This is a genomic window from Solibacillus cecembensis (assembly GCF_050272495.1).
In the GTDB taxonomy this organism is placed as follows: domain Bacteria; phylum Bacillota; class Bacilli; order Bacillales_A; family Planococcaceae; genus Solibacillus; species Solibacillus cecembensis.
Window position 1 is genome coordinate 114,913 of sequence record NZ_JBNNMF010000010.1, and the last position, 47,303, is coordinate 162,215.

The window sequence follows — 47,303 nt, forward strand, 5'->3', positions numbered from 1 at the left end:
GCAGCATTTTGTACGTAAGCTAAGCCGTCATCGAAAATCATTTCCATACGTGAATCTTCTTCAACACCTGCTGCTGTAATTGGAAGATATTTTTGGCTTAAACGGAATACTAACTCATCGATTTCAACCATTACTACTTTTTCTACTGATTTGTAGCGTAAAACTTCACGAGCAGTACCACCGTCACCGCCGCCGATAATTAATACTTTTTTAATAGCTGGGTTGGTAGCGAATGCTGGGTGAGTAATCATATCGTGATAAACGAATTCATCTTTTTCATTGACCATCATCAATCCATCTAAAGTGAAGAAAGTACCAAACTCTTCACCTTTATAAAAATCTATTTTTTGGAACGGAGATTGCTCACTATGAATTTCTTCGCTATATCCAATGGAAAATCTACAGTGATCACTCCATTGTTCTGTATACCATTTCATTAAATCACGCCCTCTAATACTTCTTGTTTCACTAGAATCGTATCAATTTTTTGTTCTGCAAATTGGCGAATTTTATCTGCCATTCCACGAGGTACTTCAAATGATTCTGTCTTTTTCGCTTGTAGTTTTTGCTCTAAATATTCTGCTGCCTTCCAAGGGCTCACTGAGTCACCACAAGTGTAAACATCTACTGAAGCAAATCCGTATTCTGGCCAAGTGTGAATCGTTAAATGTGATTCAGCAATAATTACTGCACCTGAAACGCCATAAGGATTGAAATGATGGAAACATGATTCTACAATTGTTGCCCCAGAATAATCTGCAGCTTCATTCATAAACTGCTCAATTAAAGCATTTTGCTCAATAATTTCACTTGGACAACCATAAAATTCAATTAATACGTGTCTACCTAATGTTGATAATTCAATGCTCATTTATTTGTCTCCCTTACGACCGTGATGTGATTTTTTTCTTTCGTTTCAATCAGAACATTCCCAAAATTAAGAAAATAGAAGTCATATAATTCTACTACGTCCTCTGAAATAACTTCTCCGGGGATTATTAGTGGTATTCCTGGTGGATAAATCATTAATGAATCTGCACTAATTCGACCTACCGCATTATAAATTGATATTGTTTCTGTTTTTGCATTACACGCCTGTTGCGGTGTCATTGCTAAAATATTTATTTGACTCGCTGTCACATGAGCTGACTGAATCCCATCTTTTTTAGCATGTTTAAATTCTATATGTTTTAACGCCTGTACTAATTTTTCAATTGTTTCTTTCGTATCAACATGACTAATGACTGCCATTATGACGTAGCCTTCAGCAAGTTCTAATTGAATGCCATATTGTTGTTTCATTATTTCGTAAACTTCAAAACCAGTTAAACCAATATCGTTCACACGAATAACAAGTTTCGTCCAATCATAGGACTGATTAAAGTGTTGTTGTACGTATTCAGCTTTTAGTACTTCATAGCTTGAATTTTTTTCAATCTCAACAATTGCCGCATCAACAATTGGCTTTAATTTGCTATAACGTTGCTGTCCAAACAATGCTAAATCACGTCTTGCTACATCTAAAGAACTCATTAATAAATAATTGGCACTCGTCGTTTGAAGCATATTTAATACTTTTTGCAAATGCTTCGAATCGATTCGTTGTTCTTGTAGTAAAAGAAGCGAACTTTGCGTTAATGAACCACCCGTTTTGTGCATACTAATCGTTACTGCATCTGCACCAGCACTTATTGCATCATTTGCATTAGGTAAAAATGTTAAATGTGCTCCATGGGCACTATCTACAAGTACTGTTACGTTTTGTTCATGTGCCAGCTTACATATTTCTTGCAGTGTATTCATTGAACCAAAATATGTTGGGTACGTTACAAGTAAAGTTGTCGCTTGTGGATTCTCTGCAAGTGCCAATATTACATTTTCAACTGAAATGCCATGTGCAATACCAAAATGTTGATCCACTTCAGGTTGGATAAATACTGGTTTTGCTCCACTTAATATAATGCCGTTCATCACTGATTTATGGCAGTTACGAGGTACGATAATTGTATCTCCTGGTTTACATGTCGCTAAAATCATCGCCAGAATACCGACAGAAGTGCCATTTACTAAAAAGTAAGTGTAATCTACATTAAATGCTTGTGCCGCTAATTGCTGCGCTTCTTTAATAACTGACTCCGGATGACTTAATAAATCAAGCTCTTTCATCGAGTTGACGTCCATTCTTAACGTCATTTCTCCTAGGGTCCATTTTAAAGGGTTTGTTTCTAGCCCCATTTTATGTCCAGGTACATCAAACGGCGTAACGTCTTGTTTAGCATAGTTAACTAAAGCTTCAAATAATGGCATGCGATCTTGTGTGACTAAAAATTCCTCTGTAGCCACTCGATCTTGCACGCATTGCATTATTGTTCCATAGCAACTGCTAATAGTTGCTCTATTTCCGAAACTTTGTCTGTTTTTTCCCAAGTTACGTTTACATCACTACGTCCAAAGTGACCATAAGCCGCTACTTGTTGATATTGTGGTTTACGTAGATCTAGCATGTTGATAATGCCAGTTGGAGTTAAGTCGAATAATTGACGAATCGCTATTAAAATTTCTTCTTTCGCTACTTTTTCTGTACCAAATGCTTCTAAAGCGATACTAATTGGTTCACTTACACCAATTGCATAGGATAATTGGATTTCACATTTATCTGCCAAGCCTGCTGCAACAATATTTTTTGCAACGTAACGCGCTGCGTAAGCCGCCGAACGGTCAACTTTTGTGCAGTCTTTACCCGAAAATGCGCCACCACCATGACGAGCTGCGCCGCCATAAGTATCAACAATAATCTTACGTCCTGTTAAACCAGCATCTCCGTGTGGTCCCCCTACTACGAAGCGACCAGTTGGATTAATTAATATGCGGAAGTCTTCATTCATACCAAATTGCTTCGCAACAGCTCTAATTACGTTTTCTGTAACGTACTCAATGAATGCTACATGGTCAAAATCATCATTATGTTGTATTGACATTAAAACAGTATCAATTTTAGGCTGCATACTGTCTGTATAATCAATTGTTACTTGAGATTTCATGTCTGGGCGAGCCCATTTGAATTGACCATTTTTACGTTGCTCAGTTGCACGTTTTACAAGCATATGCGCTATTTCGATTGCTAAAGGCATATAGTTTTCAGTTTCATTAGTCGCAAACCCGAACATAATACCTTGATCACCTGCACCAACTTCTTTTGTATCGCTTGAGGAATCAACACCCATTGCGATATCAGGAGATTGTGTGTGTACTAAAACTTGTACATTACAGTTATGACCATCAATACCGAACTTATCATCTGTGTAACCAATGCCAATTAGGGTATCACGGGCAATTTTTTCGATATCTAGTTCTGCTTTTGTTGTGATCTCTCCACCAACAATTACCGTGTTTGTAGTTGTGAATACTTCACATGCCACACGTGATAGCGGATCTTGTGATAATGCTGCGTCTAATACTGCATCTGAAATTTGGTCTGCAATTTTATCTGGATGTCCTTCCGATACAGACTCCGATGTGAATAATACTTTTTCTGACAATTTTCACTGCTCCTAACAAAATTATAGTTTTAGGGCACAAAAAAAAAGCTCACCCAATTTTAAGGAAAGCTTCGAAAGTTATCATCTGCTGTTCCTCTTATTGTTCACAAAAGTAAATTTGTGCTCAGGTTCGGCCCACTGGATTTAATTCAACTTGAACTAAATTGTTTGGCCACCGTATCTTCGACCCCTCGTCTCAACGGTTATTAATAAGAGCTATATTATTATGCTGAGACTCATATTAAGTCATAAATATTTGAGTGTCAATTTATTTTTTAATATTTTTTGGTGATTAATCTCTATGAAAATTAATTCATTTACTCTTTTCACAAAAAAAATACTAAATACAGCATTATGTAAAATCAGTATATTTATTATACGAAACGCATAATTATTCACATGAAGATTTTTTATTTATAATAGAATGAACTCCTATAAATTTTGTAAAAATATGCGTCAAAATAACAAGTCGTAATCAACAAAATTTCAGATTAACAAAAAAGATATAGGCATTTTTAGATTCTTTTATTTATAGAAATTATTTAAATTTCTATAATTCCGAATAATATTCCAGGACAGTTATAATAAAGTTATGATGATCCTTTTATTCAAAAAAGTAGAGAAGCCTTCATAAAAGAACTCTTCTATGTTTAACTGTCTTTATCTTTCATCGAGGGGATTCTCAAATATAACTACCCTTTGGAATCCACCTCATCTAAAAAGGCATGCAAACATCTCTATTCACATACCTTTTCATATTTTCTATTTTGGAAAAATTGTACTAACTGATAATACAGTTGTAAGCGACTGGTCTATGTGGGGTTTTTAATTCCGTCTAAAAGATATCGAAATATTAGCTTCTTCCCACAGCTTTTCCGTATGAAAATGCCTTTATTTACACTTCTTCTTCTGTATCTGGTTCTACATCAAATTCATGTTGTCTCATGTAAATAGGTCCATTCGCATGATCAATTTTAATTGGCCACTCATATGGTACCCCTATACGATTTGCGATTAATCGCCAAAATTTACTCGAATCGTGTTCAAAGTCCAGAAAATCATTTAATAATCCTTTATACGAATCCCCGTTAAATTGTAGAGTTATCCTGTATTTTTAGTAATAAAGACTTCATTTACATAACAACAAACATGTATACTAAGAAAATTATTATATAACTCAATCAAAAAATCGCACTTACTTATGGTACGGTTCTCCCTTAATAATCCTAAAACTCCGATAGATCTGCTCAATCAAAACCAACTTCATTAACTGATGCGGCAATGTCATCTTGCCAAAGCACAATTTTTCATCCGCGCGTTTTAATACATCATCATGTAGACCTAGTGAGCCGCCGATGACAAAAGCGACTTTACTTTTACCATATGTCATGAGAGAATCGAGGTCTGCTGCCATTTGCTCGCTTGATTTCATTTTGCCATCTAATGCGAGGGCGATTACATAAGTGCCGTCGCTTATTTTAGCTAAGATGCGCTCGCTTTCCTTCTTTTTTACAAGCTCCATTTCAGCTTCACTTAATTGTTCTGGTGCTTTTTCATCCGCGACTTCGACAATTTCGATCTTTGCGTAGCTGCCTAAGCGCTTTACATATTCATCAATTCCCATTTTTAAATACTTTTCTTTTAGTTTTCCAACTGAAACAACCGTAATATTCACAACTTATCCACCTTTACTTTCCGTTTACAAACAAGTTATCCACAAAAGTTATCCACATATCCACATGCATTCCCTATATATTGTGTAAAGTTATTTACTTGATACAATATATGTTGCCTGCTCTTCACAGTAAGAACAAACTGTTGATAACTTTTCTTCTTCGTTCAATAAATTCATCATTGGGAACTCTCCCGTTTCTGCTACGTGCATATCTAAAGCGTGATCTATATGGGTTTCACAGCTATATTTTTGCAATTTTCATACCTTCTTTCTATTCAGAAATTTCCACAAACTTATGCACAATTCACACAATGTTATCCACAATCCATTGTAACAAAGAAAAAACGAGTAGCAAAGGAAAGCTATTTTCCTTCTACCCGTCATTCATTAATTCTAGCCTTTTCAGTTATCCACAGTTACAATTGTGCACTATCTGTTAATACTAATTCTGCTTCAACTATTTTCCCTTGACGATACACTTTAATATTTAATGTATCGCCCATTTCTTTTTCATTATACAAATGTTTTCGAAGTGCAATTGCCCCATCAATTTTCTGTCCATCCATATCTATAATGACATCATATTGTTTTAAGCCCGCTTTATCTGCTGCTGAACCTGGCACAACTTGTGTAATGACAACGCCATTTGTCACTTCTGCTGGCAATTGTAATGTTTGTTGTTGATAATAAGCCGGTACTTCTGTTAAATCAACTAGTGAAATACCGATTGATGGACGTTTTACTTCACCTGTTTTTTCAAGCTCTTCAATAACTGGAATTGCTGAGTTAATTGGAATCGCAAAGCCTAAACCTTCTACCGATGAAGCAGCAATTTTCATGGAATTAATTCCGACTAATTCACCAGCAATATTAATTAAGGCACCACCTGAGTTCCCCGAATTGATTGCTGCATCTGTTTGTAAAACATCTGTTGACCAATCTTCTACACCATCTTCATTTAAATCTACTGGTACTGAACGATCTTTACCTGATACTACACCTGTTGTTACAGAACCGTAGAAATCTAAGCCAAGTGGATTCCCAATAGCAATAACCGTTTCCCCTTGTTTCAATACATCTGAGTCTCCAAATGTTGCTACCGTTTGAATACCTTTACTTGGAATTGAAATGACTGCTAAGTCTGTCCAAATGTCGCTACCTACATTTTCAGCTGCAACTTTTGAACCGTCCTCTAACGTTACTTCTAACTGCTTTGCCCCGTTTACTACGTGATGATTCGTAATAATAAATGCACGGTCACCTTCTATTTTATAAATAACACCCGAACCACTGCCAACTTCTTGTGTTGTATTTGAACTTTGATTCCAGAAGTTTGGCATAACCTCTTGTATATTTGTAATTCCTACAACAGCACTCGAAGCCTTTTCAACCGCTGTTACGACATCCGACTTTACTTCTGTTGCTGTTTGGTCAATTGTCGAAGTTTTGTTTTCAGGTGCATTCGTACCAGGTAATTGACCTGCAAGTGATGGCAGGAGTAACCATACTAATAATGCGCCTACAACAATACCGCTCAACCCTGAAATAAAATAGCCGATTTTACTGCCGCCTTTATTACTTTTCTTGTGTAATCGCTGCTGTCTCTCTATTTCTTCACGTTTTAAACGCTCTTCTAATTCTGTTGCTCTATCATTAATCGTGGATTTTTGTTCGTCCTCTGGGAAATGATTCATCTTAATCATCCTTTCACTATTTTGCTTACTGTTAGAATACACATAAAACATTAAAATTAGATGAAAATTACTTAAATCCTACTTAAAAAATAACTAAAGTTTTCATTTCCTATAGTATTTTCCTTAGAATAGTATAGCTTGCCCAACAAAAAAAGAACTTTGCATAATTTCACAAAGTTCTTTTCCCGCTTTTACACGGTTATAAGCATCGTTGGTTCCTCTGCATCTGTATCGTGCAAATTCACATATTCCCCAGTAATCACACCACAAGACTGCAATGTTTGGGTAACGCTCATACGTGCTAAATCTTTCATATTGTTATCTTTACTTAAATGGGCTAAATAAATTTGAGTTGGCTTTTCTGCAATCACTTCACTCATTGCCACAGCTGCATCTTCATTTGAAACATGCCCTACATCCGATAAAATACGGCGCTTAATGCTCCAAGGATATTTCCCCATTTGTAGCATGCTGACATCATGATTACTTTCAAATACATAAGAATCCGCTGCTGCAATATGACCTTTCATACGGTCGCTGACATAGCCTGTATCGGTAATGACAACAAGCTTTCGTCCATCTTGATTAAACGTATAAAACATAGGATCTATGGCATCATGTGAAACGGCAAATGATTGAATATCCATGCCACCAAAAGTTTTCATTGTTTCCATATCGAAATGGAAGCGTAATTCAGTTGGAATATTGCCTATTAATCCGTCCATTGCATTCCATGTTTGTGCGTTCGCAAAAATGGGAATCTTATGTTTTCGAGCAACGACACCTAAACCTTTAATATGATCACTATGCTCATGTGTTACTAAAATGCCGGATAAATCTTTCATATCTCGATCAATTTTTGCAAATAGCTGCTCCATTTTTTTCCCACTTAAACCTACGTCTACTAAAAAGGAATGTTCATCATTTTCGACATAGATGGCATTCCCTGAACTACCACTTGCTAAAACACTAAATCGCATTCGTAAAACTCCTTACTCTTCTGTATCCTCAACTGCGTCCATTTCTGTTAAATCATTTTGAATATCAACAATTTTGCCATCCACCGCATTAACGAAATGAATTTCCTCTACCTTTTCAGCTGTTAACACGCGCACTTCCCATGTAGGTGCAAATACTTGTGCTTGCGTAATTTGAACAAGCGTTGAATAGCCAAGGTTCATATGGGTCACTTGAGAATCTGGTTTTAATAAATTCTTCCCATATAATATTTGCAGCACTTGGATTGGCGGTAATATTGACTTTTTATTATCGAATTTTTCATGGTTTTCAAGGAGTGTTTGCTCATATGCAAATACACGGCCCTCTTCATCCCAATAAATTTGAACATAGCCTCGTACATTATAATACAGTGTACGATCATTCACCTTTTGGAAAAATGTCGCTTGTCGCTTTTCTTCATCTACTTCCCATAAAGTATATGAAGCACCCTCATGGACATAGCTATGCAAAAATTCCGTATAGCTGTCCTTCGTAGTAGTTTCTCGCAGACTAATGGGTTTCTCCAATGTTACAACCAGTTTATTTTCATTCACAATTTCTGTTTGTTGATTTGCAAAATAAGGCACTTCAGATGGTTTGAAGTTTTTGATTGTCCCCGAATAATAGGATGTCACTTCTACATTTGTCGGAAGGGTAACATACGTAATATTATCTTCTTTTAAACGCGATGCAATTTCCGTTGTTTTTCCTATTACTTCTAATTGTTGTCCACCATTATAGCTATTTAAATATTGAGTATACAAAAAAATATTGAGTATTAAAAACACACCGATAAAAATCGTTTTTGATCTATTCCAATCCATCGTTAGCACCCCCTAATTGCTCGGGTAAAATGCGTGTCCATACATTATTTGAAATAATAAACCAGCTCGGTTCAAGTAAAAATATTCCCTTTTTTATATCCTGTACTAAAGAATAGCCAACAATTATTTCATCAATTTCATCAAACGGCTGATCTTTCATGTTTTTAAGATATTCAATAACCTCATCTCCAGATGGCAGCTGCTTTGTCGTTCTAAAACTTCGAATTTCATTATCAATCGAATAATACGGTCTACGATAGCGATAAATCCGATTCTCACCCCATGTCGTAATAATACGGGACGTCGTAATTGAACTATAAATAGGATAGCCTTGTATAAATAGCTGATATTCTATCACATGTTTACCTACATTCATCGAAGAGAAACGGTAATCCGCTGTAAATCCTCCATGGTCATTTATAAAATTGAAGCTATCAGACAACAAGGTCGCAGATGGAATGGGTGCAATACTTTCTGCTTGCGGGTACACATAATTCAAAATATGATTTTGTGTATCGACGGTCATTACAGATGTCCCATCGTTATATTTTTCTTCCCTTGTATTATCGGTACTGCGCTTGACGATACCTAGGTCACCAAAAAGTATGTTTTTATAAAGGTCTGGTGAGGTCTTATCCATAAAATAAGTATATTGAATTGATTCCATTGCTTCTTGTGCGACATACAATGATAGCAATGATTCACGTTCAACCTCGAAATAAGCTTGATACTCTTTTATTGGGTCAACGATTTCCTCCATAAACTGCATTGAATTGGAAATATCTATCGTTGAGCGAAGTAAAATTCGTTTTTCAGTATTTAAAAACAGTAGCTGCAATTGATTGTTGGATAAAACTTCCGACCAATCTAAAATTAATCGTGTAAAATTTGCATCAGGTACTTCTCTTTCATTAAAAGGTAAAATGCCACTAAATACTTGTAATGGCACTTCTTCATTAAAGAATAGCGTGAGGCGATTATTCTCACGCAACATTTTGTTCATTTGCTCATCCGATAAGTTACTATTTATCAGATCCACTTCGTGAGCGTCCCAAGTTGATAATTTATCATATACACTCTGTATCACATCATTTGAAACAGTGCCATAAAATTGATCTTCTTGGCGATATAGTAATCGATACGGTTTCAATATATCTTGTAATTGCTTCGTATCGCCAATCATAATTTCATCTACTTGTGCTTCCTCAATAACCGTATACTCAGGCTTATAATTCCAAATCATTAAGGTCAAAACTATGCTGAGCAAAACAAGAAAGGCTAGTAGGTAGGATTTAATTTGTTCAATATATTTCATTCCCAATCCCCCGCTCCATCCAGTTCAAAAGGTAATGTGAAGAAGACAGTTGTCCCTACCCCTTCCTCACTTTCTGCCCAGATTCTTCCGCCATGTGCTTCAATCATTTCCCTAGCAATCGCCAGTCCTAGGCCGGATCCCCCCATCGAACGCGCACGTGCACGGTCCACTCGATAAAAACGGTCAAATATTCGCCCGACATTTTCCTTTGGTATACCCATTCCATCATCTGAAATCATGACGCGCAACATATTTTCATGTACAGTAACACCAAATCGAATATTTCCACCATCTGGGGAATATTTCAACGAATTCGAAATGATATTATCCATTACTTGCGTTAACTTATCTGCATCCACATCCACAAAATAACTTGTCTCTGGTAAGAGGCGAAGGAATTCTACGTTTTTAGATTTAGACATTTCAAATCGATCAATAATATGTGTAAAGAATTTATTAAACTCAACAAACTCAAAGTTTAATTCATATTCTTGACTGTCCATTTTCGATAATTGTAACAAATCATTTACCAAACGTATCATTCGTTCTGTTTCTGTTTGCGTTACATTTAAAAAAGTAGGTGCAATATTTTCATCTCGCCAAGCACCATCTGCAAGTGCCTCCAAATAACTACGCATTGTTGTAAGTGGTGTACGTAATTCATGGGATACGTTCGCTACGAATTCCCTGCGTTCCATATCAATCTTTTCCTGCTCGGTGATATCATGCAGTACGGTAATAAGACCATTTACAAAGCCCGTTTCTTTTTGAATGACTGAAAAATTTGCACGCAAAATATATGGTGCGTCACTTGTACTAAAATCGAGACTCACTGATTCCTTCATATGAATTAAATCTTCAAAACTATATTCTTGATCTAAGCCTAAAACGGACGCAATTGGACGATTTAAAGTAGATTCACGCGTATCATGCAATAAGCTAAGCGCGGGCTCATTTATTAAAATAATCTTTCCTTTGCGGTCAGTCGCGATTACACCATCCGTCATATTACTAAGTACACTTGCAAGCTTCCGGCGTTCTGCTTCCGTTGTCGATTGTGACTCTTGTAAACGGTTTGTTAAATGGTTAAAGGCAATTGCTAATTGACCAATTTCATCGGTACCATATACACGTACTTTTCTAGAAAAGTTCCCTTTTGACATTGCCTGTGCTTGTTTACGCATATCAGAAATTGGCCGTGTAATTGTACGCGCTACTAATATTCCTAATATAATCGTAATAGCAAGGGATACAGCAATGCCCGCAGCAAAGATTCGATTAATTTCACTCATTTGTTCATACACTTTTTCAATATTTGATTCAATGTAAATCGCACCTAATACTTCACTATTTGGTCCAACTGTATCGGTAATAGGCGCTGCTAAAACCCAGACTCGCTGCATCGGCATCGTTTGTTTATCAAGAGCAATATTATCTTGTAACGCCTCAACTGACATCGCCGTACGGACAATATCGTCATTTGAACGCTGCCCGACCATGGATTGATTATCCCTATCTGATGTTGCTAAAATACGATTTCGCCTATCAATTACGCGGATTTCATTAATATCATCGGTTGAGAATTCACGCAAAATAGCATCTATGCCCGATTCAGGCGTAGGCGTAGTCGTAGATGTAGAGTTTGTTTCATTGCTTTCCTTTAGCATCTCTTCTCGTATACTATATTGAACAAGCTCCATTCTTTGCAAAATGGAATCTTGAAAGTTACCTTTTAAACTATCCTCAAGCTCTTTGGAAAAATAAATCCCAATAATTTGAAGGGCAATAACAATGAGCAATACATAGATCAGCACCAGCTTGACATGTATAGACTTAAAGAAGCTTACTTTTTGCATATAGTAGTCTACTCCTGTTCAGGATTCCTTAAGTAATAGCCCACTCCTCGTCTTGTTACAATCAACAATGGATGGCTTGGGTTATCTTCAATCTTTTCTCGCAAACGACGGATCGTTACATCTACTGTACGAACATCGCCAAAATAATCATAGCCCCAGACCGTTTGCAATAAATGCTCACGCGTCATGACTTGACCAATATGTCTCGCTAAATAATGTAATAACTCAAACTCACGATGGGTTAGCTCAATAGAAGCCTCTCGTTTTAATACCAAATAGGCATCTGGTTGAATTGTTAAAGGGCCCACAACAATATCATTCGTTTCTTCTTGGGCTTCTTCAACTTGGACAGGAACATTCAATCGGCGCATATTCGCTTTTACACGTGCAATTAATTCACGCGTACTAAATGGCTTTGTCACATAATCATCTGCGCCCATTTCTAATCCTAGTACTTTATCAATCTCTGAGCCTTTTGCCGTTAACATAATAATCGGAAAATCATATTTTTTACGTATTTCACGACAGACTTCCATCCCATCACGTTTTGGAAGCATAATATCTAATAACATTAAGTCCGGTTGTTCCTCTTCCACCTTTTGTAAGGCCTCATCTCCATCATAAGCACAAATGACACGATAACCTTCTTTAATTAAATTGAACTGTAAAATATCCGCAATTGGCTTTTCATCATCTACAACTAATATTGTTTTATTCACACAGCTTGCCCCATTTCCTACTAAATTATAATTCTATATAATACACAGTTTCTTTTTATTTCACTTACTTTACTCTAACATGCTTTTCATTTCGTTGCATTATAGAGGTGTTTCCAATCAATTACGCTGAGGCGTAATTGCGTCCAGATTTTTTTCGAGTTCGCTCGAAAAACTCCTCTAAAAAATCTGTGACATCCGCCGGGGCTTACCTTGATTCAGCATGGGTTTGAACTTCTGCTGAATCAAGGTAAATATTTTCCGGGAAATAATAGAATAAATATTATCCAAATATAACTTGGATTTTCATTCGATATTGGTGAGGGGCAATAGCTAGTTTTATGTAAATATCCTTATCCTACTAGAAAAAGAACAGCCCCCAAACTGGACTGTTCCTCATCAGTTAATTTAAATAAGATAATGGGTTTACTTCTGAACCATTTTTATGAACTTCGAAATGTAGATGTGTTCCAGTAGAACGACCTGTTGAACCCATCACACCAAGTGAAGAACCTTTCTCCACAACTTGTCCGACTTTAACACCAATTTTTGACAAATGTGCATATAGTGTTTCATATCCATTATTATGGTTAATTACAATATAGTTTCCGTATGTTGCATGGCGACCTGCCGTTTTTACAGTACCGTTATCTGATGCTTTAATTGTGTAATCAGATGGGCGGGCAATATCAATTCCATAGTGATAACGTCCCCAACGAGTACCCATTTGGCTTGAAATACGTCCTCCATTTGCAGGCCACGCAAATGTACCTGTTCCAATAGAAGGGACTACTTTTGTACCAATTATAACTACACGGTCTTCTGGCTCGACTAACATATTTTCATTCGTTTGCACACGCTCTGTACGAACGCCATTCTCTTCTGAAATTACATATGATACTTCTTTTTTACCGATAGCGCCCTCTTGTTTTACTACGCTTTTACCTTTTAACATTGTATCGTCTTCTGTCACAACTTTCGTGAAATCAACGGCTTCTACTTGCTTCTTCTCATAAACTGCTTTTACTGACACATATGGCTTTTCCACTGTGACATTTAGTTGCTGACCGATTTGTAATACTGAGTTCACTGTAATTGACGGGTTTAATTGAACTAATTCTGCTGTCGTTAAGCTATGCGCCTTTGCAATTGAACCTAACACATCCCCAACTTGAACAGTATATAATTCTTTTTCTACTGAACCTGTTTGTAATAATTGAATTGCTTCATTCACTGTAACAATTTCAGCTGGTGCTACTGCAACTTGTTGACCTTTTACTTCCGATGATAATTTCACATCAACAATTCGTGTTTCAGAATCTTGTAATGGGGGTAAAGAGGCTGTAGCTGGTCTTGCTTCTACTTCATTTAATTGTGTTGGTGAAACATATTTAAGCTTCAATCCGTTAATTGCTGCCTCAAAATCATTTTCATCTTTTAAAAACGCTACATCATTGCCATCTACTTTTATCGAATAGGCTTGTGCCTGAACTGTAATACTATCTTGTAGTTTTGTTAATGTCGCTTGTTCATCTGCATCTACTTTAAATACTTGTTCAGGTATTATTTTAATATTTGAACTCGCATCTACAGTTAACCCCTTAAATTGATCACTCGCATCTTTTTCCTTTTGCTCAATAATTTGCTGTACAGCTGCTTCATCTGCAACTGCTCCAATATATAAATTCCCCACATATACATGGAAAATCTTCTCAAACGTTTCTTTATTTGTTTCATTGGCAAAACTTGAATTAAGCGTTACCGTTGACATTAATAGTGCAAAGATCGCTGCTACTTTAAATTTTGTATTATGACGTTTCAATAGATTTAGACTTAATGTTTTGAAGTCTGATTTATTTCTTTTCGAAAACATGGTAAAGCCCCTTCCAAAATATCATTTCATTTAATGTATATAATTACTTTTATAATCAATTACGACGCGGCGTTTTTAACCTACCCCTCACTGTTTCAGCTAGGGTTTTAATCTGCACTGAATAGCATTGCCTATATAGACAATCCTCCTTCACTTATAGAAGTAGGAGAAACAAGAAAAAATACACTCCGTTAATGTATCATATTTCTTAATTCAAATGAACAAATATGTGCTTTTTGTAATGAAACTGTATTATTTTTTGAATTTTTTTGAAATATATTTTATAGTAATGGGCTTTTTTCCATTTTTGTATTCAAAAAATAAGGATTTTATTCTCTCTATTGATAAAATTAGGTTAGTTTGGTAATTCGAGTAACACATATTGACCAGTAGGTGTTACGGATTATTAACAACGTCATAGCAAAAAACCATTACTTTACCTTTGATTAAAGGCAGAGTAATGGTTTCTCATTTTATTTATATGTTTCGCTTATTTCAACAGCTATAACTATTCTTCCCTTTGTGGTGGTGTAAATTCAAGGTTTAAGAATTTATTGTATTCTTTGCGGAATGCAAGGCTCACCGTACCCGTCGGACCATTACGCTGCTTCGCAATAATAATTTCGATAATATCTTTACTCTCTGTTTCTTTGTCGTAATAATCATCACGATATAAAAAGGCGACAATATCAGCATCTTGCTCAATCGAACCTGATTCACGAAGGTCACTCATCATCGGTCGCTTATCTTGACGTTGCTCTACCCCACGAGAAAGCTGTGATAGAGCAATAACTGGAACTTGTAACTCACGTGCTAATCCTTTTAAGGAACGTGAAATTTCGGATACTTCCTGTTGACGATTTTCGCCAGGTTTCCCGCTACCTAAAATGAGCTGTAAATAATCGATTAAAATCATGCCGAGTCCATTTTCTTTCGCTAGACGTCTGCATTTCGCTCGAATATCCGTCATCCGTACACCTGGACTATCATCAATAAAAATGCCAGAGTTCGAAAGACTCCCCATCGCCATCGTTAACTTACGCCAATCCTCCGGTTCTAGAGCTCCTGTACGTAAACGTTGTGCATCAATATTACCTTCTGCACATAGCATACGCATAACAAGCTGATCTGCACCCATCTCCAGAGAAAATATCGCAACATTTTCACGTGCCTTTACAGCAACGCTTTGCGCGACATTTAGTGCAAAGGCTGTTTTACCCACCGATGGACGAGCTGCAACAATAATTAAATCATTACGTTGGAAACCGGCTGTCATTTTGTCTAAATCACGGAAGCCTGTTGGAATCCCCGTTACATCTCCTTCACGTGATTGGAGTTGCTCGATATTATCAAATGTTTGAACTAAAACGTCCTTTACATGCTTAAAGTCTCCTGCATTTTTGCGATTGGATACTTCGAGCATTTTCTTTTCCGCTTCAGCTAAAAGGATTTCTACCTCATCTTCACGCGTATAGCCATCTTCTGCAATTTTAGTGGCAACGCGAATCAAACGACGTAATAATGCCTTCTCCTCAACGATTTTTGCATAATGAGCAATGTTCGCAGCTGTTGGAACTGCACTTGCAAGCTCTGTTAAATAGCTAAGTCCGCCTACATCTTCAAGTTCCTTTTTTGCTGAAAGCTCTTCTGTTACCGTAACAACGTCTATCGCTTTTCCTTTGTCGCTTAACGTCAGCATCGTCTGGAAAATCTTTTGATGTGCGATATGATAAAAATCATCTGCCATAACGATTTCGGATGCTGTGATAAGTGCTTGTGGTTCAAGGAATATCGCGCCAATTACCGATTGCTCGGCTTCATGATTATGTGGCGGAACGCGGTCCATCATGGATTCGTTCATAGTTGTCGCTCCTTATTCTTCAATTACATGTACTTTTAACGTAGCCTTTACATCTAAGTGTAATTTTACTGGGATGTTTGCAAAGCCTAAAGAACGAATACCGTCATTGCATTCCATTTTACGTTTATCTACTTTAAAGCCATGTTTCTTTAGTAGTGCATCTGCTACTTGTTTTGTTGATACTGAACCAAATAAACGGCCGCCTTCTCCAGACTTAGCTTTAATCTCTACTGTTACCGCTTCTAATTGTTCTTTTAAATCTTTTGCTGCTTGTAACTCAGCTGCTGCATTTTTCTCTTCTAAACGTTGTTGACCTTGTAATTCACTCATCGCTTGGTTGTTTGCTTCTTTGGCATGACCGTTTTTAATTAAAAAATTGCGTGCATACCCTTCTGCTACATCTTTAATTTCACCTTTTTTACCTCTACCTTTTACATCTTTTAAGAATACGACTTTCATTGTTCATTACTCCCTTCGACTATTTCATTAATTGCTTCAATTAAATGCGTTTTCACTTCATCAATTGAGTTTGCTTCCATTTGTGTTGCCGCGTTCGTTAAATGTCCGCCACCACCGAGCTTTTCCATAACAAGCTGGACATTGACTTCTCCAAGCGAACGGGCACTTATTCCAATAAGGCCATCACTGCGATGTGCAATCACAAATGAGGCTGAGACATCCTTCATTGTCAGTAAAATATCTGCAGTTTGTGCGATTAATACTGAATCATATGTCTTATTATCTTCACCATTTGCAATGGCAATCCCTTTATGAGGGAATTGAACCGTTTGAATAATTTTCGAACGGGCTACATACGTATCTACATCTTCCTTTAAAAGGCGTTGAATTAAGATCGTATCTGCTCCACGTGTCCGTAAATAGGAGGCTGCTTCAAATGTTCGAGCACCTGTTCGTAAAGTGAAGCTTTTCGTATCGACAATAATGCCTGATAATAATGCTGTTGCTTCGAGCATTGCTAACTTTTCTAATTGCGGTTGGTATTCCAATAATTCTGTTACGAGCTCTGCAGTAGAAGATGCATAGGGCTCCATATAGACAAGTGTCGGATTTTCAATGAATTCCTCACCACGACGATGATGGTCAATAACGACCACTTTATCCGTTTTACTAAGTAAACGCTGATCCACTGCCATGCTTGGTTTATGAGTATCAACAACTACTACGAGCGATTTCGACGTAATTTTAGATAGTGCCTCTTCTGGTGTAATGAAACAATCATAAAAGTCCGTTTTTTCTTTGATTTCATCCATCAAACGCCCGACACTACCTCGTACTTCATCAAAGTTAACGACGACATAGCCATCAATTTCATTCATTACTGCCATCTTCCGTACACCCACACAGGCACCAATAGAATCCATATCCGGATGTTTATGACCCATAACAAATACCCGATCACTATCTTGAATTAAATCACGTAAAGCATGTGAAATGACACGCGCACGTACTCTTGTGCGCTTTTCAACAGGGTTTGTTTTCCCTCCGTAGAAACGTAACTTCCCATTTGGCTGTTTAATCGCTACTTGGTCACCACCACGCCCTAAAACTAAATCAAGACTGGATTGTGCGAGTTGCCCTAGCTCCACTAAAGAAGCTGAGCCAGTACCTATACCAACACTTAATGTTAATGACAGGTTTTTCTGTATCGTCTTTTCACGCATAACATCTAAAATTGAAAAGCGTTTTTGCTCTAATTCGCCTAAAATTGATTCATTTAAGACAGCAATGAATCGATCAGATGCAATACGTTTTGCATAAATGCCATAATGCGCGGACCATTCATTAATGATAGAAGTAACCATCGTATTCGTTAAGCTACGTGATTGATCATCCATACCAGATGTAAGTTCATCATAATTATCAATGAATAGAATAGCTAATACGGTTTGGTCTGCAAAATATTGTGTTTCCATCTCTACTTGCTCTGTCACATCAAAGAAATAAAGCAGCTTTTCCTCTTTCTTATAAAACACACGATATTTCCGGTCACGAATCGTAATCGTCATTTCACTCTTTTGCTCTTGATTGATTAACGTATACAAACCTTCAGATAAAGCAAATAAATCATGACCGATTAGCGTCTCTGTATCGAGCACTTGCAACATGAATGGATTTGCCCATTCAATAGCAAATTGATCATTAATTAATAAGATCCCAATCGGCATTTCTAAAAATGCTTCTTCGCCAACCTTTTTCATTCGGAAAGAAAGTGATTCAATGTGCTTTTCTATTTCTGTATACGTAATTGCTTCCACTTTCCAAGCATATACAATGAATACAATAAAAATTAAAATATACGTAATACCAATCCATAAATTCCAATTTACCATAAGGATAGCTGTAACTATACCGAGTGCGGATAGTGCTATAAGTGGGTATCGAATTGGTCTTTTACGAATAGTCCCCATTTAAATCAGCTCCTCATTTTTGTTTCTTTGCCTGAATATACTCGCGAATATTAAATCCTAAGTCAATAATCCCAAGCAAGATGACAAATGAATACAGCGGTATAGCTACAATCGTGCTAAGAACCTTTAACATTTTCGGTAACCCAAATGTATCAAGTGCAAAGTGAATAACTGAAATCCCTTGTAACGTAAGCAATATCCATAAAATGAGCGATACATTGATCATCACTACATATAATGATGTGCCAAGCTCTGGTTGAATAAATAAATTAATTGTCAGTGTAATTAAGTAATACCATAAAACGGCTTTCGGTAATCGTAAATTACTAAAACTCGAGAATTTTGGAACATCTACTTTAAAGCGTTTTACGATTGGTAAATTAATTGAAATGAATACGAATGCAAATACAAAAACTGCTAATGTAATCGAAGCAGGAATTGTCATTTCCAACATACTAAACATATCTGCTAAAGCTTCTTTAGAAATCGGCGTCTGCCCCGTCATTTTTTCAACTAAGTTAAGTGACTCTTCATAACTTTTCCTCACCATTACAAGTGAATCATTAATAAAGTCAAACTCAAATAAACGTAAGGAAATCAAATATTGAATAGCAAATGTGATTAATAACACAATACTTGTGGAAATAAACATAAAGACTTTACTCTTTTTATTATAAATGGCATCACCTATTGCCATTCCGGCAGCAGCAAAGATTAATGATGCTGGTAAAATGATTAAGCCACCAATAAAAAACGTAATGATAACGGCTATAAATGTAACTAATAATGATGATTTTCTATCATATGTTGCGCTATACCAAATGATCGGTAAGGGGGCAATGAGCATTGCAATAAAACCCGCTAATGGTACGTAAAAAATAATGGCCATTAAAACAGTAAATAGCGCAATCATCATAGCTCCTTGTGCTAGCTTCTTTGATTGATTATTTTGCATGGAGAACCTTCCTTTATCTAATTCGAAAAACTTTTCTCACTACTCTATTGTACCATCTTTGGATGTGCAAACAAATATGCGTTACCGGAATGCTAAATAATTTGCTATTACAGCTATATTTCCTTCATTTCCCCATACAATGTTTATTATTTGAACAACAAAAAAACCGGTTAACTTTCTTGAAAAAGAAAGTTAACCGGTTTCGAATGTTTGGGCGCTTATAACGCCAAAGCAATTCTTATTTTTCTTCTGCAACGAATGGAAGTAAAGCCATAATACGAGAAACTTTAATTGCAGATGTAAGTTTACGTTGGTATTTAGCTGAAGTTCCAGTTACGCGACGTGGTAAAATTTTACCGCGCTCAGAGATGAATTTCTTTAAAAGATCTACATCTTTGTAGTCGATGTGCGTAATGTTATTCGAAGTGAAGTAGCAAACTTTACGGCGTTTGCGGCCTCCGCGACGTGGTGCCATGTGTGGTGTCCTCCTTTAAATTTTTTATTTGTAGTTGTTTGAACTCTTAGAACGGTAAATCGTCCTCAGATACTTCAATCGGTCCTTTGCTATTCGCAAATGGATCTTCATCTACACGTGTATAGTTTTGCTGATTTTGAGGAGGCTGTGGCTGTTGTTGATACGAACCATAAGAATCCTGTTGTGGTTGCGCGCCGCCATATTGAGCATTTGGTTGACTATTATTATAAGACGGCTGACCGCCTCCATAATTTTGACCACCATATTGCTGCTGATTTGGCATACCTTGAGATGCATTCGCTCCTCCGCGTGGTTCTAAGAACTGCACAGCATCTGCTACAACATCTGTCGTGTAAACACGTTTCCCATCTTGTCCTTCAAAGCTACCTGTCTGGATACGCCCTTCAACACCAATCAAACTTCCTTTTCTCATGAAGTTTGCTAAGTTCTCCGCTTGTTTTCTCCAAGCAATGCAACCAATAAAGTCTGCTTCTTTTTCACCCGATTGACTTGAAAATGTACGATTTACAGCAATTGTAAAACGTGCCATTGGAATGCCACTAGGTGTATATCGAAGCTCAGGATCTTTTGTTAGCCTTCCGACTAATACTACACGGTTAATCATCAGTTCAACCTCCTTTTTCAGCAGTTAAGTTAAAAATTATTTAGCATCTTCACGAACAGCGATGTGACGGATAATGTCTTCGCTGATGTTAGCTAAACGAGTGTATTCGTTGATTGCAACTGAATCAGCGTTGATTTTTAAGATTTGATAGAAACCTTCGCGTAAGTCGTTGATTTCATAAGCTAAGCGGCGTTTGCCCCAATCTTTTGCTTCAACGATTTCAGCACCATTTGAAGTTAAGATGTCGTTGAAACGCTCTACTAAAGCTTTCTTCGCGTCTTCTTCAATGTTTGGACGGATAATGTACATTAATTCGTACTTTCTCATTTGTAATTGCACCTCCTTATGGACTTGGGCTCTCCTAAAAATAGGGAGCAAGGAGTAAGTAAATTCTATTACTCACATCAATAAATTTTAGCACAATACATATTGACATTCAAGTGATATCTTTCTTTCTCCTACTATTGTTTTATTTTCAATCATTTTTATGGCTACATTAAGGTGTTAAAAAGGCGTGCTGACTCGCTGTACAAAAGTTGCGCCATGCGTAACTAAGTTCACTTGTTTCCAAAACTGCCTCCATACCAAAATAGCGCATCAGTAATTGGAGCACATTCGTTATTTCACTACATGCAGTTTGACAAAATCGAGAAAATTCTTGTAGTAATTGCTCATCTATTTGTAGTTGTGTATGCTGTTGCCATAGTGTTTCTACTCGTGTATCAAACGCCACTTCAATTTCGTTAATAATTGTTTGCGCTTGTTGGATTTTTTCCGAAACGAGTTGATAGCGGCTATGCTCCACAGGGAATTTTCCACTAAGCGACTGTTGCTGTTTCATCAAGACGCTATAGGCCATCCCAATAACCAACGAAAAGAATGAACTTTCTGAAAACGTTAAAAATGGGAAGCTATGTACAGGTAAGTTATAGTTATTTTGAATTTGGTCAAATTGGAATGTTTCAGAATCCTGAACAAATACATTTTCAAGTTGAATCGTATGGCTAGCAGTTGCTTTTAACCCGATTGCTTGCCAATCTTGTACAATTGTTACATTCGCATGATTAACACTGCATGTAATCATTTCTCCGTTTTCTTCATTGATTGTATTCATTGTAAAAGTAGTTGCGTAGTCCGCGCCACTGCAATAATGCCATCTCCCTGAAATGATATAGCCACCCTCTACTTTACGTGCTGTACCAGTTGGCTTGCCACTTCCTGAAATAACTGCAGCTTCAGGTTTAAAATACATTTCACCTACAGCTTGTTGAAACAATGGAAGAAACATATTTCCTCCAGAACCAATCGTTACAGCCCACCCAATATTGCCATCTAATTGACCCATCTGACGGAAAATTTTTATACCATCCAATAAGTTTTTCCCAAGCCCACCTAATGTATCCGGTACAAAAATCTTTAATAACTTTTGTTCATAAAGGGCAGTTAAAATTTCTTTTGATAATGTTTTAGTATTTTCTAATTCATCTATTTTTATCGCCATATTTAGCATCTTGTTCTTTCTTCCTTTCTTTCATAAATTCACTTAAAATATTACCCCTTCTTCTCTACAAAAAAAGAGTTGCCCCCAAAATTTACTTTTGGACAACTCTTTCTTTTTCTTACACGTTGAAACGGAATAATAGAACATCGCCATCTTGGACAACGTACTCTTTACCTTCTGAACGAACTTTACCTGATTCTTTTGCTACCGCTTGTGAACCAGCCTCTACTAAATCAGTAAAAGCAACTGTTTCTGCTCGGATGAAGCCGCGCTCAAAGTCAGAATGGATTACGCCCGCACATTGTGGTGCTTTCATACCTTTACGGAACGTCCACGCACGCACTTCTTGTACACCCGCAGTGAAGTATGTTGCTAAGCCAAGTAAATCATAAGATGAACGGATTAATTGATCTAATCCTGATTCTTTAATGCCTAACTCTTCTAAGAACATCTCTTTTTCTTCATCTTCTAACTCAGAAATCTCTTCTTCTACTTTTGCACAAATTGTAATGACGTGAGCACCTTCTTTTGCTGCAAAGTCACGTACCATTTGAACATACTTATTGTTATCCGCATCAGCCACTTCATCTTCTGATACGTTTGCTACATAAAGCATTGGTTTGATCGTTAATAAATGTAGGCCTTTAATTACTTTAAATTCGTCTTCAGAAAGTTCAACTGCACGTGCAGGTTGTTCATTTTCTAAAGTTTCTTTAATTTTTGCTAAAATTGGCTCTTCAATAAGCGCCTCTTTATCTTTTTGTTTCGCCATTTTTGAAACCTTTTGTAGGCGTTTGTCTACTGATTCTAAGTCAGCCAATATTAACTCTAAGTTGATTACTTCAATATCATCGATTGGATTAACCGTTCCTGATACGTGCGTAATATTTTCATCTTCAAAACAACGAACAACTTGGCAAATCGCATCTACATCACGAATATGTGATAAAAACTTATTACCTAAGCCTTCCCCTTGTGAAGCTCCTTTTACGATACCAGCGATATCTGTAAACTCAAAAGAAGTTGGAACTGTTTTCTTCGGTGTAACAAGTTCCGTTAACTTTTGTAAACGATAATCTGGAACTTCTACTACTCCAACGTTTGGATCGATTGTTGCGAATGGGTAGTTGGCAGCAAGTGCCCCCGCCTTTGTAATTGCATTGAATAATGTTGATTTCCCTACATTGGGTAAACCAACTATACCAGCTGTTAATGCCATAAATGACACAACCTTTCTATGTTTAGTCCGTATATTTCTATTTTCGATAACCTTGTCTATTATATTGATTCCTCGTACAAAAGTCTATTTTACAATTTATTGGGCACTCGCTGAACGAAGTACCTTTTTTAATTTCTTGTCAAATTCTCGACGTGGAATCATGACACTATGCCCGCAGCCTTCACATTTAATGCGAATATCCGCACCTAATCGTATAATCTTCCATTCATTTGTACCACAAGGATGTTGTTTTTTCATTTCAACAACGTCATTTAATAGATATTGCTTTGCTTCCATTACTTATTCTCCCCCTTGACCTTTTTCATAAAACATCATTTTCGGCACCGCAAGTGGAATGCCATTTTTCGTTAAAATATCAATTACATCTTTACGAACAATGCGTGAAATTGCATATTGCTGTAACGGCAATGTTTCTAATGAAATGCGGATTGTCGCCTCTGTACTTGTTGTATTTGTCACTCCAATAAATAATGGGGTACTTACAAGCTCTTCATATTGTTGTGGCAAAGTATCTAAATACGTTTGAATTACTTTCTGAACTTTTTCAATATCCGCCTCTAATGCAACTTGCATATCGATCATTGCCTTTGAATTATTAATTGAGAAGTTCGTTACATCATTGATCGTACCATTTGGAATAATAAATTGTTCTCCCGTAATCCCTTTTATTTTCGTTGTACGAAGACCAATTTCCATTACAGTTCCTTCAGCGACGTTAATTCTTACATAATCCCCTACACTGAACTGTTCTTCCAAAATAATAAAGAATCCCGTTATGACATCTTTCACTAAGCTTTGCGCACCAAATGCAATGGCAACAGACGCAATCCCGGCTCCTGCTAATAATCCGACAACATCTATACTAATTACCGATAAAATCCCCATAATTGCTGAAAAATAGACTAAATAACTGAGTACACTTTGCAATAACTTTACAATTGTAATTTGACGGCGTTCATTATTGTGTATACGGATTATAAAAGCGCGTGCAATAACTTTCTTTCCAATAACAACAGCCAAATAAGAAAAAATGAGAATCATCAATATTTTAAACGATGCTGTAATAACTATATCCCAAAATTGTTGTCTCGTTATATAATTCCAAAGTTTCGATGTGTGACGCGCTATTCCCTTTAAATCCGTCGTTGTTAGAAATAAGTATTTTTCCAAATTTACCACCTCTTGTATAACAGTCTTTCAAATTGAATATACTGCATAAATATATCGTATCTTATGAGATTTCTAAGGTCACCCACTAAAATAGGAAAGTGAGTTTATGCATTATGAAAAACTATGATTGTATTCCACAAAATTATTCCATTCATTATGAACAAACAAGTGCCGTTTGGGACCTAAGTGACGCCTTCTTAAAGCTTATCCCATTTGATCATGAAGCGCTCGTCTTTTGCTGCATTGGCACGGACCGCTCTACCGGTGATGCACTTGGTCCGATTATTGGTAGTCAATTAAATAGTGCTTTTTCATTTCCATTTCGCATTGTTGGCACATTAGAACAACCGTTACATGCTTTAAATTTAATAGAAAAACATGAACAGTTGCACATTGAGTTTCAAAATCCATTTATTATTGCAATTGACGCTTGTCTAGGTGAATCAGATGCCATTGGTTCTATATTACTTCATCAAGGACCTCTTTATCCTGGAAAGGCTGTAAAAAAACAATTACCTCCAATCGGAAATATTTCAGTGAAGGGAATTGTTAATGTTGGAGGCTTTATGGAGGCAACCGTGTTACAAAACACAAGGCTACATTTAACGTATTCAATGGGCGATAAAGTTGTTCGAGCGCTCATGCTTGCTTGGCAACGTCATTTACTGAAGGATAAAAGTAACGGTAACCAAAATCGCAACTATACCAATACTCGGAAGCAAATTGGCTACGCGGATTTTCGTTAAACCTGCAATATTCAAACCGATGGCTAAAATCATAATCCCACCCGTTGCTGTCATTTCTTTAATAAATAAATCAAGCGCTTCCTGAGGAATATATTTACTAATAACACCAGCAAACAAGGTAATTGCCCCCTGATAAACAAAAACAGGAACAGCAGCAAGCAACACACCAATTCCTAATGTCGATGCTAAAATAATCGATGTAAATCCATCAATAATTCCTTTTGTTATTAAAACACTATGGTCATTTCGCAAACCACTATCTAACGCACCGATAATGGCCATAGAACCAATGACGAAAATCAAAGTTGCCGTTACAAATCCCTCTGCAATGGAACCTTGTGCTGCCTTTTTTCCAAAAAGCAATTCAACCTTTTGGCCAAGGCGATTAAACTGTTTATCGAAGTTTAACCATTCACCAATCATTGTACCCAATACTAAACTAATAATGACTATTATAAAATTACCACTTTCAAGCCCCATCTGAATACCTAGCACTGCCACTGCAAGGCCGATAATCGACATGACCGTTTGCTTCATTGATTCAGGTATATTTTTAAACAAGCGCCCAAGTAATGCACCAATAATAATAAATAAAGCATTCAATAATGATCCTAGTAACATCATGACTTTTCCTCTTTCTATGTAGCATATTTATAATTCGCAATAGAATTTATTCAATATTACTAATATTAACACTCTAACGTTTTAAAATGCAGATGGAATTCCATCTTTTTATTTGGAGTACAAAAATGGCATTTTGATTTTGTATCAAAATGCCATTTTTGACTTATAGAATGAGTTCTTTATTGCTCTTCTAACTTTAAAATTTCTAGGATTCGATGTAAGTCATCATCTGAATAAAATTCAATTTCAATCTTACCTTTATCTTTCACCTTTTTAATTTGTACTTGTGTTCCAAAGTAGTCCCTTAGCTGCGATTCAGTAGCTTGGACATGAACATCCTTTTTTACTTTCTCTGTTTCACGTGGAACGTCCTCATTTAATAATTGGATTAACTTTTCAAGTTGGCGAACATTTAATTGATCTTTTATAACCTTCTGTGCAATTTCAGGTATACGGCGCTTATTTTTTAATCCTAGTAACGCGCGGCCATGTCCCATTGAAAGTTCACCGTTATTTACAAGTTCACGTATTTCGTCAGGTAGTTGTAATAAGCGAATCAAGTTAGCAATATGAGGTCGACTTTTTCCTAATCGTTTTGCCAAATCCTCCTGTGTAAAATTCAGCTGATTAATTAAACTATTATAAGCATCTGCCTCTTCAATTGGTGTTAAATCTTCTCGTTGTAAGTTTTCTAAAATTGCCACTTCCATCATTTGCTGCTCATCAAAATCCTTCACAATAGCTGGGATTTCCATCAAGCCAGCTTGCTTAGAAGCTCTGAAACGGCGTTCGCCAACAACGATTTCGTATTTTTTGCCCTTTTTCCGAACAATAATTGGTTGAATAATTCCATGTTCAATAATCGATGCAGATAGCTCGGTAATAGCTGTTTCATCAAATATTTTTCTTGGTTGGAAAGGGTTTTCTAAAATTTTTGTCAAAGAAATCTGTTGTACTTGATCTTCCATATGTACAGCCTCTTCATGGAATAGTGCTTCAATTCCTTTTCCCAAACCTTTAACCATTTTTAATCACTTCCCTTGCAAACTCTAAATATAATTCTGCTCCGCGCGATTTTGCATCGTAAATAATAATTGGTTTTCCATGACTCGGTGCCTCACTTAATCGAACATTACGCGGAATAATCGAATGATATACCTTGTCTTGAAAATAACGTTTTACTTCATCAATTACTTGGATGCCTAAATTTGTACGGGCATCTAGCATTGTTAAAAGCACACCATCAATCATTAAACTTTTATTTAAATGCTTTTGTACAAGGCGGACTGTTGATAATAACTGACTTAATCCTTCAAGCGCATAATATTCACATTGCACAGGGATAATTAGCGCATCCGCAGCTGTCAAAGCATTAATCGTCAATAACCCTAATGATGGTGGACAATCAATTATGATAAAATCAAAGCGCTCCTTCACTTCTTGTAACGCCTTCTTTAAGCGAACTTCACGTGAAATGGTCGACACCAACTCAATTTCAGCACCAGCTAACGAAATTGTTGCAGGTACAACATATAAATTATCAATCTTTGTTTGTTGAATTACTTCCTTGATGTCCTCATCATTAATCAAAACATCGTAAACACAACTTTCTAAGTCACCTTTTCTAACTCCAAGTCCACTAGAGGCATTGCCTTGGGGGTCGATATCAATTAATAATACTTTCTTTCCTAAAAAAGCTAAACATGCACTTAAATTTACAGATGTCGTCGTTTTACCAACGCCACCCTTTTGATTGGCAATTGCAATTATACGTCCCAAATGCGCACCTGCTTTCATCACTTCGTTTTAGGTTGAATCATTAATCAAGATCTTAAAATTCTTTGTTATTTTTTTGTATTTTCTGAAATTAATTCTAATCTACTTCAATTCTAACAAAAAATCATCTAAAACGTTGCATGAAATTCATTTATTTTGTAATTTAATCCAATTTATATAAATAATTAGATTAAATCCTAAAAAATCCCCTATATTTTACAATAGGAGATTTTTGTTTATTTCTTTTTTGGTATTTTAACAGTGATTTGATAGTAATCCTCTGTATCTTCTTCTTCTGTTTTTACATTAATACCACTTTTACTTACCATAGACAAAGATTGTTTAATCGTATTTAAAGCAATTCGAACATCTTTACTAATTGCTTTTCGCTTTGGCTTCTGTTTTTTTACTTCTGGCTCTTCTGGGTGCAATAGCTTTTGGATTTGGTCCTCTAACTGCCTTACATTCCAGTCAAATTCCTTCGTTGCAGCTATTAGTTGTAATTGTAGTTGTTCATCTTTAATAGCAATTAGTGCTCGCGCATGTCGTTCTGAAATTTGGCGGTTTAAAATCGCCTCTTGGACAAATTGCGGAAGCTTTAACAAGCGCAGTTTATTTGCTACCGTAGATTGTCCTTTGCCTAAACGCTGTGCAAGTGCCTCTTGTGTAAGTGAATGCAGCTCTAACAATTGCTGATAGGCCAGCGCTTCTTCAATTGCAGTTAATTCCTCACGTTGGAGATTTTCAATAAGTGCAATAGAAGCGGTCTCTCTATCATTTAAATCACGTACAATGGCAGGTACATCTGTCCATTGCAAAGATTTCATCGCGCGGAAACGGCGTTCACCTGCGATAATCTCATAGTTTCCTGGTTGATCACTTATTGGACGAATTACAATTGGTTGAATTACGCCATGTGTGTGTATGGTTCTTGCTAACTCTTCAATCCGCTCATCATCAAAAACGGTACGAGGTTGATAACGGTTTGGAATGATATTTTCTATTGGAATTTTAACTACTTCTTCTGAAGCCATAGATACATTTTCTATTTCTTCTACTTCACTTTTTACTTCTGGCTCTAGTTCCTGCTTCACTCCGCCTCCGAAAAAACGTGAAAAAGTACTCTTCATCCGTGTGGCACCACCTTTAAGTAACTATCTAGCTCATATTCAATATTATTTATGATTCGCTCGCAAAAGTACAGTGTACAATGAACGGTAATTTTACAATATCCACATAATTATCAATATGTATGCATCAAAAGACGAAAACATTTCATAATTTATGTGATGGGTGTTAACCGTCAACAGATTAGAAATCTCCTAATTTACTAAGATTCCTCTTTATTTGATAGGACTTTTATTTGGTACACCTGGTTTACGTGGATATTTTTTAGGTGTTGTCTTTACTTTATCAAAAATATAAAGAGAACGCTCACTTTCTTCAACTGGTAAAAGGAAAGCAAACTCTTCTTTTGCTTTCGCACCTAAAGTAGTAATTGCCTTTGCCGCATCTTTCATTTCCTCTGCGCCCGCTGCTGCTTTTAATGCAACAAAATAGCCGCCCTCTTTTGCTAGTGGAATACATAGCTCAGATAAAACAGATAGACGTGCCACCGCGCGTGCTGTCACAACATCAAATTGCTCACGATATTGACTATTTTGACCGAATTCCTCTGCACGAGCATGCACAAACGTCATGTTTTGTAATTGTAATTGATCTGTTAGATGGTTTAAAAATGTAATGCGCTTATTTAATGAATCAACAATGGTAATTTCTAAATGAGGGAAACAAATTTTAATCGGAATACTTGGGAAGCCTGCACCTGCTCCAACGTCACATACCGTTGTTACTTTTGTAAAGTCAAAATAGAAAGATGCACTAATTGAATCGTAAAAATGCTTTAAGTAAACACCTTCTAAGTCTGTAATCGCTGTTAAATTCATTTTTTCATTCCACTCAACAAGTAGTTCGAAATATGTTTTAAATTGTGCGATTTGCTGTTCCGTTAATTCAATGCCTTTACTTCTTAATGCCTCAATAAATTGTTGCTCGTTCATGGCCTATTCTCCTTTATGAAAAGGCGCCTTTAGGAGACGTAGCAAGCTTTCCACTACGTCTCTTTTTAGCAAATGAATATTGCTCTTAAAGGGCGCTCTTATAATTAGTTCATATTGATACGGGCAATTTTCCCTTGCTCAATATACACAAGTAAAATCGAAATATCTGCCGGATTTACACCTGCAATACGAGAAGCCTGCGCAATGGATAATGGACGTACATCTTTTAACTTCATCCGCGCCTCTGTTGCAATTCCTGAAATGGCATCATAATCAATATTTTCAGGGATTTTTTTATTCTCTAATTTTTTCATTTTCTCTACTTGTTGCATCGCTTTTTGAATATAGCCTTCATACTTTAACTGAATCTCGATTTGCTCTTGTTCATCTTCAGATAGCACTACATCTGACGGTATTAAAGACGCAATATGCTCATAATGCATTTCCGTACGTTTTAATAAATCGGCTCCACGTATACCATCTTTTAATTCGGCTCCACCAACAGAACGAATAACGGCTTGTGTCGTTTCATTTGGCTTAATGATTACATCACGAAGGCGTGCCAGTTCCTCTTCGATTCGTTGCTTTTTCAGTTGGAATTTTGCGTGACGTTCTTCTGAAATTAAACCTGCTTTATAGCCTGTTTCTGTTAAACGTAAATCCGCATTATCATGACGTAAAAGTAAACGATATTCTGCACGTGATGTTAATAAACGATACGGTTCATTTGTTCCCTTTGTTACTAAGTCATCAATTAGTACACCCATATAAGCATCTGAACGGCTTAAAATGATTTCTTCGCGACCTAATATTTTTGCTGCTGCGTTCATTCCTGCCAATAACCCTTGACCCGCTGCCTCTTCATACCCAGATGTTCCATTAATTTGACCAGCCGTGTATAAACCACTAATTTTCTTCGTTTCTAGTGTTGGCCATAATTGCGTTGGCACGACTGAATCATACTCAATTGCATAACCCGCACGCATCATTTCTGCATTTTCTAAGCCTGGAACACTGGCAATTAATTGCTTTTGCACATGTTCTGGCAAGCTTGTTGAAAGACCTTGTACATAAACTTCACGCGTATTACGTCCTTCTGGCTCTAAGAAAATTTGGTGGCGCGGTTTATCGCTAAAGCGCGTTACTTTATCCTCAATAGATGGGCAGTAACGTGGGCCTGTCCCTTTAATCATCCCAGAAAACATCGGGGATAAATGCAAATTATCTTCAATAACTTTATGTGTTTGTTCACTTGTATACGTTAACCAGCATGGGAGCTGATCCATAATATATTCTGTTGTTTCATAACTGAATGCTCGTGGCACATCATCACCCGGTTGAATTTCCGTTTTTGAATAATCAATTGTACGGTTATTCACACGTGGGGGCGTACCCGTTTTAAAGCGAATTAAATCCAAGCCAAGTTCTTTTAAATTATCTGCTAGCTTAATGGATGGCTGCTGGTTATTTGGACCCGACGAATATTTCAAATTACCAATAATAATTTCACCACGTAAAAACGTACCTGATGTAATAATAACAGCCGCTGCTCGGTAAATAGCACCAATTTGTGTGATAATCCCTTTTATTTCGCCCTCTTCAATAATTAATTCATCGACCATTGCTTGATGAATTTGTAAGTTTGGCTCTTCTTCTAAAACGCGCTTCATTTCATGCTGGTATTGGAATTTATCTGCTTGTGCACGTAATGCACGTACAGCAGGCCCTTTACCTGTGTTTAACATACGCATTTGGATATGGGTTTTATCAATAACTTTTCCCATCAATCCGCCTAATGCGTCAATTTCACGTACAACGATCCCTTTTGCTGGTCCACCTACTGATGGATTACATGGCATAAATGCAATCATATCTAAATTTATTGTTAACATGAGTGTTTTTGCACCCATTCTTGCTGCTGCATAAGCTGCTTCGACGCCGGCATGTCCTGCTCCGACAACTATCACATCAAATGTGCCTGCCTCATAATTTGTTGGCATGCTGTTCTTCCTTTCTTCACTAAAGTTAAATTTATTTCCCTAAACAAAATTGCGAGAATAGCTGATTAATTAAGCTTTCTTGCACTGTATCTCCAATAATCTCGCCAAGAATTTCCCAAGTACGTGTTACATCTATTTGAATCATATCTACTGGTACACCTGATTCCGCTGCCATTAATGCTTCCTCAATGGTATCTTGCGCTTGATGAAGTAATGCAATATGACGCGCATTTGAAACATATGTTAAATCATTCGCTTCAATTTGACCTTCAAAGAATAAAGCAGCAATCGCTTCTTCAAGCTCGATTATACCTTCTTCTTTTAATAATGAAGTCGTTACAACACGATGCTTACCTGCCAATTCATGTACACGGTTTAAATCTATTTTACGCTCTATATCCGTTTTATTCACCACGACAATGAAATCCATCGCTTGAATTGTTTCGAATAAACGCTCATCTTCAATTGATAATTCTTCCCCATAATTAAGAACAAGTAAAATTAAATCTGCTCCCTTTAACGCTTCACGCGAACGCTCCACGCCAATACGTTCTACAATGTCCTCAGTTTCACGAATTCCTGCTGTATCTACTAAACGTAATGGTACACCACGCACATTAACGTATTCTTCTATAATATCACGCGTTGTCCCTGCAATTTCTGTTACAATCGCTTTATTTTCCTGTACTAAACTATTTAAAAGTGAGGATTTCCCTACATTTGGTCGTCCCAAAATAACGGTAGACAATCCTTCACGTAAAATTTTCCCCTGAGATGACGTTTGTAGTAATTGAATAATTTCTTCACGTACCCAGCTACATTTCTCTAACAATACGGGAATCGTCATTTCTTCTACATCATCATACTCTGGATAATCTATATTAACCTCTACTTGTGCCAATGTCTCAAGTAATGCTTGGCGTAAAGAGGCAATCAATCTTGATAATTTTCCATCCATTTGACCGAGTGCTACATTCATTGCACGATCTGTCTTTGCACGAATTAAGTCCATTACAGCTTCTGCTTGTGACAAGTCAATTCGCCCATTTAAAAAGGCACGTTTTGTGAACTCTCCTGGCTCTGCTAATCGAGCACCAGAACGCAATACTAATTGTAATACACGATTAACTGACACAATGCCTCCGTGACAATTAATTTCAACAACATCCTCACGCGTAAACGTTTTTGGACCGCGCATTAATGATAGCATGACCTCTTCTACTACTTCGCCTGTTTTTGGGTCAATCAAATGCCCATAGTGAATCGTATGTGACGGTACTTCTGTTAAATGTTTCCCGTTTGGTGATTTAAATAGTTTATCTGCAATTTCTACTGCTTCATCGCCACTTAAACGGACAATCGCAATAGCTCCTTCTCCCATTGGTGTGGATATCGCAGCAATTGTATCGAATTCCATTTGTATCCTCCTAATTTAGCCTTATCCACATGTGGATAAGTTGCTACCGAACTGTACTATCTAACAATTTAGACTAACATATTTTAAGTAAAATCTAAAGTAATGTCGTTTAACTCTATGTTAGCAATTATTAAAAATATAATTGCTTCTCGACTCAGAATATGATTAATAGCAATATAAAAACGGCCTTTCCAATGGAATAGGCCGTTTTTATTGTCTGTATAAATATAATAATTCGCTATTTAGTTATTGAATTGGTTCAATAACTAAATAGCGATTTGGTTCAACGCCTTCTGAATATGTTTCGATATCCAGGCGATTTGCTAATGCATTATGAATAATCTTCCGTTCGTAAGATGCCATTGGTTCAAATGCTACAGGCTTACGCGTATATGTTGCTTTATCTGCCATACGCTCTGCTAATTGTTCCAATGCTACTTGGCGACGTTCTCGATAATCCTCTACATCCATTTGCAAAATCATAAACGATTTTGCTGTTTTGTTTAACATCAGCTGTGTTACTTGCTGCAGCGCATTTAATGTATAGCCGCGCTTACCAATTAATAAAGCTGCTTTCTCACTTGATAATTTAAACGAAACATTTTTACCATCCGACGTATGTTCGATTGATAAATCTGTAATTCCCATTGGTTCGACAATACTCGTTAAATACTTTTTTGCTTCCTCAATCGGGTCTACCTCTGCTAGCAGTTCTTGGTGAATTGGTTGATCATCTTTTAGATAATTTGATTCATCCTCAAGATTTTCCGTAGCCGTTTGTTGTTGTTTTTCAACAATAACTGGCTGTTCGGCTGTTTCCTCATTCACTTTTAGTTGAACAACTTCTTTTACAGTGACACGCACTTCAGCAGGACGTGCCCCAAAACCTAAAAATCCTTTTTTACCTTCTTGTAAAACTTCCACATCAACTTGATCACGAGAATGGCCAAGCTTTTGTAACGCTAATGAGATCGCCTTTTCTAATGTTGCGCCTATTTGCGTAGTTTGTTTCACTATTTAGCTCCTCCTGTGTCGGCAGCTTCCGGTTTATTTTTATTCCAAGGTTTGTAAATTGCAAGGTTTTGTAATACAGAAATAATATTTCCGACTACCCAATATAGTGATAAGGCTGCTGGTAAAATAATACCGAAACCGATAATCATTAATGGCATGATATACATCATAATTTTCATTTGTGGATTGTCAACAGCTGGACCTGTCATTAATACAACGTACTGGATAAGACCTGCAATAACTGCTAATAATATACTTGGTTCTGCTAATGGTAGTGTTAAAAATGTACCTAATTCAAATGCTGGTGTTGCGTTCATACGGCTAATCGCATGATAGAAACCGATTAAAATTGGCATTTGAATAAAGATTGGTAAACATCCAGCAAGTGGGTTAACCCCAGAAGTCGACATTAACTGCATCATTTCTTGCTGATATATTTTTTGTGTAGCCGCGTCTTTAGAGCTATATTTTGCTTGTAACTCTTTTAACTTTGGTTGAATCTCTTGCATTTTTTTAGAGCTTTTAATTTGCTTGATTGTTAACGGTAAAATTACTAATCGAATAATAATTGTTACAACGATAATTCCCAATGCGTAGCTCGAAAACATTTCAGCAAAAAGTTTAATAAATGATACGAGTGGCCAAACGATAAATTCATTCCAAAAGCCTTCACTTTTAGATGAAATTGGCTGATCAAATTCTGTACAACCTGAAAGAAGTAAAACTACTGATACAAGTGACAGCATTACCCAAAGATTTTTCTTCAATCTTCTTCCTCCTAAAGCAAACCTATTCAATTTTATGTCGATATTTTACCATGTGAATATGTTTTTATACTACTAATTGTTCCAATAATTTATTAACTTGATTCAGCAGAATTCCCCTACTTTTACTAATCGAGCGTTCAAACCCAGACTGAATAAAGTTAAGCCTCGGCGGATGTCATAGATTTTTTAAGGGAAACTTTTCGACCAAGCTCGAAAAAATCTAGACGCAACCACGCCTCGGCGTAATTGATTATTACTTTTTTAAAACACGTGCAACCTTTAGTACATGTTCTAAACTACTTTTTGTTTCATGAAAATTTAATGTGGCCGCCTGCGTTCTGGCGATAATAACATAATCCATATCTTTTCTTACTTCATCTTTTAACTCAAGAAAAGCTTGGCGTACATAACGTTTTACTCGAACACGTGTAACCGCGTTTCCAACTTTTTTGCTTACTGATAAGCCGATGCGAAACGCCTCTTGTTGTTCACCTTTTAAGCAATAAACAATAAATTGGCGATTCGCGAATGACTTACCTTTTCTAAACACCTTTTGAAAGTCTTCATTTTTCTTAATACGTTGGCGTTTATTCATTGATCCATTCACCTGTCCCATCTAATCATTGGTTCTTTTTTTGCTTCAATCGAAAATAAAAGAAAAAAAGACCACTGATGTGGCTCAGTGGACTTATGCTGATAATACTTTTCTTCCTTTACGACGACGAGCAGCTAAAATATTTCGGCCGTTTTTTGTGCTCATGCGAGCGCGGAAACCGTGAACTTTAGAGTGCTTACGTTTCTTAGGTTGGTACGTACGTTTCATTTGTATACACCTCCTACATTCGAATGTTACTATATCTATTTCTACATACAGACCATGACATTATATAAATAATTTTAACTGTTTGTCAATGCCTATTCAATTTTTTCGAAATTTTATTGTATGTAGCACTTCAAACATTATAGCACGCATGTTGCAAATTAGTTAGTCATTATCACTCGGATAGGATCTAATTCGGACAAAACCCTACTTACACCTTCCTCTTCACTCCGGGCTACTTATCTATATGATACTTGCATAAATAGTCGTTAATGAATGCCTAAACCAAACATTTCTATCGTTTACTTACTTCCAAATCACTTTAAATCTCGTTTGAACATTATTTTTACTTGATGTTGGGTTAAACATGGCTGCTCACTCAAAGATAAATAAGCTAGTTTTCCTTCTTTTCAAGTTATCCACAAATCCACAATAATTGTCCCCATAAGTTGTGTGCAATTATTTCACCCTCTTTTTTTATCCACACCCCTTATCTACAACTTTTTCACAAATTCTATGCCTGTGGACAACTCAAACGTTAATAATCATTTTTTATGTGGATAAGATCGTTTAAGTATTGAAATGCCTGCATTTATTTGTTACGATAACTGTGTTTTACTTTGTGGATTTCTTTTTCGGGAAATATTTTATCCACAACTGTTAGTAATCTGTGGACTATTTTTTACACCTGTATTGAATAACAGTTATCCACAGCGTATAGTTATGTGTATGACCTTATATTCTCTATTAAAAAAGGACTATTTTTAACGCTCTGTTGAATGACTATATAAATGAATCTTATTGCATCTCTTTTTAACTATCCTTAGAAAGATATGAACTAATGAAAGGAAGAAATAGCTTGGAACATTTAGATAATTTATGGAATGCTGTGCTTACCCAAGCTGAACAGAAAATTTCAAAGCCCAGCTTCGATACTTGGTTGAAAGCAACCAAACTGCTGGCCCATAGCGGTACAAATGTCACAATCTCAGCTCCTAACTCTTTTGCCCGTGATTGGCTTGAAAATTATTATGTCCATATGATTACAGGCATTTTAAATGAGTTGACTGGCGAAGATCTGGTCATAAAGTTTGTTGTTCAGAAGGATCAAAATACAGATGATTTTGAACTTCCCCCACCGATTACACAAGCAAGGAATAGTGATCAACACGACACGGCACCAGGGATGCTTAATCCTAAATATACATTTGATACATTTGTTATTGGTTCTGGAAATCGCTTTGCCCATGCAGCAAGTTTGGCTGTAGCTGAGGCCCCTGCAAAAGCATATAACCCTTTCTTTATTTACGGGGGCGTTGGGTTAGGTAAAACACACTTAATGCACGCAATTGGACACTATGTGAAGGAACATAACCCAAAGGCAAATGTTGTCTACCTCTCTTCTGAGAAATTTACAAATGAATTTATTAACTCAATTCGAGATAATAAAACAATTGATTTTCGAAACAAATACCGCAATGTAGATGTTCTACTAATCGATGATATTCAGTTTTTAGCTGGGAAGGAATCCACACAAGAGGAGTTTTTCCATACATTCAATACGCTGCATGAAGAATCAAAGCAAATTGTTATTTCAAGTGACCGACCACCTAAAGAAATCCCAACATTAGAAGATCGCTTACGTTCTCGCTTTGAATGGGGATTAATTACTGATATCGCACCACCAGACTTAGAAACGCGTATCGCTATTTTACGTAAAAAAGCGAAAGCAGATGGTTTAGATATCTCGAATGAAGTAATGCTTTACATCGCCAATCAAGTTGATACAAATATTCGCGAACTTGAAGGTGCTTTAATTCGTGTTGTTGCCTATTCATCATTAGTAAATAAGGATGCCTCACCAGAACTGGCAGCAGAGGCGTTAAAAGACATTATGCCAAACTCCAAGCCACGTATGGTTACCATCTTTGATATACAAACAGCTACTGGAGAGCATTTCAATATTCGCCTTGAAGATTTCACTACGAAACGACGTACGAAATCAATCGCCTTTCCACGTCAAGTTGCCATGTTTTTATCGCGGGAATTAACGGATTTTTCATTGCCTAAAATAGGGGAAGAATTTGGGGGACGAGATCATACAACCGTCATCCATGCACATGAGAAAATTTCTAAACTATCAAAAATAGATCAACAATTACAGCAAGACATTAAACAAATCCGTAGTATGTTAGGTAAATAAGCTGTGTATAACTCTACCTTTTTCACACAATCTTATTCACACGTTACTAACATGTGAATAACGTGCGAATACTGGCTAGAATAGTAGTTATCCACAAATCCACAGCCCCTATTACTATATCTATTAATATCTTTAATAAATAAATAATATATAAGTGAGGTTAAATAATGAAATTTGATATTTTACGTGACCGTTTTTTAAATGGATTAAATGACGTTATGAAAGCTGTTAATTCAAAAACAACAATTCCAATTTTAACGGGAATAAAAATAGATGTAACGAACGAAGGAATTAATCTAACGGGTAGTGATGCAGACATTACAATTCAAACATTCATTCCTGTTGAGGAAAATGGCGAACAAATTATAAACATAAGCGAAACCGGTTCAATTGTATTACAAGCCCGTATGTTTAATGAGATTGTTCGAAAATTACCAACAAATGAAGTTGAAATTGAAGTAACAAATAGCTTTGCTACAAATATCCGTTCAGGTAAATCGGAATTCCACCTAATTGGGTCAGATGCATCTGAATATCCATTATTGCCTGAACTATCAGCAGATCGACAATTTTCAATTCCAGCTGATTTGTTAAAATCAATTATTCGCGAAACAGTATTTGCAGTAGCTACTTCTGAAAGTCGCCCCGTGTTGACAGGTGTCAACTGGAAGGTAGAAGAGGATGAATTAATATGCATCGCAACGGATAGTCACCGCCTTGCAAGACGTAAAGTGAAACTGGAAAATTTACCAACAGATATCACATCCGTTGTTATTCCAGGAAAAAGTCTTAATGAACTCTTTAAAATTTTAGATGATTCGACAAATCCGGTACAAATTGTTTTAACAAACCAGCAAGTATTATTTAAAACAGATGATGTTCTATTCTTCTCACGTTTACTTGAAGGCAATTATCCGGACACATCACGTTTAATTCCAGAAGATTACAAAACGAATGTAACAATTAACGGAAAATCATTATTACAAGCAATTGATCGTGCTTCATTACTTGCTCGTGAGGATCGAAATAATGTTGTACGTTTTGAAACATTACAAGCCAATACGGTTGAAATTTCATCTAATTCACCTGAAATTGGGAAGGTAGAAGAGCAAATTCAAGTTGAGGCGTTAGATGGGGAAGCTTTAAAAATTTCATTCAGTGCGAAATATATGATGGAGGCCCTAAAAGCAATTGACGGGCAAGATGTTATTATTCAATTCACTGGTGCGATGAGACCATTTATTTTACGTTCAGTAGCAGATGATGCGATTTTACAATTAATTTTACCTGTTCGTACGTACTAATTGAATATTCCGCAATATGGTTTATTAAGATAGTCACCTTCCAGTGACTGTCTTTTTTTACTTCTCACCAATTTTTAGGTATGATAGAAAGATAGACTTTATTTTCGAGGAGGCTGAGTTACAATGAACGACTTAGTAATTGACACAGAATACATAACGCTCGGACAAGCGTTGAAAATGACCAATACAATTAGTTCTGGTGGTATGGCAAAATGGTTTTTAAGTGAGCATGAGGTATTTGTAAACGGAGAAAAAGAAGATCGTAGAGGAAGAAAGTTACGTCACGGAGATCTTGTAAATATTCCAGGTGCAGGACGTTTCCGTATCATAGATGCATTTATTCAAAACGAGGAAATGTAATTCATGAATATCGAACGCCTGCAGCTAAAAAACTATCGTAATTATGAATCGCTCTCACTGGATTTTTCATCCAAAACAAATGTTTTTATTGGCGAAAATGCACAAGGTAAAACAAATGTTATGGAGTCAATTTATGTTTTAGCGATGGCAAAATCCCATCGGACGTCGAATGATAAAGAATTAATACGTTGGGAAGCCGATTATGGTAAAATAGAAGGTGTAATTGAAAAGCGTTATGGTCGTGTTCCGATCGAGTTAACGATTTCAAAAAAAGGTAAAAAGGGCAAGATTAATCATCTTGAACAAACTAAGTTGAGTAATTATATTGGGCAAATGAATGTTGTCATGTTTGCTCCTGAAGACTTAAATGTTGTAAAAGGGAGCCCCCAAATTCGAAGACGCTTTATCGATATGGAGATAGGGCAGATTTCACCGATTTATTTACACGATTTACTAACATTCCAAAAAGTTTTAAAACAGCGCAATCATTTATTAAAAAGTAATCAAGGAAAAGCATCATTAGCAAAAGATATGATGTTTGATATTTATACGGAGCAATACATCCAAGCTGCTGTTCAAATTATTCGTAAAAGATTTCAATTTATGGAGCTCTTACAAGAATGGGCAGAACCAATTCATTTCGGTATTTCTCGTGGTTTAGAAAAACTAGTTATTAAGTATCGTCCTGTAGCAGGAATGGAAGCTAGTTGGACTGCTGAAGAAATGGCCAAATACTTGGAAAAAAAACTCGCTGAAGTAAAGCAACGAGAAATTGACCGTGGCGTTACCCTAGTTGGTCCACATCGTGATGATTTACAATTCTTTGTCAATGATTATGATGTTCAAACTTATGGCTCTCAAGGTCAACAACGGACAACGGCATTATCTTTAAAGCTTGCAGAAATTGAATTAATTAAGCAAGAAACAAAAGAAACGCCAATTTTACTACTTGATGATGTTTTATCAGAATTAGATGATTATCGTCAATCACATTTATTAAATACAATTCAAGGTGAGGTCCAAACATTTGTGACAACAACAAGTGTGGATGGGATTCATCATGACACGATTAAACAAGCCAATTTATTTTCTGTACAACAAGGAAGTATTGAATAGCAAGATGTGAAGCTTTAATAAAAGTGAGCGTTTAAAAAATAAAAGTATTACACTTTTATAAAGAGAAGCATACTGAAGTTATGAAAGAGTAGGTGAACTATAGTGACTTTAGAAGAACATAAAGTCCATCAGTCATATGATGCGGATCAAATTCAAGTATTAGAAGGCTTAGAGGCGGTTCGTAAACGTCCTGGGATGTATATTGGTGCAACAAGTTCAAAAGGCTTACATCATCTTGTATGGGAAATCGTCGATAACAGTATCGATGAAGCATTAGCAGGCTATTGTACGGACATCTCAGTCACAATTGAGCAAGATAATTGGATTCGTGTAGAGGATAATGGCCGAGGAATTCCAGTTGATATTCAGGAAAAAATGGGTATGTCTGCTGTTGAAGTCATTATGACTGTTTTACACGCCGGAGGAAAATTTGGCGGTGGTGGCTACAAAGTGTCAGGTGGCTTACATGGCGTAGGTGCTTCAGTGGTAAACGCATTATCGAGCGAAACAATTGTACAAGTACAACGTGATGGCAAAGTTCATGAAATTAAATTTGAACGTGGTCATACAGTTCAAAAACTAAAAGTCGTTGGTGAGACTGAATCCAACGGTACAACCACGCGTTTCAAAGCGGATGAAGAAATCTTCAAAGAAACAACAGAATATGAATACGATATTTTAGCAACGCGTATCCGAGAATTAGCTTACTTAAACCGTGGAATTCGTATTGCAATCGCAGATGAACGCACAGGAAAAGAACGTTCTGAAACATTCCATTTTGAAGGCGGAATTCGAGAATACGTTGAACATTTAAATAGCAATAAAGAACCAATTCATAACCCAATTGATGTGTTTGGTGAAAAAGAAGGTATTACGGTAGAAATCGCAATGCAATATAATTCTGGTTTTAACTCAACAATTATGTCTTTTGCCAACAACATTAATACGTATGAAGGCGGTACACATGAATCAGGTTTTAAAACGGCATTAACACGTGTTATTAATGACTATGCCCGCAAAGCAAACATAATAAAAGAAGCAGATACAAATTTAACGGGTGAAGATGTACGTGAAGGATTAACAGCAATTGTTTCTATCAAACATCCAGATCCACAATTTGAAGGGCAAACGAAGACAAAGCTAGGTAACTCAGAAGTAAGTCAAATTACAAACGCGTTATTCTCTGAAGGCTTTGAACGTTTCTTGCTAGAAAACCCTACAATTTCCCGTCAAATTATTGAAAAGGGAACGATGGCAGCCCGTGCACGCGTTGCTGCCAAGAAAGCGCGTGAATTTACACGTCGAAAATCGGCTCTTGAAGTATCAAGCTTACCTGGTAAATTAGCGGATTGTTCATCTACGAACCCTGCTGAATCAGAAATTTATATTGTAGAGGGTGACTCTGCCGGTGGTTCTGCTAAATCAGGACGTGACCGACATTTCCAAGCAATTTTACCGTTGCGAGGGAAAATTTTAAACGTTGAAAAAGCACGTTTAGACCGTATTTTATCGAATGCCGAAATACGTGCAATGATTACTGCTTTCGGTACAGGTATTGGTGAGGAGTTCAATTTAGAAAAAGCGAGATATCATAAAATCATTATTATGACTGATGCCGATGTAGATGGCGCGCATATTCGTGTTTTATTATTAACGTTCTTCTTCCGCTTCATGCGACCGTTAATCGAAGCTGGCTATGTGTATGCAGCTAAACCGCCACTATACCAAGTGAAACAAAGTAAGCATGTAGAATACTGTTATTCAGATAGTGAATTAGAAGAAATTTTAGAGCGTCTACCTAAATTACCAAAGCCAATTGTACAGCGTTATAAAGGTTTAGGTGAGATGGACGCAACGCAATTATGGGATACAACAATGGATCCAGACCAACGTACATTAATTCGAGTAGAACTGGATGATGCCATTGAAGCCGATCGAATCTTTGATCACTTAATGGGTGATGAAGTAGGTCCCCGTCGTGATTTCATCGAGGAAAATGCGGTATATGTGCAAGACTTGGACGTTTAAGAGTTAACGTAATTGGAAGGAGGTCCTTATTTTGTCGGACATTCAACATGGACATATTGAATCGAGAAATATTACAACTGAAATCAAATCATCCTTTTTAAGCTATGCGATGAGTGTTATCGTTTCGCGTGCTTTACCAGATGTTCGTGATGGACTAAAACCAGTACACCGTCGTATTTTATATGGGATGCAGGAATTAGGAAATACAGCAGATAAACCTTACAAAAAGAGTGCCCGTATTGTTGGAGATGTAATGGGGAAATTCCATCCACATGGTGACTCTTCTATTTATGATGCGATGGTGCGTATGGCACAAGATTTCAGTTATCGTTATATGCTTGTAGACGGCCATGGGAACTTTGGTTCGATTGATGGTGACGGTGCAGCAGCGATGCGTTATACCGAGTCACGTATGTCAAAAATTGCGATGGAAATGTTACGCGATATCAACAAAGATACGATCGACTTTGAACCAAACTATGATGGTAGTGAAAGTGAGCCAAAAGTTTTACCAGCACGTTACCCAAACTTACTTGTTAATGGAGCGACTGGTATTGCTGTTGGTATGGCGACAAATATTCCACCACATAATTTAGGCGAAACAATTGACGGTGTTTTGGCTATTGCGAATAACCCAGCCATTACGACAGAAGAGTTAATGGAAATTATCCCTGGTCCAGATTTCCCAACAGGGGGGATTATTTTAGGACGCAGTGGTATTCGTCGTGCTTATGAAACAGGGCGCGGCTCTATTACAATTCGTGCTAAGGTTGAAATCGAACAAACTTCTAATAAAGAGACAATTTTAGTAAACGAACTTCCTTATCAAGTGAATAAGGCCAAACTAATTGAAAAAATTGCTGAGCTAGTACGTGATAAAAAGATCGATGGCATTACGCACTTACGGGATGAATCAGACCGTAATGGGATGCGTATTGTCATCGAAATACGCCGTGATGCAAATGCAAATGTTGTATTAAATAATTTGTATAAGCAAACAGCAATGCAATCTAGTTTTGGTGTGAATATGCTTGCGCTTGTCGATGGACAGCCACAAGTATTAGGCTTAAAAGATGTGCTTTACCATTACTTAGAGCATCAAAAAGTAGTTATCAAACGTCGTACAGCATATGAACTCCGAAAAGCAGAAGAGCGTGCTCATATTTTAGAAGGTTTACGTATTGCTTTAGATCATATTGATGAAATTATTGCAATTATTCGTGGCTCTCGAAATGGTGAAGAAGCAAGACCTCAATTAATGGAGCGATTTAATTTATCTGAGCGCCAAGCGCAAGCTATTTTAGATATGCGCCTTGTTCGTTTAAGTGGATTAGAACGTGAAAAGATTGAAGCAGAATATCAAGAACTTCAAATATTAATTGGCGAATTAAAAGCCATTTTAGCTGATGAAGAAAAAGTTTTAGAAATTATTCGTACAGAAATTGCTGAAGTAAAAGAGCGATTTAATGACAACCGTCGTACAGAAATTACTGCGGGTGGATTAGAAATGATTGAGGACGAGGATTTAATTCCACGTGAAAACTCAGTTATTACATTAACGCATAATGGCTATATTAAACGTCTAGCTGCGAATACATATCGTTCGCAAAAACGTGGTGGTCGTGGTGTACAAGGAATGGGTACAAACGAAGATGATTTCGTAGAGCACTTATTATTCACTTCAACACATGACACAATTTTATTCTTCACATCAAAAGGGAAAGTGTTCCGTGCAAAGGGATATGAAATTCCAGAGTACGGCCGCCAAGCAAAAGGTTTACCAATTGTAAACTTACTTAATATTGATAAAGAAGAAAAAGTAACGGCAATGATTCGTGTTGCTGAGTTTAAAGAAGATGCATACTTTATCTTTACGACGAAAACAGGTGTTACAAAACGTACACCAGTTATTCAATTTGCTAATATCCGCACAAATGGGTTAATTGCGATTACATTACGCGATGATGACGATTTAATTTCTGTGCATTTAACAGATGGTACGAAGGAAATTATTATCGGTACAAGTGATGGGATGTTAGTTCGTTTTAAAGAAGAGGACATTCGTTCAATGGGACGTACAGCAGCTGGCGTACGTGGTATTAAGCTGCGTGAAGGTGATCACGTTGTTGGCATGGAAATTTTAGAACCAGAGCAGGAAATTTTAGTCGTAACAGAAAAAGGTTACGGTAAACGTACACCTGAAGCCGAATATCGCTTACAAAGTCGTGGCGGCTTAGGTTTAAAAACGATGCAAATTACCGAGAAAAACGGTAAGATGTGTGCTGTTAAAGCTGTTGATGGAACAGAGGATATTATGTTAATTACGATTAATGGTATGTTGATTCGTATGGATGTTAAAGATATTTCTGTTATTGGCCGTAGTACACAAGGTGTTCGTTTAATTCGTCTGGCAGAGGAAGAATACGTTGCTACTGTAGCACGTGTTAAGAAAGACGATGATACATCAGAAATTGATGAAGAAGAAGAAGAAGAAGTAGAAGTAGATTCTGAATAAGTTTTTTGAAAAGAGCTGCACATTTTGTGTGGCTCCTTTTAATTTCCGTTTAAATCAAGTGAATTATGAACAATAAAACTTTAAAAGTATCTTCTCAATAGTTAAATTGTTCGATACAATAGGAATAAATTACTTAAATTAGGGGTGTGTGACATTGGAAACGACAGTTATGAGGGTTGAAGAGTTACGATTAGGGAAAATTGTAGCTGAAGATATTTTTGCCAATACACAATATCCAATTATTTATAAAAATGCAAAAATCAATCATGAACATTTCCGCCTTTTTGAGATGTTTAATTTAAATGAGATTTTAATATATAAAGAAAAAGAACTAGAAGTACTAACTGAAGAACAATCAGAAGTTGAGTCAACGATCATTACATTGCCGAAGTATACAAGTTTCGAAACTTATTATTATGATGCAATTGCTCAAATAAAAAAGGAATTTGGAAATTGGCAAGCGGGTGCAAAAATCGATCTTACAAAAGTTCGAGGAATGATTATCCCCCTAATTGAAAAGGTATTAGAAGATCGATCATATATATTCGATTTAAATACTTATTCTAATGCCAAAGATTATTTATTTCATCACTGTATTGCGACAGGACTAATTGCTTCAATTATTTCAAAAAAATTGGGGCATGATCGCGGTACAATTATTCAAGTAGCTATTGCGGGAATGTTGGCAGATAGTGGTATGGCTAAGGTAGCACCTCGTATTCGTGATAAGCAAAGTGCATTAACAGAAATTGAATTTGCCGAAGTAAAAAAACACCCTTACTATAGTTATTTACTTGTCAAGGATCTACCATCCATTAAAGAAGTTATGAAAGTAGCAATATATCAGCATCATGAGCGATTAAATGGAAGTGGTTATCCAAAGGGTGAAAAGATGAGTGCAATTACAACCTTTGGCCAAATTATTGCAGTTGCAGATGTATTCCACGCAATGACAAGTGAACGATTATATCGTTTAAAGCAGTCTCCCTTTAAAGTAATCGAAATGATTAAGGAAGAGGAGTTCGGGAAATTTGATGTTCAGGTTGTCCAAGCACTCGTTGATCTTGTTGTGGATTTACCAATTGGTACAAAAATTGAATTATCAAATTTAGAGCTAGGTGAAGTAATGTTCATCAACAAATATGCACCAACGCGTCCACTTGTTAGATTAATAAACTCCGGTGAGATTATTGATTTAGCAACAAATCGTAACTTTTATATTTCACGAGTAATTACAAAATAATATTAAAGTCATATTTGCTATGTACTATTATAAGTAAGAAATAAATAATTGCTAGGATATAAAAAAGAACATCTCCTCAATTAATTTTAATTAGGGAGATGTTTATGATTTTTGTGACGACCTTTGTTGCCAAATAAAAGCTAGAGAATTATGTAGTTGTTATTTCTATTTTTTTCTGTTGACGTAAATGATATTGTTTGATATTATATAAAAAGTCATTTAAATAAATACATATTGATTTGGAAGATAATAAATAGTTATTGACAAGTTGAAAAGTATTTGTTAATATATTTAAAGTCGCTATCGAGAGATGACGAAAACAACTTTTAAAAAGTTGTTGACACTACACAAAGAATTGTGTTAAGATATTAAAGTTGTCATTTCGATAACAATATGAACCTTGAAAACTGAACAAGCAAACGTTAATGATTTAAACGTTTAAGTGATGAACTTAAACAAATTATAGACATCAACTTTATGTTGATACGCTAGCAAAGCAAATGAGCTTTCAAACTAACTATTATGGAGAGTTTGATCCTGGCTCAGGACGAACGCTGGCGGCG

43 protein-coding genes (1 of these 43 running past the window's edge) are annotated in these 47,303 nt (G+C 36.5%); 8 read left to right on the forward strand and 35 right to left on the reverse strand.

What is annotated here, in order from left to right; genetic code table 11:
- The 24 genes from speE to ACQKIH_RS10970 form a co-directional block, all read right to left on the reverse strand.
- Positions 1-437, reverse strand: partial view of a polyamine aminopropyltransferase gene (gene speE / locus ACQKIH_RS10855; RefSeq protein ID WP_427765855.1) — the 5' portion only. It extends 418 nt beyond the left edge of the window; 437 of the gene's 855 nt are visible here — the first part of the coding sequence; the start codon lies at positions 435-437; its stop codon lies off the left edge, out of view.
- Entirely contained in the window at positions 437-871 is a 435-nt protein-coding gene (gene speD, locus ACQKIH_RS10860; RefSeq protein WP_082332640.1) for an adenosylmethionine decarboxylase, read from the reverse strand. Before speD ends, speE begins: the two co-directional genes overlap by 1 nt.
- On the reverse strand, positions 868-2,364 hold the full coding sequence (locus ACQKIH_RS10865) for an aminotransferase class I/II-fold pyridoxal phosphate-dependent enzyme (RefSeq protein WP_427765857.1): 1,497 nt from the start codon (positions 2,362-2,364) through the stop codon (positions 868-870). Before ACQKIH_RS10865 ends, speD begins: the two co-directional genes overlap by 4 nt.
- Entirely contained in the window at positions 2,364-3,539 is a 1,176-nt protein-coding gene (metK, locus tag ACQKIH_RS10870) for a methionine adenosyltransferase (RefSeq protein WP_427765860.1), read from the reverse strand. The genes ACQKIH_RS10865 and metK overlap by 1 nt, the downstream gene beginning before the upstream one ends.
- Positions 3,540-4,734: 1,195 nt before the next feature.
- Positions 4,735-5,214, reverse strand: a complete 480-nt coding sequence (gene rlmH, locus ACQKIH_RS10875) for a 23S rRNA (pseudouridine(1915)-N(3))-methyltransferase RlmH (protein WP_427765862.1) — start codon at positions 5,212-5,214, stop codon at positions 4,735-4,737.
- A 90-nt stretch (positions 5,215-5,304) separates the two neighbouring features.
- Positions 5,305-5,469, reverse strand: coding sequence for a CxxH/CxxC protein (locus ACQKIH_RS10880; RefSeq protein ID WP_083493685.1), 165 nt, complete (start codon positions 5,467-5,469; stop codon positions 5,305-5,307).
- A 161-nt stretch (positions 5,470-5,630) separates the two neighbouring features.
- Positions 5,631-6,908, reverse strand: a complete 1,278-nt coding sequence (locus tag ACQKIH_RS10885) for a S1C family serine protease (RefSeq protein ID WP_057986475.1) — start codon at positions 6,906-6,908, stop codon at positions 5,631-5,633.
- A 191-nt stretch (positions 6,909-7,099) separates the two neighbouring features.
- On the reverse strand, positions 7,100-7,888 hold the full coding sequence (locus ACQKIH_RS10890; RefSeq protein ID WP_057986477.1) for an MBL fold metallo-hydrolase: 789 nt from the start codon (positions 7,886-7,888) through the stop codon (positions 7,100-7,102).
- A 12-nt stretch (positions 7,889-7,900) separates the two neighbouring features.
- Positions 7,901-8,731, reverse strand: coding sequence for a two-component system regulatory protein YycI (locus tag ACQKIH_RS10895; RefSeq protein ID WP_057986479.1), 831 nt, complete (start codon positions 8,729-8,731; stop codon positions 7,901-7,903).
- Positions 8,718-10,046: a YycH family regulatory protein gene (locus ACQKIH_RS10900; RefSeq protein WP_427765866.1), complete on the reverse strand. Its 1,329-nt coding sequence runs from the start codon at positions 10,044-10,046 to the stop codon at positions 8,718-8,720. Before ACQKIH_RS10900 ends, ACQKIH_RS10895 begins: the two co-directional genes overlap by 14 nt.
- A complete protein-coding gene (gene walK / locus ACQKIH_RS10905; protein WP_427765868.1) occupies positions 10,043-11,902 on the reverse strand; it encodes a cell wall metabolism sensor histidine kinase WalK in 1,860 nt (619 codons plus the stop codon). Before walK ends, ACQKIH_RS10900 begins: the two co-directional genes overlap by 4 nt.
- Positions 11,903-11,910: 8 nt before the next feature.
- Positions 11,911-12,621 (reverse strand): response regulator YycF, encoded by a 711-nt coding sequence (gene yycF, locus ACQKIH_RS10910; RefSeq protein WP_427765870.1) that lies wholly within the window; start codon positions 12,619-12,621, stop codon positions 11,911-11,913.
- A gap of 400 nt (positions 12,622-13,021) precedes the next feature.
- The gene (locus ACQKIH_RS10915) at positions 13,022-14,491 is read right to left on the reverse strand and encodes a peptidoglycan DD-metalloendopeptidase family protein (protein ID WP_427765872.1); all 1,470 of its coding nucleotides are present in this window, start codon (positions 14,489-14,491) and stop codon (positions 13,022-13,024) included.
- 508 nt (positions 14,492-14,999) lie between these two features.
- Positions 15,000-16,352: a replicative DNA helicase gene (gene dnaB / locus ACQKIH_RS10920; RefSeq protein WP_057986489.1), complete on the reverse strand. Its 1,353-nt coding sequence runs from the start codon at positions 16,350-16,352 to the stop codon at positions 15,000-15,002.
- Positions 16,353-16,364: 12 nt separating this feature from the next.
- Positions 16,365-16,811: a 50S ribosomal protein L9 gene (rplI, locus tag ACQKIH_RS10925; protein ID WP_057986491.1), complete on the reverse strand. Its 447-nt coding sequence runs from the start codon at positions 16,809-16,811 to the stop codon at positions 16,365-16,367.
- Positions 16,808-18,781, reverse strand: coding sequence for a DHH family phosphoesterase (locus tag ACQKIH_RS10930; protein ID WP_427765876.1), 1,974 nt, complete (start codon positions 18,779-18,781; stop codon positions 16,808-16,810). The genes rplI and ACQKIH_RS10930 overlap by 4 nt, the downstream gene beginning before the upstream one ends.
- Before the next feature lie 13 nt (positions 18,782-18,794).
- Positions 18,795-19,736 (reverse strand): YybS family protein, encoded by a 942-nt coding sequence (locus ACQKIH_RS10935; protein ID WP_427765879.1) that lies wholly within the window; start codon positions 19,734-19,736, stop codon positions 18,795-18,797.
- 238 nt (positions 19,737-19,974) lie between these two features.
- On the reverse strand, positions 19,975-20,211 hold the full coding sequence (gene rpsR, locus ACQKIH_RS10940; protein WP_008408354.1) for a 30S ribosomal protein S18: 237 nt from the start codon (positions 20,209-20,211) through the stop codon (positions 19,975-19,977).
- Between the two features lie 46 nt (positions 20,212-20,257).
- Positions 20,258-20,836 (reverse strand): single-stranded DNA-binding protein, encoded by a 579-nt coding sequence (gene ssb, locus ACQKIH_RS10945; RefSeq protein WP_057986497.1) that lies wholly within the window; start codon positions 20,834-20,836, stop codon positions 20,258-20,260.
- Positions 20,837-20,872: 36 nt separating this feature from the next.
- Entirely contained in the window at positions 20,873-21,163 is a 291-nt protein-coding gene (rpsF, locus tag ACQKIH_RS10950) for a 30S ribosomal protein S6 (RefSeq protein WP_057986499.1), read from the reverse strand.
- Positions 21,164-21,332: 169 nt separating this feature from the next.
- Entirely contained in the window at positions 21,333-22,337 is a 1,005-nt protein-coding gene (locus tag ACQKIH_RS10955; RefSeq protein ID WP_427765883.1) for an acyl-CoA dehydrogenase family protein, read from the reverse strand.
- A gap of 118 nt (positions 22,338-22,455) precedes the next feature.
- A complete protein-coding gene (gene ychF / locus ACQKIH_RS10960) occupies positions 22,456-23,556 on the reverse strand; it encodes a redox-regulated ATPase YchF (RefSeq protein ID WP_057986505.1) in 1,101 nt (366 codons plus the stop codon).
- Between the two features lie 96 nt (positions 23,557-23,652).
- Positions 23,653-23,853, reverse strand: coding sequence for a DUF951 domain-containing protein (locus ACQKIH_RS10965; RefSeq protein ID WP_057986514.1), 201 nt, complete (start codon positions 23,851-23,853; stop codon positions 23,653-23,655).
- 3 nt (positions 23,854-23,856) lie between these two features.
- Positions 23,857-24,747, reverse strand: coding sequence for a mechanosensitive ion channel family protein (locus ACQKIH_RS10970; RefSeq protein ID WP_427765887.1), 891 nt, complete (start codon positions 24,745-24,747; stop codon positions 23,857-23,859).
- A 113-nt stretch (positions 24,748-24,860) separates the two neighbouring features.
- Between ACQKIH_RS10970 and yyaC the strand changes: the two genes are divergently transcribed.
- Complete coding sequence (gene yyaC / locus ACQKIH_RS10975; RefSeq protein WP_057986518.1) at positions 24,861-25,493, forward strand: spore protease YyaC; 633 nt, start codon at positions 24,861-24,863, stop codon at positions 25,491-25,493.
- Here yyaC and ACQKIH_RS10980 read toward each other — a convergent pair.
- From ACQKIH_RS10980 to rpmH, 11 genes are all read right to left on the reverse strand, one after another.
- Positions 25,410-26,117, reverse strand: coding sequence for a DUF554 domain-containing protein (locus ACQKIH_RS10980; protein WP_427765890.1), 708 nt, complete (start codon positions 26,115-26,117; stop codon positions 25,410-25,412). The genes yyaC and ACQKIH_RS10980 overlap by 84 nt on opposite strands.
- Positions 26,118-26,296: 179 nt before the next feature.
- The gene (locus ACQKIH_RS10985) at positions 26,297-27,142 is read right to left on the reverse strand and encodes a ParB/RepB/Spo0J family partition protein (RefSeq protein WP_057986521.1); all 846 of its coding nucleotides are present in this window, start codon (positions 27,140-27,142) and stop codon (positions 26,297-26,299) included.
- Positions 27,135-27,896: a ParA family protein gene (locus tag ACQKIH_RS10990; RefSeq protein WP_427765893.1), complete on the reverse strand. Its 762-nt coding sequence runs from the start codon at positions 27,894-27,896 to the stop codon at positions 27,135-27,137. Before ACQKIH_RS10990 ends, ACQKIH_RS10985 begins: the two co-directional genes overlap by 8 nt.
- Positions 27,897-28,129: 233 nt before the next feature.
- Positions 28,130-29,023 carry a nucleoid occlusion protein gene (noc, locus tag ACQKIH_RS10995; protein WP_057986525.1) on the reverse strand — a complete coding sequence of 298 codons (894 nt, stop codon included), beginning with the start codon at positions 29,021-29,023 and terminating at the stop codon, positions 28,130-28,132.
- A 213-nt stretch (positions 29,024-29,236) separates the two neighbouring features.
- Positions 29,237-29,953: a 16S rRNA (guanine(527)-N(7))-methyltransferase RsmG gene (rsmG, locus tag ACQKIH_RS11000; protein ID WP_057986527.1), complete on the reverse strand. Its 717-nt coding sequence runs from the start codon at positions 29,951-29,953 to the stop codon at positions 29,237-29,239.
- A gap of 104 nt (positions 29,954-30,057) precedes the next feature.
- A complete protein-coding gene (gene mnmG, locus ACQKIH_RS11005) occupies positions 30,058-31,953 on the reverse strand; it encodes a tRNA uridine-5-carboxymethylaminomethyl(34) synthesis enzyme MnmG (RefSeq protein ID WP_427765896.1) in 1,896 nt (631 codons plus the stop codon).
- A 31-nt stretch (positions 31,954-31,984) separates the two neighbouring features.
- Positions 31,985-33,370: a tRNA uridine-5-carboxymethylaminomethyl(34) synthesis GTPase MnmE gene (mnmE, locus tag ACQKIH_RS11010; RefSeq protein WP_427765899.1), complete on the reverse strand. Its 1,386-nt coding sequence runs from the start codon at positions 33,368-33,370 to the stop codon at positions 31,985-31,987.
- Positions 33,371-33,616: 246 nt separating this feature from the next.
- Entirely contained in the window at positions 33,617-34,384 is a 768-nt protein-coding gene (gene jag, locus ACQKIH_RS11015; RefSeq protein ID WP_427765901.1) for an RNA-binding cell elongation regulator Jag/EloR, read from the reverse strand.
- Positions 34,384-35,151, reverse strand: a complete 768-nt coding sequence (yidC, locus tag ACQKIH_RS11020) for a membrane protein insertase YidC (protein ID WP_057986536.1) — start codon at positions 35,149-35,151, stop codon at positions 34,384-34,386. Before yidC ends, jag begins: the two co-directional genes overlap by 1 nt.
- Positions 35,152-35,404: 253 nt before the next feature.
- Positions 35,405-35,746: a ribonuclease P protein component gene (gene rnpA, locus ACQKIH_RS11025; RefSeq protein WP_057986538.1), complete on the reverse strand. Its 342-nt coding sequence runs from the start codon at positions 35,744-35,746 to the stop codon at positions 35,405-35,407.
- 93 nt (positions 35,747-35,839) lie between these two features.
- Entirely contained in the window at positions 35,840-35,974 is a 135-nt protein-coding gene (gene rpmH / locus ACQKIH_RS11030) for a 50S ribosomal protein L34 (RefSeq protein WP_057986540.1), read from the reverse strand.
- Positions 35,975-36,830: 856 nt separating this feature from the next.
- On the opposite strand from rpmH, the gene dnaA reads away from it, so the two are divergent.
- The 7 genes from dnaA to ACQKIH_RS11065 all read left to right on the forward strand — a co-directional run bounded on the left by dnaA (position 36,831) and on the right by ACQKIH_RS11065 (position 46,740).
- The gene (dnaA, locus tag ACQKIH_RS11035) at positions 36,831-38,174 is read left to right on the forward strand and encodes a chromosomal replication initiator protein DnaA (RefSeq protein WP_427765906.1); all 1,344 of its coding nucleotides are present in this window, start codon (positions 36,831-36,833) and stop codon (positions 38,172-38,174) included.
- A 167-nt stretch (positions 38,175-38,341) separates the two neighbouring features.
- On the forward strand, positions 38,342-39,478 hold the full coding sequence (gene dnaN / locus ACQKIH_RS11040) for a DNA polymerase III subunit beta (RefSeq protein ID WP_057986545.1): 1,137 nt from the start codon (positions 38,342-38,344) through the stop codon (positions 39,476-39,478).
- A gap of 123 nt (positions 39,479-39,601) precedes the next feature.
- Positions 39,602-39,838 (forward strand): S4 domain-containing protein YaaA, encoded by a 237-nt coding sequence (gene yaaA, locus ACQKIH_RS11045; protein ID WP_057986547.1) that lies wholly within the window; start codon positions 39,602-39,604, stop codon positions 39,836-39,838.
- 3 nt (positions 39,839-39,841) lie between these two features.
- Positions 39,842-40,954, forward strand: coding sequence for a DNA replication/repair protein RecF (gene recF, locus ACQKIH_RS11050; RefSeq protein WP_057986549.1), 1,113 nt, complete (start codon positions 39,842-39,844; stop codon positions 40,952-40,954).
- Between the two features lie 102 nt (positions 40,955-41,056).
- Positions 41,057-42,982, forward strand: a complete 1,926-nt coding sequence (gene gyrB, locus ACQKIH_RS11055) for a DNA topoisomerase (ATP-hydrolyzing) subunit B (RefSeq protein ID WP_057986551.1) — start codon at positions 41,057-41,059, stop codon at positions 42,980-42,982.
- 31 nt (positions 42,983-43,013) lie between these two features.
- Positions 43,014-45,497 (forward strand): DNA gyrase subunit A, encoded by a 2,484-nt coding sequence (gyrA, locus tag ACQKIH_RS11060; RefSeq protein ID WP_427765911.1) that lies wholly within the window; start codon positions 43,014-43,016, stop codon positions 45,495-45,497.
- Between the two features lie 154 nt (positions 45,498-45,651).
- Complete coding sequence (locus ACQKIH_RS11065; protein WP_057986555.1) at positions 45,652-46,740, forward strand: HD-GYP domain-containing protein; 1,089 nt, start codon at positions 45,652-45,654, stop codon at positions 46,738-46,740.
- Positions 46,741-47,303 lie beyond the last annotated feature (563 nt).

Coding starts and splice junctions, on each gene's coding strand:
- speD (WP_082332640.1), bottom strand. CDS start 871: ATGAGCATTGAATTATCAACATTAGGTAGACACGTATTAATTGAATTT.
- ACQKIH_RS10865 (WP_427765857.1), bottom strand. CDS start 2,364: ATGCAATGCGTGCAAGATCGAGTGGCTACAGAGGAATTTTTAGTCACA.
- ACQKIH_RS10885 (WP_057986475.1), bottom strand. CDS start 6,908: ATGAATCATTTCCCAGAGGACGAACAAAAATCCACGATTAATGATAGA.
- ACQKIH_RS10890 (WP_057986477.1), bottom strand. CDS start 7,888: ATGCGATTTAGTGTTTTAGCAAGTGGTAGTTCAGGGAATGCCATCTAT.
- ACQKIH_RS10895 (WP_057986479.1), bottom strand. CDS start 8,731: ATGGATTGGAATAGATCAAAAACGATTTTTATCGGTGTGTTTTTAATA.
- ACQKIH_RS10900 (WP_427765866.1), bottom strand. CDS start 10,046: ATGAAATATATTGAACAAATTAAATCCTACCTACTAGCCTTTCTTGTT.
- walK (WP_427765868.1), bottom strand. CDS start 11,902: ATGCAAAAAGTAAGCTTCTTTAAGTCTATACATGTCAAGCTGGTGCTG.
- ACQKIH_RS10915 (WP_427765872.1), bottom strand. CDS start 14,491: ATGTTTTCGAAAAGAAATAAATCAGACTTCAAAACATTAAGTCTAAAT.
- dnaB (WP_057986489.1), bottom strand. CDS start 16,352: ATGAACGAATCCATGATGGACCGCGTTCCGCCACATAATCATGAAGCC.
- rplI (WP_057986491.1), bottom strand. CDS start 16,811: ATGAAAGTCGTATTCTTAAAAGATGTAAAAGGTAGAGGTAAAAAAGGT.
- ACQKIH_RS10930 (WP_427765876.1), bottom strand. CDS start 18,781: ATGGGGACTATTCGTAAAAGACCAATTCGATACCCACTTATAGCACTA.
- ACQKIH_RS10935 (WP_427765879.1), bottom strand. CDS start 19,736: ATGCAAAATAATCAATCAAAGAAGCTAGCACAAGGAGCTATGATGATT.
- rpsR (WP_008408354.1), bottom strand. CDS start 20,211: ATGGCACCACGTCGCGGAGGCCGCAAACGCCGTAAAGTTTGCTACTTC.
- ssb (WP_057986497.1), bottom strand. CDS start 20,836: ATGATTAACCGTGTAGTATTAGTCGGAAGGCTAACAAAAGATCCTGAG.
- rpsF (WP_057986499.1), bottom strand. CDS start 21,163: ATGAGAAAGTACGAATTAATGTACATTATCCGTCCAAACATTGAAGAA.
- ACQKIH_RS10955 (WP_427765883.1), bottom strand. CDS start 22,337: ATGGCGATAAAAATAGATGAATTAGAAAATACTAAAACATTATCAAAA.
- ychF (WP_057986505.1), bottom strand. CDS start 23,556: ATGGCATTAACAGCTGGTATAGTTGGTTTACCCAATGTAGGGAAATCA.
- ACQKIH_RS10965 (WP_057986514.1), bottom strand. CDS start 23,853: ATGGAAGCAAAGCAATATCTATTAAATGACGTTGTTGAAATGAAAAAA.
- yyaC (WP_057986518.1), top strand. CDS start 24,861: ATGAAAAACTATGATTGTATTCCACAAAATTATTCCATTCATTATGAA.
- ACQKIH_RS10980 (WP_427765890.1), bottom strand. CDS start 26,117: ATGATGTTACTAGGATCATTATTGAATGCTTTATTTATTATTATTGGT.
- ACQKIH_RS10985 (WP_057986521.1), bottom strand. CDS start 27,142: ATGGTTAAAGGTTTGGGAAAAGGAATTGAAGCACTATTCCATGAAGAG.
- noc (WP_057986525.1), bottom strand. CDS start 29,023: ATGAAGAGTACTTTTTCACGTTTTTTCGGAGGCGGAGTGAAGCAGGAA.
- rsmG (WP_057986527.1), bottom strand. CDS start 29,953: ATGAACGAGCAACAATTTATTGAGGCATTAAGAAGTAAAGGCATTGAA.
- mnmG (WP_427765896.1), bottom strand. CDS start 31,953: ATGCCAACAAATTATGAGGCAGGCACATTTGATGTGATAGTTGTCGGA.
- mnmE (WP_427765899.1), bottom strand. CDS start 33,370: ATGGAATTCGATACAATTGCTGCGATATCCACACCAATGGGAGAAGGA.
- rnpA (WP_057986538.1), bottom strand. CDS start 35,746: ATGAATAAACGCCAACGTATTAAGAAAAATGAAGACTTTCAAAAGGTG.
- rpmH (WP_057986540.1), bottom strand. CDS start 35,974: ATGAAACGTACGTACCAACCTAAGAAACGTAAGCACTCTAAAGTTCAC.
- dnaN (WP_057986545.1), top strand. CDS start 38,342: ATGAAATTTGATATTTTACGTGACCGTTTTTTAAATGGATTAAATGAC.
- yaaA (WP_057986547.1), top strand. CDS start 39,602: ATGAACGACTTAGTAATTGACACAGAATACATAACGCTCGGACAAGCG.
- recF (WP_057986549.1), top strand. CDS start 39,842: ATGAATATCGAACGCCTGCAGCTAAAAAACTATCGTAATTATGAATCG.